Source organism: Caulobacter sp. Root343 (genome assembly GCF_001425745.1).
Lineage (GTDB): Bacteria > Pseudomonadota > Alphaproteobacteria > Caulobacterales > Caulobacteraceae > Caulobacter.
The window spans coordinates 441645-498697 of the sequence record NZ_LMDF01000005.1; the positions used below are offsets into that span (position 1 = coordinate 441645).

A 57053-nucleotide genomic window follows, 5' to 3' on the forward strand; every position below is an offset into this window, starting at 1 on the left:
TAATCGACCTCCCCCCCTTCTTTTTTGGGGGTCTGCTGCTGGACCAGTTGGAAAGTCAGCTGGGCGGCGTCGGCCTGCCCCGCCTTCATCTGGCAGAAGGCCCGCAGCCGCAGCCAGTAGGCCGCGCCGCGATCGACGGTCAGGGCGTCCTGGACGCGGCAGGCCTTGTCATCGTCGCCGGCGATCAGGGCCGCCTCGGCCGAGGCCATCGACAGGGCGGCGCTGCCGGGGGCGCCGGTCGCGCGGTCCAGGATCGTGTTGGCGCCCTTGGCCTCGCCCAGGGCGATCAGGGCCAGACCCCGCTGCGCGCCCATCTCGACATTGTCGCCGACGCCCGCGGGACCGTTGGCGCCGGTCGACAGCATGCGCCGCGCCAGGGCGGCGAAGGCCGGCGACAGCGGCTTGGAGCCGGCCAGCTTGGGCAGCACGTCGCGCATGATGTCGGGCGCGGTGTCCTTCCAGAGGTCGGCGCCCATGCCGGTGTCGGCCACGGGGCCGGAGAAGTAGTCGGGAGCGGCCAGGCTCTTGACCTTGACCTCCTCCTGGGCGGCGGCAAAAGCCGGCGTCAGCAGGGCGAGAGCGAGCGCGAGCGCGTGCGAAGAACGCATCGAAGGGACCATGGACCGGTTATGACGCATCACGAGAGTCTCGCAAACTTGGCGGTTTGGCCAAGCCTCGTGTAAACCCGCGACCGCATCATGACCGAGCCCGACGAAACCCCTGACGCCGCCCCGTCTCTCTCCCCTGGCCTGCGGGAGGACCTCGCGCCGCTGCGCGAGAAGACCATCGTGCTGGTCGGGCTGATGGGCGTGGGCAAGTCGAGCGTCGGCCGGCGCCTGGCGGGCGTGCTGGAGCTGCCGTTCCGCGACGCCGACAACGAGGTCGAGGCCGCCGCCGGCCGTTCGATTTCCGAGATCTTCGCCGAGCTGGGCGAGGCCGCCTTCCGCGATGGCGAGCGCCGGGTGATCAGCCGCCTGCTGGACGAGCCGCCGCACGTGCTGGCCACCGGCGGCGGCGCGTTCGTCAATCCCGAGACCCGGGCCCTGATCAACGAGAAAGCGATCTCGGTCTGGCTGAAGGCCGATGTCGAGCTGCTGGCGCGCCGCGTCTCGCGCAAGGACAACCGGCCGCTGGTCCGGGGCAAGGACCCGATCCAGGTGCTGACCGAGCTGGCCAAGGTCCGCAATCCCGCCTACGCGGAAGCCCAGGTGCATGTCGAGACCGGCGACACGCCGCACGGGGTGGCGGTCGACGCCATCCTGACGGCGCTACGCGCCAGCCGTACCTCGTAAGGAGTATCCCCATGATCCGCACCGTCCCCGTGGGCCTGGGCGATCGCGCCTATGACGTGGTCATCGGCCCCGGCCTGATCGACAAGGCCGGCGAGCGGGTCGCTCCGGTGTTGGGCAAGCGCAAGCGCGTGGCCATCGTCACCGACGCCAATGTCGGCGAGCACCATGGCGAGCGGCTTTCGGTGTCGCTGGAGCGGGCCGGGATCGCCGTCGACGTGATCACCATCCCGCCCGGCGAGGAGAGCAAGAGCTTCGAGGGCTTGGCCGACCTGTCCGACCGCCTGCTCGCCCTGGGACTGGAGCGCGGCGACCAGATCGTGGCGTTCGGCGGCGGCGTCGTGGGCGACCTGGCCGGCTTCGCGGCGGCGATCTACAAGCGCGGCATCGACTTCGTGCAGGTGCCGACCACCCTGCTGGCCCAGGTCGACAGCTCGGTCGGCGGCAAGACCGCCATCGACACGCCGCGCGGCAAGAACCTGATCGGCGCCTTCCACCAGCCGCGCCTCGTCCTGGCCGACCTCGACGTGCTGTGCACCCTGCCCGCCCGCGAGCTGGCCTGCGGCTATGCCGAGATCATCAAGTACGGCCTGCTGGGCGACCTCGCCTTCTTCGAGTGGCTAGAGAAGAACGTCCACGCCGTGCTGGAGCGCGACGTCGACGCCCTGGCCCGCGCCGTCGGCCGTTCGGTCGAGATGAAGGCCGAGATCGTCGAGGAGGACGAGAAGGAGGCGGGCCGCCGCGCCCTCTTGAACCTCGGCCACACCTTCGGCCACGCGATCGAGGCCGAGATGGGCTTCGGCGACGCGTTGAAGCACGGCGAAGCGGTGGGCGTGGGCATGGCCCAGGCGTTCCGCTTCTCGGCCAAGCTCGGGCTCTGCTCCAGCCAGGACGCCGTCCGCGCCCGCGCCGCCATCAAGGCCGCCGGCCTGCCGACCCTGCTGAGCGATGTCCGCCCCGAACCGTTCAACGCCGACGCCCTGGTCGCCCACTGCGGCCAGGACAAGAAGGCCGAGGGCGGCAAGCTCACCTTCGTCCTGGTGCGGGGGATCGGGGACGCTTTCGTGGCCAAGGACGTGGACCGGGAAGCGCTGAAGGCGTTCCTGGTGGAAGAAGGCGCGGTCTGATCCAGCTCCTCCCCCGTTCACGGGGGAGGTGGCCCGGAGGGCCGGAGGGGGCTAGCGCGGCGGGTGTCCAGATGGCCCCCTCCGTCGGCTCCGCCGACACCTCCTCCGCATCGCGGGGGAGGAGAAAAGGGAAACACCATGCTGCCCGCCCTGCTCGGCCTCGCGCCCATCGTCATCGCGCTCTTGACCCTGTCGGCGATCTTCTCGGCCGCCGAGACGGCGCTGACCAAGGCCAGCCGCGCGCGGATGCACCAGCTGGAGCGCGAGGGCGACGCGCCCGCCCGCCGGGTCAACAAGCTGCTGTCCGACCAGGAGACGATGATCGGGGCGGTGCTGCTGGGCAACAACCTGATCAACATCCTGGCCTCGGCCCTGGCGACCCAGGTGCTGACCACCCTGATCCCCGGCCCGTGGGGCGTGGCCGTCGCCACCGCGGCCATGACCGTGCTTGTCCTGGTCTTCGCCGAGGTGCTGCCCAAGACCGTGGCCATCGTCCGCTCCGACGACGTGGCCCGCGCCCTCTCGGCCCCGACCCTGTTCATCGTCAGCCTGTTCGGCCCGGTGATCTACGTGATCCAGTGGATCGTCCGCCGGGCCCTGCGAATCTTCGGCGTCAAACTGGACATGGCCGTCGACGTGCTGGCCGCCCACGAGGAGATCCGTGGCGCGGTCGACTACCACCACGCCGAGGGCCTGGTCGAAAGCGGCGACCGGCGGATGCTGGGCGGGGTGCTGGACCTGTCGGACATGGACGTCTCCGAGATCATGGTCCACCGCAAGTCGATGGTGCTGCTGGACGCCGACCTGCCGCCGCGCGAGCTGGTCGACGAGGTGCTGGAGGCCCAGCACACCCGCATCCCGCTCTATCGCGACGAGCCCGACAATATCGTCGGCGTGCTGCACGCCCGCGACCTGCTGAAGGCCCTGGCCCAGGCCAAGGAGGGCGTCGAGGGCCTGGACATCGCCGCCATCGTGCGCGAGCCGTGGTTCATCCCCGACACCACCAACCTCAAGGACCAGCTCAACGCCTTCCTGAAGCGCAAGAACCACTTCGCGCTGGTGGTCGACGAGTATGGCGCGCTGCAGGGCCTGGTGACGCTGGAGGACATCCTCGAGGAGATCGTCGGCGAGATCGACGACGAGCACGACACCAGCGTCGAGGGCGTGCGCCGCCAGGCCGACGGCTCGGTCAATGTCGACGGCCACGTCACGGTCCGCGACCTCAACCGCGCCATGGACTGGCGGCTGCCGGAGGGCGAGGCGGTGACGATCGCCGGCCTGGTCATCCACGAGGCGCAGATGATCCCCGAGCCCGGCCAGACCTTCATCTTCCACCGCCACCGCTTCCAGGTGTTCCGTCGGCAGAGGAACCAGATCACCGCCTTGCGGATCAGCGCCCCGCTGGACGACGGCGCCGAGCCCTGAACGGGTAGGGCCAGGCTCGCCGAAGCCGACCTTCGGGAACCGGATCGATGAAGCCGCGTTTTGCCCCGTTACTGGCCAGGGGCGGCCAGGGTGGAGGGGCGCTTTGGCCAGGTTGGCTGAGACCGAGTTTCCCGGCGATGCCGAAGCTGACGACCATGCGCGGCTCGAGGCCGCCCTGGCCGAGGAAATCCGCAAGTCCGACGCCTTGGCGCGGGTGACCGAGGCGGTCGCCTCCAGCGTCGATATCGATGCGGTGGTCCAGGTCGTGATCGACGGCGCCCGCGAGATCACCGGCGCGGCCTTCGGGGCGTTCTTCTACACCGTCATCGATTCCGGCGGCGAGTCCTACACCCTGTACCGGCTGTCCGGAGCGCCGCCCGAGGCGTTCTCCAGCTATCCGACGCCGCGCAAGACCGAGGTCTTCGCCCCGACCTTCGACGGGGTGGCGCCGGTGCGCTCGGACGACATCACCCAGGATCCGCGTTATGGCCGCAACGCGCCGCATCGCGGGATGCCCGAGGGCCACCTGCCGGTGCGCAGCTATCTGGCCGTTCCGGTCGTCACCCGCGAGGGCGAGGTGCTGGGCGGGCTGTTCTTCGGCCATCCCGAACCCGGCCGTTTCTCGGCCCGCGATGAGACCCTGCTGGTCGGCCTGGGCGCCCAGGTGGCGGTGACGATCGGATCGATCCGCGGCGCCGCGGCCGCGCGGGCTGAGCTCGCCGAGCGCCGCCGGGCCGAGGAACGCCTCAAGTTCGCGCTCGATTCGGCCCGCATGGGCTCCTGGGACCTGGATGTCGTCACCAAGGCCTATGAGGCCTCCGACCTCTGCAAGGCCAACTATGGTCGCCGGCCCGACGAGACCTTCACCTTCGCGGACCTGATCGCGACGATCCACGCCGAGGACCGCCCGCGCGTCCTGGCGGCGATCGAAAGCGCCATCCGCGACGGAACGGACTACGACGTCGAGTACCGCATCGTGCTGCCGAACGGCGATCTTCGCTGGCTGCACGCGCGCGGCCGCGCGGCCCAGACCGCCGACGACGGCGGCGCACGGCGCCTGGCCGGCGTCTCGCTGGACATCACCGAGCGCAAGCGGGCCGAAGAACGCCAGAAGCTGCTGGTCAACGAGCTGAACCACCGGGTCAAGAACAGCCTGGCCACGGTGCAGTCGATCGCCGCCCAGACCCTGCGCTCCAGCGCTTCGCCCGAATTCTTCCGCGAGGCTTTCGAAAGCCGGTTGGTCGCCCTGTCCCAGACCCACGACCTGTTGACCCGCGAAAGCTGGGCCGGGGCCAGCCTGCGCGAGGTGTTCGACGTCGAGCTGCACGCCATGGCCGGCGAGGATCGCGTCAGCTTCAGCTACGACCTCGACGTACGGCTCAATCCCAAGGCCGCTGTCGCCCTGGGCATGGGCATCCACGAACTGGCCACCAACGCGGCCAAGTACGGCGCCCTATCGATGGCGACCGGCCACGTGGCCGTGAGCTGGACCGCTGATCAGAATCTGCTACGCCTGACCTGGGCCGAAAGCGGCGGTCCGCCCGTGACCCCGCCGGCTCGTCGCGGCTTCGGCGCCCGCCTTCTGGAACGCGGGCTCGCGGCTGAACTATCCGGCGGGGTCGAGCTGACCTATGATGCCGCCGGCCTCGTCTGCCAAATGGCGTTGCCTCTGCGCGCGCTGGAGCCCTGACACATGAAGACTCTTTCGTCCCTCAAGGTCCTGGTCGTCGAAGACGAGGCGTTGGTCTCGATGCTGGTCGAGGACATGCTGACCGATCTTGGCTGCTCCATCGTCGGGCCGGCCGCCGAAATCGAGGAAGCGCTTCGCCTGGCGGGCTCCGCCGAAATCGACGCGGCGCTGCTGGACGTCAATCTGGGCGGCCGTCCGATCTTCCCGGTCGCCGACGCCCTGAAGGCCCGCGGCGTGCCCTTCGCCTTCGCCAGCGGCTACGGCGAAGCCGGCCTCACCGAGGACCACAGGGGCGCGGCCGTGCTGCAGAAGCCCTTCCGCGAGGCCGACCTGCGCCGCGTGCTGGAAGGCTTGGTCGGCCAGACCGCCTGATCCCGAGGCCCGATCAGGCGGCCAGGCCTGCGCGCCGCCCAAAGCGGCGGCATTGCTGCACAAGATTCGACCATTCCCGATTTGGCAACGGTCAAGGCGCGCGGCGTTTTCACGCCGTTCGCCGGAGCGTATTCGGCCGTTTTTCGCGCCAAAGGCGGCAATCCGTGGCCGAACACCGATCGGCCACGGGCATGAAATAACCCGATCCGCCGCGAGTCGGCCGGGTAGCCGCTAGGGAAACTCGGCAAGATTTTTCCAAGTTTGACGTTTCGGCGCTGAAATTGTGACTTTTCGGTAACGTCTCGCCACCAACCTGACCCAATTCGGCCATGATCGCTTCTAGCGCGGCCGAAAGGCTTTAACGTTCCCCGCTGAGGAATGGCCCTCTTTGCTCCCGCACGCGGCTGGCGTGTCGGGTGCGCGTACTTTTGAGGACAACAATAACATGGCGTTGAAAACCAAGGTTCTCCTGGCGACGACGATGCTGGGAAGCCTCGCGGCTTTCGCCCCGACCATCACCTTGGCGCAAACCGCGCCGACGACCGGTTCGGAAGCGACGTCCGTCGAGGAAGTCGTGGTCACCGGATCGCGCATCCGCCGCGACCCGACCAACTCCCCGACCCCGCTGATCCAAGTCAGCCGCGACGACGTCGTGGCGACCGGCCAAGCCAGCGTCATCGACGTGCTGGCCGACATCCCGGCCCTGTCGGGTTCGCAGGTGCCTGAAGACACCACGGGCGCGGGCCTGAACGACGGCGGCCTCTCGGTGCTGAACCTGCGCGACCTGGGCGCCTCGCGCACCCTGACGCTGGTCGACGGTCGCCGCCACGTGGGCTCGAACGGCGCCGGCCTGCAGGTCGACATCGACACCATTCCGCGTCTGCTGATCCAGAACGTCGAAGTCATCACCGGCTCGAACTCGGCCCTGTACGGCGCCGACGCCGTCTCGGGCGTGGTCAACTTCGTGCTGCGCAAGGACTTCGACGGCCTGGAAATCGACGGCACCGCCGCCCAGATCAACCAGGACGGCCAGCTGAACAAGCGCATCTCGGCGCTGGCCGGCAAGAACTTCTTCGACGGCCGCCTCAACGTCTACGGCTCGGCCGAATACGAAAAGAGCGACGAGGTCCGTGACAGTCAGGTCGACTGGCGCAAGAAGGCCTGGGTCCTGCTGAACAACGACACCGATGTGGCCAACAACCAGCCCGACGGTCAATTCGACAACATCCTGATCCACGACGCGCGCAGCCTGTCGCTCGGCGCGGCCGGCGGCATCACGGTGCTGGCCTCGTCGACCCGTCCGTCGGCCAACCCGAACGACCCGGACATCCCCTTCCAGCAATGTACGACGTCGATCGCGCCGATGAGCGCGAACTGCTTCTCGCAAGAGCCGTTCAACTCGTTCATCTATGACAACGCCGGCGCCGGCCGCGCTCCGTCGTTCGGCACGTTCCGCGACGAAAACGGCTTCACCCGCCTGACCAACGTCGGCGGCGACGGCCTGAACCCGAACACCGAGTTCAGCCAAGGCAGCCGCCTGCCCCGCTCCAAGGCCTATCGCTTCCAGGGCGGCGCGAACTTCAACATCACCGAAGACATCCAGCTCTTCAGCGAAGCCAAGTACGTCAAGGAGTCGACCTTCGACGAAGGCCAGCAGACCTTCTTCGACATCGGCATCCTGCCGCTGGCGGCCGGTACGGTCGGCGGCCTGTTCAGCACCAGCGCGTTCAACATCGGTCTGGACAACGCCTACCTGCCGTCGAACGTGCGCAGCGCCATCCTGGCCAACAGCCGCACGCCGATCACCGCCTACAACGCGACGACCGGCGCGATCACGACGACCGCGCCGATCAACGACGTGCGCGCCCGCCACAGCCTGTTCGGCCCGTTGCGCTCGCAGCTCAACAAGAAGGAGCTGCAGCGCTACGTCGTCGGCCTGCGCGGCAGCAAGGATGACCTCGGCTTCGTCCACAACCTGGCCTACGAACTGGGCTACACCTACGGCAAGCTCGAGAACAAGAACTACGAGCGCGGCGTCGACGTCGTCCGCTTCAAGAACTCGGTGGACGCCGTGGTGGACACCGCCGGCGTCGTCGCCGGCAAGCCCGGCGACGTGGTCTGCCGCGTGAAGCTTCTGGAAGCGCAAGGCGTGGCCATTCCCGACCAGAACCGGGGCGGCAACTACGCCAAGGGCACCAAGGCCTACGAGGAAGTCAGCAACTGCGTCGCCTCGCGCGTCTTCGGCCCGGGCGGCGCCTCGGCGGCCGCTCAGAAGTACTACACGGCCGAAATCAACGTCCAGGAGCAGAACAAGCAACAGGACGCCCTGGCCTACGTCTCGGGCGAGCTGTGGGACTTCTGGGGCGCGGGTCGCATCGGCCTCGCCCTGGGCGCCGAATGGCGTCGGGAAGAAACCCAGGCCATCGGCCGCAGCAGCTCGGCCGGCGATCGCCTGCTGTTCTTGAACACGGGCCCGGACTTCGCGCCCGCCTCGTACGAGACGAAGGAATACTTCGGCGAATTCCGCCTGCCGCTGTTGCATGACGTGCCGCTCGCCAAGAACCTGGAAATCGGCGCGGCCTACCGCCACTCCGACTACACCACGATCGGCGTGACGGAGACCTACAACTTCAACGCCATCTGGCGTCCGATCCAGGACATCATGTTCCGGGCCACGTCGGGTAAGTCGGTGCGCGCGCCGACCCTGGGCGAAACCTACCGCCCGGCGACGCAAACCTTCGCCAACAACTTCACCGATCCTTGCGACGCCCGCGTGATCACCAACCTCACGGACGCCAAGATCAAGGCGAACCGCGAGAAGAACTGCGTCGCTCTGGGCATCCCGTCCGGCACCAACATCATCTACACCAGCGGTATTCAGGGCAAGAACGCGGGCAACCCGTTCCTGAAGCCCGAGAAGTCGTTCTCGGTCACCGCGTCGATGATCATCACGCCGCGCTTCTGGCCGAACGCGACCTTCGTCGTCGACTACTATGACATCGACATCAAGGACGTGATCGCCTCGGTCACCGCCCAGGTCGCGGCCAACCAGTGCGTCAGCGGTGACGTTCTGAACGCCGGGATCTGCTCGACCGTGAGCCGTATCGGCGCTACGCCCTCGGGCATCACGCCGGCCTATGGCATCAACGACTTCATCCAAGGGTCGGTGAACTACGCCCGGACGATGAACCGCGGCATCGACTACCAATTCCTGTACCACACCGATATCGAGAACATCATCGGCAAGGACTGGGGTCGGATCAGCTACAAGCTGAGCGGGAACTACCTGTTCGAGCAGCATGACTTCACCAACATCAGCAACCCGGACGAACACACGGACTTCGAGACGGGCCTGGGCCTGCCGCGCGTCCGCTTCGCCTCGAAGCTGACCTGGGAAGTGAACGACAAGCTCAGCCTCGCCTGGAACGCCGACTGGCAGTCCTCGCAATGGCTGACCCTGCTGGGCGGCACGCGTCCGTACGACGTCGACGACGCCAAGGTCGATCCGGACAACCGCGACCCGCGCTACTACAAGACCACGCCGTTCGTGCAGCACGACTTCACCGTCATGTATGCGCCGCGCGAACACCTGATCATGCGCGCTGGCGTGGTCAACGCGTTCGACGAAGAGCCGAACCGTTGGCTGGGCAACACCACGCAGGACAACTTCGACCTGTTCGGTCGTCGCTTCTTCGTGGGCTTCAACTACAAGATGTAAGCCAAGACCTTCGGGTCGACGCTGGGAAGGGGCGGTCTTCGGACCGCCCCTTTTTCTTTGCCTGCCTCCCCGGCGCGACCGCCAACAAGAACGCCGCCGCTGGAGCCAGCGACGGCGTCTTTGATTTCCGACAAGGCGTGGCGCTTCAGTCCAGGTCGCGCGGTCCGAACGAGTGCGGCAGCAGGCTCCAGAAGGCGATCCGTTCGGTCATCTCCCCGCCCTGCACCGAGACGATCTCGCAGGTCTCGGCGGCGAACTCGGCGATGCGCTGGCGACAGGCGCCGCAGGGCTGGACCACCGCGTCGGAGCCGGCGGCGATCAGCACCTTGTCGATGCGCCGGCCGCCAGCCGTGACCATCGCCCCGATCGCCGTCTGCTCGGCGCAAGTGCCGACCGGATAGGCGGCGTTCTCGACATTGACGCCGTAGTGGACGCGGCCTTCCTCGTCGATCACCGCGGCGGCGACCGTGAACCGCGAATAGCGGGCGTACGATCGCGCCAGCAGGCTCGGCAGCGCCCGCGCGGCGTCCTGCTCGAGGGAATCAGTGGATGGAATGGTGACGTCGGCGCTCATGCTGTTCCCTGCCCTCCGGCGGGATCGCGCCGGGGAGAGAGGCAATCAGCCGCAGCGCCCCAAGGCAAGCCCAAAATCGGCGGTCGGTTCAGCCTTCGCCGGGCGCCGTGGCGACGATCGACAGGGCGTGGACAGGGCCCGCCAGCTCCTCGGCCAAGGCCTTCATCACCATGCGCTGGCGCATCACCCGGGCCTTGCCCGCAAAGGCTTCGGCCTCGATGCGGAGGTTGAAATGGCTCTCCCCCGCACCGGTGTGGCCGGCGTGGCCATGGTGGCGGTCGCTGTCGTCCACGAGCTCGAGCCGCGTGGGCGAGAAAGCGTCCTGAAGTTTGCGGCGAATGGTGTCTGCGACGGCGGCCATGTGCGTCTCTTGCTTGTCAATCCTTGAACGGAATTAGCGCGGGCTTACTCTAGACGCCATGAACCGGCCGTTCGAGTACCGTCCTAAATTCACCGATATCCGGGTCCGCCCTCCCAAGAAGGGCGAGGACGACCCGGTGCATGACGTCCTGGGCCTCAAGCCCGGCGAAAAACGCTGTGATCATCCCGAGTGTCGCCTGGCCGGATCGGCCAAGGCGCCGAAGTCGCGCGACATGCCGGACCAGCACTACTGGTTCTGTCAGCAGCACGCCGCCGAGTACAACAAGAACTGGAACTTCTACGCCGGCATGAGCGAGGCCCAGATCCGCGCCGCCCAGGAGCTGGAGCGCCAGACCGGCGGCCGGCCGACCTGGAGCTTCAAGGCCGACGCCAATTCGCGCGAGGCCGCCGCCGCCGCCGCTCGCGACGCCCGCGCCTTCGCCGATCCGTTCGGCGTCTTCCGCGCCCAGCAGCGCAAGGCCGAATCCGAACGCTCGGCCGCGGAACGTCGCCTGGGCAAGCTGGAACGCCAGGCCCTGGCCGACCTCGACCTGGAGGCCGGCGTCGACGGCCCGACGATCAAGGCCAAGTACAAGGAGCTGCTCAAGCGCTGCCACCCTGACGCCAACGGCGGCGACCGCAGCGCCGAGCACAAGCTGCAGCGGGTCATCAAGGCCTACAAGACGCTGCAGAAGTCGGGGATGGTGTAGGCCTAAGGCCAATCGATCCATCTGGGGCAGGTACAAATATCACTGCCTTCCTGGGCCTTGCGCCCAGGACCCATGTTCGAGGCCAGTGCGGGCGCCGTGGGTCCGCGCGGCCGAACGACTGTGAACTCTGCCTCAATTCCGTTGAATCTGAACCCTGGGCCCTGGGCGCAAGGCCCAGGAAGGCGGGTAAATTCAGTTCGCAGTGAATGGCGATGGCCCTAGTAGTCGTCCGGCTGGATGAACGTGTGGTCCCAGGTCGGGTATTCGCCGGCTCGGGCGGTCACGGCCTTGGCTTTCTGGCTATACCAGAGGTGATGATCCATCCCCAGCATCAGGTACTCGCAGTAGAGCCTGTAGTCGTGGTTCCGCAGGAAGTCGTAGACCGTCGTATATTCCCAGATGTCGCCGTGCGGCGGCTTGGCGCGCCGGGCCTGCCAAACCGAGGCGATCTTGTGATCCTGGCCGAACACCGATCGGGCCGGATGATGCGGCACCGGATCCAGCTCGCGCACATAGTGCTTGATGAAGCCGGGCGCGGCCGGGTCCAGGGCCAAGCCGTTGCGAAAGGCATAGCCAGCCCCGGCGTTGGCGAAACCGGCTGACGCCACGCCGACGACACGGATCGCGGCCGGCGCGGCGGGCGCCACGGCCCTGGCGAGGGCGCCCTGGATGTCGGCGAGCCCGCCGCCCAGGGAGTGACCGGTGATCAGCAGCTGATCCGCCGGAAGCGCCGCGGCCACGCACGCGTCGACCGCCCGGCGCAGAAAGCCCAGCGCCGGAATGATCTGGCTGTCGGGATCATGCAGCAGCGCCGCCGAAACATTGGCCCACCAGTCCGCGAAGGAGCGAAAGCCCTCGGTGCCTCGGTTGGCGATAACCAGGCTGCGGCTGGCCGGATGATGCAGGGCGGTCGCGTCGTAGCCGCCGGCCTCGTTGGCCTCGATCAAGATGTTCCAGCCCTGGACGCCGACCAACCGGTTCAGACCCGTGTCAGGATCCTTGTAGACCGCCGCCGCCAGCGCCGCGGCGGTCTGGTCGTCGAGCGTCGGCGCCGTGGCCCGCGCGGCCAGAAATGCTCTCAGGTCCATGACGCCCCCCGTGGCTGTATCAATCGCGATCCACGCGTCAGGATTGTCCTCCGCGCCCGAAGCGTCAAGCGCCGCCTCTTGCCGAGCCGCGCCAACGCGGTCCATCCTCCCGCGGCCGCGAGGTGAGGGACGATTTCTGATGACCGACAGCCATTCGGCTTCGCGCGATCCAGAGTGGCGCGCGCCGGTCGACCCGCCGACGCCGGTGACGCCGGTCCCGTTCGGCAAGCCGTGGAGCATCTGGTTCTGGGGCGGACTGATCTCGACGGCGGGCCTGGCCCTGGCCGTCGCCCCGCGCCCGGTGCTGCGCCTGCTGGACTCGCCCGTCGAGGCCGCCGCCCTGCCGTGGGTGCGGTTCGCGGGCCTCGTCTTGCTGGCCTACGCCATGGGCTACCACGTCGCCGGCTGGACCGGTCAGCGCACCTACATGCGGGCCTCGGTGGTGCTGCGGGTGTTCTCGCTGGTCGTGCTCGGAGCCTTCGTGCTGCTGGACTGGCTGCCCAAGGCCTGGCTGGCCGTGGGCCTGGTCGACTTCGCCGGCGCGGTGTGGACGACGCTGGAGCTCAGGTGGCGGCCCAAGCCTAAGGCGTCCAAGGCCTAGGCCGCCCCCAAACTTAGACCGATGGGGCCGAAGACGGCCTGAACCGCCGCTGCACGAAGAAGGCCGTCAGCCAGCAGGCCATGGCCCAGGCCGCGCCGACGCACCAACCGGCCAGCACGTCGCTGGCCCAGTGGACGCCCAGATAGACCCGGCTGGCGCCGACCAGCAGGCTGACCAGCACCGCCGCGCCCACCGCCAGCACCTTGACCCGCCGCCGGTCGGAAAAGCGCGCGGCCAGCACGCCCAGGGTCAGGAACACCACGGCCGACATCATGGCGTGGCCCGACGGGAAGCTGGCGTTGACCGCCTCGACCGCCCGATAGGCCAGCTCCGGCCGCTGGCGCTCGAAGACCCGCTTCAGGACCTGGCTGATCAGGAGGCCGCCGCCCGCCCCGGCGATCAGCAGCAGCCCCTCGGCCCAGCGACGCAGGGACACCAGCAGGGCGAAGGCCAGCAGGATCAGCAGGGACAGCACCGCCACCGAGCCCAAGGCCGTCACGTCGGTCGCGGCGATGTGCAGCCATTTGGGCCCGACCAGTTGGTGTGGCAGGCCGTCGACGCGCAAGGCCCGCAGCACCGCCAGGTCCAGCGCCCGCGTCTCGCCCTCGGCCACTTCGTCGGCGATCGACAGAAAGCCGAGCCCGCCCAGGGCGACGATCAGCAGGGCGCAGGTCGCCCCCAGCTCACGCCGCGCGGCGGTTAAAAGGCCTCGAAAGCCGATCCGGATCAAAGGCATAGCTCCTTGCGATCAAACACTTCGCAACAACATTTCTCTTTTGAAACATGAACTTAAGCCGAACAGGCCCGTTCAGGTCCCGACCATGTCGACCCCGCTAGGGTCGCACTCTAGTCAAAGGAGACCCACATGAAACGCTTTCTGACCGCTTCGCTCGCCGTGCTGATGCTCAGCGGCGCCGCCAGCGCCGCCTCGGCCCAGGACTATCGCCGCGACCACAACAACAATGGCCGCTACGACAGCCGCGACCGCGCCTATGACCAGGGCCGCCACGACCAGGCCCGCCGCGAAGATCGCCGCGACGCGCGTGACGACCGCCGCGAGGCGCGCGAAGACCGTCGTGAGTACCGCCGCTGGGCCCGGGGCCAACGCCTCGACGCCCGCTATCGCGGCAACGGCTACTATGTCAGCGACTACCGCCGCTACGGCCTGCGCGCCCCGCCGCGCGGCTATCGCTGGCACCACGTGAACGACCAATACGTGCTGGCCGCGGTCGCCACGGGCCTGATCGCCTCGGTGATCATCGCCAACCACTAAAAAAGTAGGCCCGGAGAGGGCGTCGCATCGCGGCGCCCTCTTCCCTACCCCTAGGAGAGCGCGACCTGTCGCGCTCGTTTCCGATAAATTGAGCCTGCTTATCCGCTTCAAATGGATTTCCATTTGAAACGGGCAGGCCCAAGGGGCTAATCGGGGGACATGCCCGAGTTCGCCGAAAACAGCTCCGCCAAAGATCCGCTGATCACCCTGGTCCCCGACAAGTGGGTGACGCTCCGCGACGCGTTCGGCGTCGACAGCGACATGAAGGTTCCGGCCTTCAGCCATCGCGACAGCCACGTCCCCGAGATCGACCTTGCCTACAAGTTCGACCCGCAGACCACCAAGGCGATCTGCGCCGGCTTCGCCCACGACCGTCGGGTGATGGTCCAGGGCTATCACGGCACCGGCAAGTCGACCCACATCGAGCAGATCGCCGCGCGCCTGAACTGGCCGCTGGTCCGGGTGAACCTGGACAGCCACGTCTCGCGCATCGACCTCGTGGGCAAGGACGCCATCGTCCTGAAGGACGGCAAGCAGGTCACCGAATTCCGCGAAGGCATCCTGCCCTGGACGCTGCAGCGCCCCGTCGCCCTGGTCTTCGACGAATACGACGCCGGCCGTCCCGACGTGATGTTCGTGATCCAGCGCGTGCTGGAGGCCGGCGGCAAGCTGACCCTGCTGGACCAGAACCGCGTCATCCGCGCCAATCCGTATTTCCGGCTGTTTTCGACCACCAACACCATCGGTCTGGGCGACACCACCGGCCTCTATCACGGCACCCAGCAGATCAACCAAGGCCAGATGGACCGCTGGTCGATCGTCACGACGCTGAACTATCTGGAACACGACGTCGAAGCCGCCATCGTGCTGGCCAAGAACCCGTCGTACGACACGGCCGAGGGCAAGCGCACCCTGGCCGCCATGGTCCGCGTCGCCGACATGACCCGCAACGCCTTCATGAACGGCGACATCTCGACCGTCATGAGCCCGCGGACCGTGATCACCTGGGCCCAGAACGCCGAGATCTTCGACCACGACATCGCCCTGGCCTTCCGCCTGACCTTCCTGAACAAGTGCGACGAGCTCGAGCGCCCCACGGTGGCCGAGTTCTTCCAGCGCGCGTTCGGCACGGACCTGCCGGAGAGCGCGGCCCGGGTGAAGGTGGCCTAGAGCCTGTCGAGTTCAGATGGATCATCTGAACTCGATAAACAGGCTCTAGATTCAAAAGTTTGGAGCGCGTGTGGCGGGCGAAACCGCTCACACTTTCGCCCAACGCGCTCTAAAGGGTCCGCAACGCGAACTGGACCAGCCCGAAGCCCGCCGCGGCGCCCGCGATGATCACGGCCCAGCCGATGAAGACGGCCGTGAGCGGGTCGCGCTGCCACCAGCGGGTTTCGAAGGTCGAGGAAGAGGCGGCCTTGGCCATGCGCTTAACTCTGAGCACCTGCACGGACTTGGAGTGTGTGGTCTAACCTCGATCACCGACAAGGCGGCGGCGAATATGCCGCAGCGGACGCGGTTCGACCTCCCATCCGTCAGCGCGAGCCAGGTTGACGCCAGGCTCACCCTAAGGTCGTATTGCTCCGTCAAAGTTCCCGGAGCGTTCGTCCATGCTGACTCGTCGCGGCCTCGTGCTGTCGTCCCTGGCCCTGCCGCTGGCCCAGGCCCTGCCCAACGCCGCGCGGGCGGCCGGCGCGCCGGTCGTGGCGGCGATCAAGCTGACCGACAATCGCGTGGTGATCGACGCGATGCTGAACGGCCGGGGCCCCTACGCCATGGTGCTCGACACCGGCGCCATCGTCAGCGGGGTCAAGGCGTCGATCGCCCAGTCGCTGGGCCTGCGCAAGCTGCGCGACGTCAGTCTCAACAACAGAAAATTCCCGCTCTACGCCGTCGACGACCTGGTGCTGGGCGGTCAGGTTCGGCAGGCCGGCGTGGCGATGTTCGGCCTCGAGGACGTGGGCCTGGGCGGCGACGGCCTGCTGGCCGCCGGCATGGTCACCGCCGTCGACAGCGAACTCGATTTCGAGCGCCAGGAGTGGCGGCTCTATCCCGGCGGCGGCATCGACCGCTCGGCCTATACCCGGCTGAAGTCGAAGTTGCGGGCCGCCGGGGCGGTGGCGGGCTCTCAACGAATCGAGGCGGAGATCGACCTGGGCGGCGTCACCATGCGCCCGGCCTGGGACACGGGCATGCCCTGGCTCCTGAACCTCAACTACCAGGACGCCCGCAAGCTGGGGCTTTGGAGCGACACCACGCCCTATTCACCCATCCGTCAGAGGGCCTTGGGCGAGCTTAACCTGGGCATTTCGCGGATCGTGCGCGCGCCGACGCTGAAGATCGGCCCGGCGGTCTACGAAAACCCCCTGATCGTCGTTCGCGGTCCCTGGAGCAAGCTCGACGAGTCGGTGCTGGGCCTGCCGGTGATCCGCACCCTGAACCTGTCGGTCGAGCCCGCGACCGAGGGCCTGTGGGTCGCGCGCAACGGCCTTTCGCCCACCCCGACCACCTACAACGGCACGGGCCTGTGGGTGGACGAGGCGCGGGGCGTGGTCAGCATCGCCGAAGTCGGGGTGGGCAGCCCGGCGGCCAAGGCCGGCGTCAAGGCGGGCGACGTGATCTCCGGCGTCTCCACCATCCGCGAGGCGCTGGGCCTGCTGAACGTCGGCCCGGGGGGAACGGTGGCGCTGAAGCTGAAGCGCGGCGGGCAGGCGCTGGACACGCATTTTAGTCCCACCGCCTATCTCTAGGCCGCTTTCGACAAGACGCCGTCATCGGAACCGGCTTAGCTGACGGCCCGTTCGATCCCCGTCCTCTGTTCGATCCTCGCCCATCCTCGCCCCAAGCGGAGACCCCCATGACCGACATCACCTACTCCATCGTCGAGCACGACGGCGGCTGGGCCTACAAGGTGGGCGACACGTTCTCCGAGACCTTCCCGAGCCATGAGGCGGCGTTGAAGGCCGCCAAGCGCGCGGCCGGCGAGCAGGAACAGCCCGGCGAGACCGAAGGCATCACCTACGAGGACAAGCAGGCCGTCTGGCATCAGGAGGTCAGCTCGGGCGACGATCGGCCGAAGACCCACGTCCAGGACAGTGAATAAGCGCGACAGCCGAAGGTGGCCGCCGGTTTCGGCGGCCGTCGCGCGCCAGCCAAAAGAATCGCGTTCCGAAATCGGCCTCGATCTTGCTGCAATGAGCGTTCTGAAGCCCATTTTGAAACAGGTCGCCGCCATGTTCGTGAAGAAGAAAGAAGTTCCCGCGCCGGTGGCCCTGACTCCGCTGGAACAGCCGCGCGCCGCCGCGCCGCCCGTTCAGCAGCCGTTTCAGCAGCCTGGCCCGCCGCCGGCGCGTCCGAAGCCGGCCTCGATGTTCGGCCAAGGCCTGACCATCCGCGGCGACGTCGTCGGTGACGTCGAGGTGCATCTGGACTGCGTGGTGCTGGGCGACGTGAAGGTGGGCAAGCTGATCGTCGGCCCCAATGCGCGCATCGAGGGCTCGGTGGTTTCGCAGGCGACGGAGATCCACGGCCTGGTCATCGGCGCGGTCACCGCCCAGAGCGTGCGGCTCTACAGCACCGCCCGCGTCGACGGCGACATCACCCATGAGCAGCTGGCCATGGAAACGGGCGCCGAGTTCCAGGGCCGCAGCATGAAGTTCCGCCGTCCCGCCCCGGCTCAGCCGCAGCCAGCCCCGGCGCAGCCGTTCCCGCAGGCTCAAGCCCAACCGCAGCCGCAGCCGCAGCCGCAGCCCGTTCAGACTCAGGCTCACCCCCAAGCGCATCAACAAGCTTACCCGCAGACCCAGGCGCCGCGGCCGCCGCAGGCCGCGCCCGCCAACCCGCCCTCGGCTTCGCAGACGCCCTACAGCCACGTTTCGCACTAACGACGACTGGCGGTTTTTCGGGCGCCGCGCCGGCGCGCCAGCCGCCAAAATCGGCATCCGCCTTCGGCCTTCACGCCCTTCTGTGGCGCGGCGGCCACGCGGTCCCGCTTTCGGGAAAAACGACGGAACGTCGGCGCTGAGCCGGGCTTTGTTATGGTGTGGGTTGGCGAGAACCGACCCGGATCAAGGAGCCCAAATCCATGGCCGGCAAGCCGTTGCATATCGTGCCGCCCGTCTCGGGCGTAGCGGAAGTCTATGACCTCGGGCGCGGTCCCGAGACCACCGCCGAACGCGTGAAGCGCCTGCAGGACGAAGCTCGCCTGCTGGCCCGCGAGGAGGTCGAGCGCCTGGACCGCGACCTTCGCCGTCTGGCCGACCAGGCCAGGTCGGTGGCCGACGGCGGCGACGCGTATCCAGCCGGCATCCGCGAACTGGCCAGCCGCATCGCGGTCGACACGGCCCAGCGCGCCGACATCCTGCGCGCCCTGCTGGAACGGCTGCACTAGACGCCGGTACCCTTTCCATCGTCATCCCGGCCGGAGCCCGCTCGCGGGCTGAGAGCCGGGACCCAGGGTCCACCGCAGTGCGCCGGTCCTTGGGTCCCGGACAGCCTATGCGAGGCTTCCGGGATGACACGGATTTAGAGCTTTGATTTCTCGGGCGGCGACCGGCCGCCCCTCCCTCTAAGCGGCGGCGTTGGCCATCTTGCGCAGGCGACGCGCCAGGTCCTCGGGGCGGTCGGCGATCTGGTCGAACAGCGCCTGCACCTCGGCCTCGCCGAACCCCGCCGCGCGCAAGGTGCGCCAAGCGCCCGCCAGCACCGCCTCGGCGATGTCCAGCCGGTCGTCGGTCAGGCGCAGGCCCGGGCCGAACGGGCTCCGGAAAGCGGCGGGCTGAGCGGCTGGCGACATGGCGGATCCTCCTGCGGTTCGCAGTAATGTTCCTTTTTTGTTCCAGATCCGCAAGAGAGTCGAGTCCTCGTTTCGGGGCGATCCTGAGCGCGCCGTAAAACGAAATCAGCTCCGAGGTCAGGGACGACCTCGGAGCTGACTCTTCGTAGAAATTGGCCCTGAGATCCAAGGACCTCAGGGCCGGCGCCGAAGGGGCATTCGACGTATCGGGTCGCCGGCTCACAACGGCGACCCAATCTCTGGAGATTTAGCGGCAGACGGTCCGTTCGTAGTACGAGCCGTTCCAACGGTCGTACTCGCGGGTCGTCCAGCACTCGCGGTCGCCATAGTACGGGCGCGGACCGTAGCCGTAGCCATAACCGTAGCGCGGCGGCGGCGGGGCGTAGTAGCGGCGGTCGGAATAGCCACGGTCATAGTAGCGGCGGTCGCGATGGTCGTTGTCCGAGATCGCCGCGCCGACCGCCAGGCCGACGATGCCGGCGGCGATGGCCGCGGTGGCGACGTCGCCGCCCCGGCCGCTGTGGTGGTGGCGATAGCGGTACGAGTCGGCCGAGGCCGTGGTCGCCGCGGCGACCATCGACAGGGCGGCGGCGCCGGCGGCGACCCGGCCGACCGTGGTGATGAACTTACTGGCCATGACAGCCTCCTTGGGTCTTTCGCTTCCCGGCGCGTCGCGCGTCGTCTCAAGCGTCACGGAGAACGATCGGACCGCGCGCCTGAACGGCGCCTGAACGGATCATTCAACGAGCCGCGGAACCGGTTTGTTCACCTTTTCGCGCGAAGGTGACCGGGAACGAGGGTCTTCAAGGACCTTCGCGCTCACGGAGATCGCCATGACCAACCCCGTGTCGTACGCCCAAGGCCAGGCCCTTCAGGTCCTGTCGTTCGAGGTCGGCGCCCAGACCTATTGCGTTCCCGTCAGCGCCGTCCGCGAGATTCGCGGCGTCACCCCGCCGACCCCGCTGCCCGACGCGCCGCCCTATGTGCGTGGCGTCATCAACCTGCGCGGCCAGGTCATGCCGGTCATCGACCTGTCGTGGCGCCTGGGCAAGGGCGCGGCCGAGGACGGCCCGCGCCAGGTGATCATCGTGGTCGAGAACCAGACCGACGTCGCCGGCCTGCTGGTCGACGCCGTCTGCGACAGCTTCACCGTAGAGGCCGAGCAGATCAACCCGCCCCCGGCCCTGGGCGACGGCGAGGACTCGCCGCTGGTCTCGGCCGTGATCACCGCCGGCGAAGGCTCGATGACCGTTCTGCTGGCCGTCAGCCGCATCCTGCCGGAACGCCCGCAGGCGATCGCGGCCTAACCCCTCCACGCGAGCCGCCCTCGGCTTGCCACCTCCCGTCGCGTCGAACATTGTGCCGCTCTTGGGCGTGATGGGGTTGGGGTGCGTATGAAGGACTTGGCGATTGAGCGCGAGGTGAGCGAGCCCGCGGAACTGTGGCGACTGTGGCGGTCGCTGCATCGCCTGTTTCCCACCTGGTCCCTGCTGCCCGACAGTTTCGTGACGCCCGGCGCCTGGGGCTATCTGGGCGTGGACTTCGTCAGCGGCCTGCGGCGCAACCCCTCGACCTTGAAAGCCTTCGCGCTGCTGGACAGCGCCGCGGACGAGCTGTTCGATGGGCTGACGGCGCTGGCGGCCCTGAACGGCCGCCGACAGGACCAGTTGCTGCGCGTCGTCATCCTGATCTATCTGACCGCTCCGCTGTCGCTCCTGGCCCTGGTGGCCGAGCTCAGCGGCGACAGCCTGCTGAGCTTCGTGAAAGCGCACCAGGCCGCCACGATCTGGCTAGCCCTCACCATAACCCTGGCCCCCTTGGGCTATCTGATCAGCACTTGGCGATCCAAGCAGCTGATCAGCGTGCTGGACCTGATCCGCGTCGAGCGCCAGCAGCGGCCCTGTGCCGCGCTGGAGCTGCGCGAGGGCTGACCGCGGCAGCGGCAAACATTTGTTCGAATAACCCCTTCCGCTCGCCCCGACCGGGACGCTAGTCTCCCGTCAAACCGACGGGAGAGACGCATGAAGGCCGCCGTTCTGCGCGAGGTGGGCAAACCCCTCGAGATCGAGACCGTGGCCATCGGCAAGCCGGGCCCGCGCGAGGTGCTGATCCGCACCAAGGCCGCCGGCGTCTGCCATTCGGACCTGCACTTCATCGAGGGCTCCTACCCCCACCCCATGCCCGCCGTGCTGGGCCACGAGAGCGCCGGGATCGTCGAGGCGGTCGGCGACGAGGTCCGCACCGTCAAGGTCGGCGACCACGTCATCACCTGCCTGTCGGCCTATTGCGGCCACTGCGAGGTCTGCCTGACCGGCCACATGAGCCTGTGCATCTCGCCCGAGACCAAACGGCCCAAGGGCGCCGAGCCGCGCCTGTTCAAGGAGGATCTCGCGGGACAGCACGGCCCGATGGCCCAGTTCCTGAACCTGTCGTCGTTCGCTGAGATGATGCTGGTGCACGAGCACGCCTGCGTGGCGGTGCGCAAGGACATGCCGTTCGACCGCGCCGCGCTGATCGGCTGCTCGGTGATGACCGGCGTCGGGGCGGTGATCCACACCTCCAAGGTCCAGCCGGGCGAGACCGTGGCGGTGATCGGCTGCGGCGGCGTGGGCCTGGCCACCATCAACGGCGCGGCGATCGCCGGCGCGGGGCGGATCATCGCCATCGACCGCGTCCCCGCCAAGCTGGAGCTGGCCAAGCAGTTCGGAGCCACCGACGTGATCGACGCCGTCGCGGCCGGCGACGACGTGGTCAAGATGGTCCAGGAGATGACCGGCGGCGGCGTCCATCACAGCTTCGAGGCCATCGGCCTGAAGATCACCGCCGAGCAGTCGTTCCGCATGCTGCGCCGGGGCGGCACGGCCAACATCATCGGCATGATCCCGGTCGGCACCAAGATCGAGCTGCACGGCCCCGACTTCCTGGGCGAGAAGAAGATCCAGGGCAGCTTCATGGGCTCCAACCGCTTCCCGGTCGACATGCCGCGCCTGGTGGACTTCTACATGTCGGGCAGGCTGAACCTGGACGCGCTGATCTCGCGCCGGATCAAGCTGGAGGACGTGAACTCCGCGTTCGACGAGCTCAAGCGCGGGGAACTGGCGCGGTCGGTGATCGTGTTTGATTGACCGTAGAAACTGTCATCCCGGCCAAGCGCGCAGCGCGCCGAGCCGGGACCGCCGGAAGCGCTGAGTTTGTGGCGGTCCCGGCTCTCCGCTTCGCTGCGGCCGGGATGACACGGATGATGGTGGGCCGTTTGGGAGTGTCACACGCCCGCCAAACACCCCATGCTACCTCCGGCCCAGCTTACCGGAGTTCCCCATGCCTCAGCTCGACCGTCGCAGCCTGCTCGCCGCCATCGGCGCCCTGGCCCTGCCGCCCGCCCTGGCCCGCGCCGCCGCGATCGACGCCGACGTCCGCACCGGCACGCTGAACGATGTCGAGCACGTGGTGATCCTGATGCAGGAGAACCGCAGCTTCGACCATTATTTCGGGACGCTGAACGGCGTGCGGGGGTTTGGCGACCGCTTCCCGATCCCGGTGCGTGACGCTCCGGGCCGCAAGGACGCCTCGGTGTTCGTCCAGGCCCACAAGGACAGGCTGCTGGCGCCGTTCGCCCTGGATAGCGCCCGAACCTTCGCCCACATGCGGGTCGAGGGCACGCCGCACAACTGGACCGACGCCCAGGACGCCTGGGACCAGGGTCGCATGGACCGCTGGCCCGAGGCCAAGCGGCCGTGGTCGATGGGCTACTATCAGCGCGCCGACATCCCGTTCCAGTTCGCCCTGGCCGACGCCTTCACCCTCTGCGACGCCTATCACTGCTCGACCCAGACCGGCACCAACACAAACCGCCTGTTCCTGTGGACCGGGACCAACGATCCGCTGGGCAAGGCCGGCGGCCCGTCGATCTCGAACTCGCACGACGACCTGCCCGAAAAGGGCGGCGCCCCGGAGTCCTACACCTGGAACACCTATCCCGAGCGGCTGCTGCAGGCGGGCGTCAGCTGGCGCGTCTACCAGGACATGGCCGACAACTTCGACGACAACCCGCTGGCCGGCTTCAAGAGCTTCCGCGACAGCCACAAGGGCCTGCCAGGCTCGGACCCGCGCCTCAAGCAGCTGGGGCTTTCGACCTGGCACCTGGACAAGCTGCGCGAGGACGTGCTGGCCGGCCGCCTGCCGCAGGTGTCGTGGATCGTCTCCCCGGCCGGCGATTCCGAGCACCCGATCCCCTCCAGCCCGGCCCAAGGCGCGGACTACACCGCCCGGGTGATCGACGCCCTGACCGCCGATCCCAAGGTCTGGGCGCGGACGGCGCTGCTGGTGATGTTCGACGAGAACGACGGCTTCTATGACCACGTCCCGCCGCCGGCCCCGCCTTCGCGCGACGCGGCCGGCAAGCTGTTGGGCGGCTCCAGCGTCGACCTGACCGGCGAGCACCACCTGGTGCGCAATCCGACCGAGCGGAAGGCCGAGCGCGACGACCTGATGGGCCGGCCCTACGGCCTGGGCCCGCGCGTGCCGCTGTACGTGATCTCGCCCTGGAGCCGCGGCGGCTGGGTCGACAGCCAGGTCTTCGACCATACCTCGGTGATCCGCTTCCTGGAGGCGCGCTTCGGCGTGATGGAGCCGAACATCTCGCCCTGGCGGCGGGCGGTGTGCGGCGACCTGACCTCGTGCTTCGACTTCAAGACCCCGAACGATCGTCCCTTCCCGACCCTGCCGCCGACCGCCGAACCGGCCAAGCGCGCCAATGCCCTCGGGCGCACCAGGCCGCCGACGCCGGACGCGATCGTCGCGCCGGAGCAGGCCAAGGGGACGCGGCCGTCGCGGGCCCTGCCCTATGGCCTGGCCGTGGACGGCCGTATCCGGGAAGGGGCCATGACCCTGACCTTCTCGAACGCCGGCAAGGCCGCGGCGGTGCTGCACGTCTACGACCGGCTACGGCTGGACGCGGTCCCGCGCCGCTACACCGTCGGGCCGGGCAAGCGCCTGGAGGACGCCTGGCCGGCGGGGGCGCATGATCTGTGGGTCCTGGGCCCGAACGGCTTCCATCGTCGGCTCGCCGGCGAGAACACGGGCGTCGAGATCACCGTCCGCGCCGAGGGCGCGAGCCTGCTGGCGACCGTGACCAACACCCGCCCCGAGCGGCGGACCGTGGTCATCGACGCCGAGGGCCAGGACCCCTGGCGCGTCGACCTCGCCGGTGTCGATACCCAGGCGCGCGCCTTCCCGACGACGCAGGGTTGGTACGATCTGACCGTCCGGCTGAACGGCGAGGCCGGATGGCTGCGCCGCTTCGCCGGCCGGATCGAGACCGGCAAGGCCTCGATCAGCGATCCGCTGATGGGCGGGGCGGCGGTGCTCAGCTTCTGAAACCTGTCATCCCGGCCAAGCGCGCAGCGCGCCGAGCCGGGACCGCCGGAAGCGCTGAGCCTGTGGCGGTCCCGGGTCTTCGCTTCGCTACGCCCGGGATGACAGTTTAGGGTGCGAGCGACGCTCAAGGATTCGCCGCATGCTCCGCCTCTCCCTGCTCGCCCTGGCCGCCGCCCTGGTCGCCCTGCCCGCGCACGCCGCGCCGGATCCGGCCAAGGGCGTCGCCAAGCTGGTCGCCTCGCCCGCCTTCAAGGCCGCGGCCGCCAAGCTGGACGCCGACTACGACCGCACGGTCGCCGACATCGTCGCCCTGACCGAGATCCCGGCCCCGCCGTTCAAGGAAGAGGCGCGCGCCAAGGCCTATCTGGCGATGCTGAAGGCCCACGGCTTGTCGAATGTCGAGATGGACGCCGAGGGCAATGTCATGGGCGTGCGGCTCGGGACGGCGACGAAGGGCAAGGGCCCGTTCGTGGTCATCGCCGCCCACCTGGACACCGTCTTTCCCGAAGGCACCGACGTGAAGGTCAAGCGCGAGGGGACCCGGCTGATGGCCCCGGGGATCGGCGACGACACCCGCTCGCTGGCCACCCTGCTGGCCTATGTCCGCGCGCTGGACGCCGCCGGGATCAAGACCAAGGCCGACATCCTGTTCGTCGGCAATGTCGGCGAGGAAGGTCCGGGCGACCTGCGCGGCGCGCGGTTCCTGTTCAACAAGGGCCCGTACAAGGGCCGGATCAGCGCCTTCTTCTCGATGGACGGTTCGGACCCGTCGCGGATCGTCGACAAGGGCGTCGGCTCCAAGCGCTATCGCGTCACCTTCAAGGGCCCGGGCGGCCACAGCTACGGCGCGTTCGGCATCGTCAATCCGATGGCGGCCATGGCCCAGGCGGTGACCGACCTCTACGCCGTCCAGACGCCGAAACAGCCCAAGACCACCTATTCGGCCAGTGTCACCGGCGGCGGCACCTCGGTCAATTCGATCCCCAACAGCGTTTTCATGGAATTCGACATGCGCTCGGAAAGCGCGGCCGAGCTGGCCAAGCTGGACCAGACCCTGGTCGGCATCCTGGACAAGGCTGTCGCGGGCGAGAACGCCGCCCGCTCCATCCAGGACGGCAAGGTGTCCTACGAGGCCAAGGTGATCGGCGAGCGGCCGGCCGGGAACACGCCCGAAACGGCCGACATCGTGGTGCTGACGGCGGCGGCGATCTCGGCCCTCGGTTTCAAGCCGGAGCACGAGGACAGCTCGACCGACTCCAACGTGCCGATGAGCCTGGGCATTCCCGCCGTGACCATCGGGGCCGGCGGCAAGGGCGGCCGCGCCCACGCGCTGGATGAGTGGATCGACGTCGAGAAGGCGCCGACGGTCAAGGGCATGCAGGTCGGCCTGGCGGCGCTGCTGGCGGCGGCGGGGATGGAGTAACAAACCCTGTCATCCCGGCGCAAGCCGGGACCGCCGGAAGCGCCGAGCCTGCCGCGGTCCCGGCTCTACGCTTCGCTTCGGCCGGGATGACACGGTTTTTTGGGGAGCTAGGTCGCGACGCTCCCCCGCCGCGTCACCAGCCAGATCCCCGCGCACACCAGCGCCAAGGCCACGGCGTTCTTCCAGGCCAGCACCGGCTCGTGCAGGAACAGCGCCGACAGCAGCACCCCGAACACCGGGATCAGGAAGTTGAACACCGCCAGCATGCCGACCGGATTGTGCTTGATCAGCAGGCTCCACAGGGCGAAGGCGGCCGCCGACAGGCCGGCCATGTAGGCCAGCAAGGCCAGTGAGCGAGCGTCGAAGCCGGAGAGATGGCCGCCCGCGACCACACCGATGGCCAGCAGGGCCGTCCCGCCGATCGCCAGCTGCCAGCCGGTCATCACCATGGGATCGATCTTGCCCGAGATGCCCTTGCCCCAGATCGACCCGGCCGCCAGCACGAAGGCGGCGGCGACCACGCAGCCTTCGCCCAGCAGGCTAAACTCGAAGTCCAATCCTCCAACGCCCCTTGGGCCGCCCAGATTCACCGCCAACACGCCCGCGAAACCCAGCAGGCAACCGGCCGCCTTGCGCGGGGTCAGGCGGTCGTCGCGGTACAGGAAATGGGCCAGGATCACGCCGAAGAACGCGCCGGTGGCGTTCATGATCGACGACTTCACGCCGCTGGCGTGAGCCAGGCCGATATAGAAGAACACGTATTGCAGGGCGGTCTGGAACAGGCCCAGGCCGACCACCCGGCCGACCATCTCGCGCGGCACGGCGATGGACTTGCGGTTCAAGACGGCCAGGACCAGCAGGATCACGCCGGCCGCCAGGAACCGCCAGCCGGCGAACAGCATCTGGGCGGCGGTGTCGGACTTGGCCACGTGCAGCAGGGCGTAGCCGGCCTTCACCGCCGGAAACGCGCTGCCCCACAGCAGGCAGCACAGCACCGCCATGCCGACGACGAAACGACGATCCTGGTAGAGGTTGTTGGTCACGGCGAACCCGAAAAAAGACATCGCCGCCCCGCGAGGGCGGGACGGCGAATGGGGAGGCTTCTAGGCCAAGGATCGCACGCGTTCAACGTTCGTCCCTCTCCCCTTGCGGGAGAGGGTGGCCCGCGAAGCGGGTCGGGTGAGGGGTTGAAGAACGAAACCACCGCGAAGGGCGGTCGATGCAGGGCGCCAAGCCGACAGGACTATCGACCCCTCATCCGGCCCTTCGGGCCACCTTCTCCCGCAAGGGGAGAAGGAAACCGAGCTACCGCAGGCTGCTCTTGACCTTCTCGAGGTCGGCGGCGGCCAGCTTGGGGGTGTCGTCGCCGCTGACGGCCGCGCCGCCGTCGGCCAGCATGCGGTCGATGCGAGCCTTCTGCGACTTGAACGAGGCCAGTTCCGAGCCGCCCAGGATGGTGCCTTGCGGGACCTTGGCGCCGATCGGATTGACCCGCTGACCGTTCAGCCAGACCTCGTAGTGCAGGTGCGGGCCGGTCGCCAGGCCGGTGGAGCCGACATAGGCGACCACCTGGCCCTGGCGCACATGGACGCCCGGACGGATGCCCGGAGCGTAGCGCGAGATGTGGCCGTAGCCGGTGTCCCACTGCCCCGAATGGCGGATGCGCAGCCAGTTGCCGTAGCCCGACCAGCGGCGGGCCTCCAGCACGACGCCGTCGCCGGCCGCCAGGATCGGGGTGCCGGTGCCGGCCCCGAAGTCGACGCCCTTGTGGGCGCGGGTGTAGCCCAGGACCGGGTGCTTGCGCTGGCCGAAGGTCGAGGTGATCCGCGCGCCGTCCACCGGGGTGCGCAGCAGGAAGCCTTTGATGTTCTTGCCCAGCTCGTCGAAGAACTGCGGCTTGCCGTCGCTGTCCTTGCGGTCGAAGGCGTAGAACTTCTGGCCCTTCACCTCCGCGTATTCCAGGTCGCCGGCCTCGATGGTGCGGCCGCTCTCGGTGACCTTGCGGTCGAAGACCAGGCAGAAGCGGTCGCCCTCGCGGATGTCGCGCGAGAAGTCGATCTTGTGCGAGAACAGCTTGGCCGCCTCGCTGATCACGGCCGGGGTGCCGCCGACGCTGGCCACGCTCTCGTAGAACGAGCCGTTCATCTCGCCGCAGGCGACCTTCTTCTCGTCGCGGACCTTCTCCTCCAGCTCGCGCAGGCGCATGGCGCCGTCGAAGGTGCGCGAGACGGTCAGGGTCGAGGACGGGCTGGTGCGCATCGACAGGCCGATCAGGCGGGCCGGGCCACGCTGGGAGCGGCGCTGGGCGATCGCGGCCTCGAAGGCCATGCCGGCCTTGATGTTGACGGTGTCGATCGCGCCTTGAAGCGTGGCGACGACCTGCTGGGCGTCCTCGGGGGCGACGCCGGCGCGCTGCACGGCGCCCAGCAAGGTCTCGCCCGGACGAACCTTGACCGCGACGTTCTCGGGACGCTCGAAGCCGGGCTGGGCCTCGGCGCTGGCGAAGGCGACGTGCTGCAGGGCGACCAGGGCGGCGGGATCCAGGGCGGCTTTCTCGATCGGCGCCTTGACGTCGTCAGCCGTCAGCTTCCAGCCCAGTCCCAAGGCGGCGAAGCCGGCCACGGCGGTGAAAACCCTCGGCGCCCAGCGCGTGGCGCTGCGTCGCGGATCAAATTCCTGCATCGTGCCCCCGTCGGTGTCGATGCCGCGCAAGTCAAAATGACACGGCTGGGAAGCCCCCCAGCAATCGTCGGGCCGGAACATGCTTAGCCGCGCTCCCGACGGCAAGGACTATTCGGCGCTTCGGTCGATTTGTCACGGCTTGGTTAACGTCGGTTAAGACCCGAACCGTAACCATATGATCCAAATAAGAAAACGCCCACCTTGCGGGTGGGCGTTTCTGGGTACGCTTTACTGTTACGCTTACTGAACTTGGAGCGATTAGGCCGCGTTGACCTGCTCGTTCGGGTCGCGCAGCACGTAGCCGCGGCCCCAGACCGTCTCGATGTGGTGCTTGCCGTGGGCCGAGGCCGCCAGCTTCTTGCGCAGCTTGCAGATGAAGACGTCGATGATCTTCAGCTCGGGCTCGTCCATGCCGCCGTACAGGTGGTTCAGGAACATCTCCTTGGTCAGGGTCGTGCCCTTACGCAGGGAGAGCAGCTCCAGCATCTGGTATTCCTTGCCGGTCAGGTGAACGCGGTTGCCGTTCACTTCCACCGTCTTGGCGTCCAGGTTCACGATGATGTCGCCGGTCTTGATGACCGATTGCGCGTGACCCTTCGAACGACGGACCACCGCGTGGATGCGGGCGATCATCTCGTCCTTGTGGAACGGCTTGGTCATGTAGTCGTCGGCGCCGCCCGAGAAGGTCTTCACCTTCGTATCGATTTCCGACGAGCCCGACAGGATCATGATCGGCGTGTTGATCTTCGCGACCCGCAGGGTGCGCAGAACATCGATGCCGCTCATGTCCGGAAGATTGAGATCGAGCAGGATAAGATCGTAATCGTAGATCTTGCCCAGATCGACACCTTCCTCACCCAGATCCGTCGTATAGACGTTGAAGCCTTCAGACTTCAGCATCAGTTCGATGGTCTGCGCCGTCGCGCTGTCATCCTCGATCAACAGTACGCGCATGAGCCCCTCCACGCCAAATCTGGCGTATTCGAACGTCTTAGGCGGAAGTCCGCCGATAAACCCTTCGGCCACTGTGCCCGAGAGTTAATTTAAGACTGGTTAATGGTGAATGTTTCCGTTGGTCGAATGGTTAATCTGATTTGCGAATCGGGTGCAAGCGGCGTGCGGCCCCTTGGACACATTGGTCGCAGGCGTCGCAGGGCTCCTTTCCAAGACCCTAATAGGGGTCGCCAAATCCCTAAAATCCGTGCGCTTGCAACGATCCGAACGCCGTTACGCGGTTAAGGCTCCGTCGCCCGCCGTTCGCTCCTGAGGCGAGATTGCGGCGTTCTGTCGCGAGAATTTGAACGCCATGCCGGCGCTTGAAAACGCCTCTCGTCGCCGACGTCCTTCGGCGGATTCTGGGGCCGCGACGCCCCGTCGCAGGGCGCTCAGGCGATATTGTCGTCCGCCAGCCAGCCGGCGGCGCGAAGCTTGGCCACGGAGGCGCGGCTGACGGGGGCTGTTTCGCCGTCGATCAGCCGCAGGCGCAGGTTCCGGCCGTCGCGCTCGACGCCAATGATCGCCCGCCGCGCCACCCACCACGAGCGATGGGTCTGCAACCCCTCGACGCCCGTAAGCCCGGCCGTGACCCGGCCTAGGGGCCCCATCTCCAGGCGTGAGCCGTGCTCGGTGCGGATCCGGACATAGTGGTCCTCCATCCGCAGATAGAGGATGGCGCCGGGATCGACGGCCGGCGGGGCGTCGACCGGAACCAGCGGCGCGACGCCTCGCGGGCGCACCCGCACACGCAGGAAATAGTAGATGACGACGATCGGGGTGGCGGTGGCGACGCACTGGCCATACCAGGCCAGCGGCGACACGGCGTGAGCGATCTGCGGCCAGAAGGCGACGGCGATCGCGCGTAGCGGCGGCGCCTGTATCGCGCTTCCGAACAGGATGACGAGAGGGACCGTCGCCCAGTCCGGCGCGCCGATCCGGCGCGCGCCCGCCGCGGCCAGTCGCGTCAGGCAGCCGAACAGCAGAAACCCGCTGATCATGCCGCCGACCCAATAGGCGATCCGCAGCGGCGGGTTGTCGTTGAAGAAGCTGCCGAACGGCCCCATCAGCCCCAGCAGCAGCCCGATCCCGGCGCCCACGGTCAGGTCGACCGCCCATTCGCGGGCAGTCCCCAGCAGCGGCGGGTTGGAAGCGTGGGCGGTCATACCCTTCCTATAGAGCGACGTTGCGCGGAGTCGCCAGTCCGACCCGTTCGCCGCCTCGCGAACCCGTTCGCCCATTCGCGCAGGAGCGCTGGCGAGCCGCCATCCGGGCCGTCACAGCGGGGACATCGTTCACCGTTCAGGACCCCCGGACCCATGTCGTTCCGCGCCTTCTTCTCCGTCGCCGCCGTGGCGGCCGCCGCCTTCGGCTCGCCCGCCCTTGTTCCCTCGCGGGCCCACGCCGCCAACGCCGGTTTCATGGTGCTGCAGGAACCCCGCCCGAACGGGCCGCCGGTCGAGGTCGGGATCTGGTACCCGACCGACGCCGCGCCCAAGCCGATGGCTCTGGGCTCGTGGGGCCATACGGTCGCCGCCGGCGCGCCGATCGTCGGTGAGCATCTGCCGCTGATCGTCATGTCGCACGGCAATGGCGGCTTCTTCGGCGGCCACGCCGACACCGCCCAGGCGCTGGCCGAGGCCGGCTTCGTGGTCGCCGCCCTCACCCATCCCGGCGACAACTACAAGGACCAGAGCCGCGCCACCGCCATGACCGATCGCCCGGCCGCGCTGTCGGCCCTGATCGGCTGGATGCTGGACGCCTCGCCGCTGAAGGCGAAGCTGGACGCCAGCCGGGTCGGCGCCTTCGGCTTCTCGTCGGGCGGCTTCACCGTGCTGGCCGCGGCCGGCGGCGAGCCGGACATCCGCAAGGTCCCCGAGCACTGCAAGACTCATCCGGCTAATTTCGACTGCAAGCTGACCGCCAGCAACCCGCCGCCCGCCGACGCCCTGACCGCCAAGTGGGTCCACGATCCGCGCATCAAGGCCGTGGTCTCGGCCGCGCCGGCCATGGGCTTTTCGTTCGGGACCGACGGGCTGAAGGGGATCACCGTCCCGGTCCAGCTGTGGAAGGCCAACGACGACGAGATCCTGCCCGGCGACGAGTACGCCGAGTTCGTGCACCGCCATCTGGGCCGACCGCACGACTATCATGTCGTCCAGGGCGCGCGGCATTTCGACTTCCTCACCCCTTGCGACACCGCGCCGCCTGCCGATCTGCAATACCTCTGCGCCAGCGCCGCGGGCTTCGATCGCCGGGCGTTCCACAAGGATTTCAACACCCAGGTCACCCGGTTCTTCACCGACCAATTGGTCGCACCGGGGAAGGCGCTTCCGAAGGGCTGACTTCACACCCGGTTAACCACGATGGCGGAGTCTGCGCAGGCGAGTGTGGCAGCCAAAAGTGTCCGCGGTTTTGGCGTCCGCCACACTCGAAAGAGTAGAATCTGAACCTGTCCAAAGGACAGGTTCAGGCCAGGAGCCGTCTTGCGTAGCCTCATCGCCGCCGTCGAACGTATCGATCCGCTGACCATCTACGGCCGCGTGGCCGCCGTGAACGGCCTGCTGATCGAGGTCCGCGGCGGCCTGACCCGGCTGTCGGTCGGCGCTCGCGTCGAGATCCAGCGCCCCGGCCAAAAGCCCCTGCCGGCCGAGGTCGTCGGCTTCCGCGAGACCCGCGCCCTGCTGATGCCGTTCGGCCCCGTCGAGGGCGTCGGCCCGGGCGCGGAGATCCGCTTCATGCCGGAAGGCGCGGTCGTCCGCCCGACCAAGGCGTGGCTCGGCCGGATCATCAACGCCTTCGGCGAACCGATCGACGGCCTGGGCCCGCTGCCGCAGGGCGAGGTCCCCTATCCGCTGAAGACATCGCCGCCGCCGGCCCACGCCCGCGGCCGGGTGGGCGAGCGCCTGGACCTGGGCGTGCGCTCGATGAACGTCTTCACCACCACCTGCCGCGGCCAGCGCCTGGGCATCTTCGCCGGCTCTGGTGTCGGCAAGTCGGTGCTACTGTCGATGCTGGCCAAGGAAGCCACCTGCGACGCCGTCGTCGTCGGCCTGATCGGCGAGCGGGGCCGCGAGGTCCGCGAATTCGTGGAAGAGACCCTGGGCGAGGAAGGCCTGCGCCGCGCCGTCGTCGTGGTCGCCACCTCGGACGAACCGGCCCTGACCCGTCGCCAGGCCGCCTACATGACCCTGGCGATCAGCGAGTACATGCGCGACCAGGACCTGGAGGTCCTGTGCCTGATGGACTCGGTCACCCGCTTCGCCATGGCCCAGCGCGAGATCGGCCTGGCCGCCGGCGAGCCGCCGACCACCAAGGGCTACACGCCGACCGTCTTCACCGAACTGCCCAAGCTGCTGGAGCGCGCCGGTCCCGGGCCGATCCGCCCCGACGGCACCGTGGCCGCGCCGATCACCGCCCTGTTCACCGTCCTCGTCGACGGCGACGACCACAACGAACCGATCGCCGACGCCACGCGCGGTATCCTGGACGGCCACATCGTCATGGAACGCGCCATCGCCGAGCGCGGCCGCTTCCCCGCCATCAACGTGCTGAAGTCGATCAGCCGCACCATGCCGGGCTGCCAGCACCCGCACGAGCGCGAGATCGTCAAGGGCGCGCGCCAGGTCATGGCCGCCTACGCCAACATGGAAGAACTGATCCGGATCGGCGCTTACCGCGCCGGAGCCGACGAGGTCGTCGACCGCGCCATCCGCCTAAATCCGGCAATCGAAGCTTTCCTCAGCCAGGATAAGGAAGAAGCAACTAGTCTGGACGACTCTTTCGGCTACCTGGGGCAGATCCTGGCGAGTGAGTACTAATGACCAAATGGGCCGCCTCGCTGATCCGCATCTCGACCCACGAGGTCGAGACCCTGCAAAAACGCCTCGCCGAGATCGTCGAGCGCCGCGTCGCGGCTGAACTGCGCATCGCCATGCTGGACGCCGAGGCCGAGGCCGAGGCCAAGAACGCCGAGAACGACGCCGCCGCCGGCTGGTACATGATCGGCTATCGTGAAGGCCATAAGCGCCGCAAGGCCGACATGCTGCTGCAGGTCGAGCAGTGCCAGATCGAGGAAACGGGGGCCCGCGACGCCCTCTCCGAGGCCTTCGAGAACCTCAAGAAGTACGAGCACGTCGCCGAGCAGGCCAAGGTGCTGGCCGCCAAGAAGCTGGGCGTCTACGAGGCGGCTCAGCTCGACGAGCTGGGCCTGCGCCGCATGGCCGCCGGCGGGCGCTGATATGAAGCGGCTCACGCGCCGCTCCGCGCTCGCTTCGGCGTTGGCCCTCTCCGCCTGTGGTCGCGAGGCCGCCAGCCACGCCCCTGAAGGCCAGCGGGACGCCACCCCGCTGAAGTCGATCGCCTCCACCCCGGTCGGCGCCTGCGTGCAGCACGCCCAGATCCAGGACCCGGCCTTCGCCGAGCTGTTCGCCCGCCACTACTCCCAGCTCACGCCCGAGTGGGAGATGAAGATGGAGTACATCCTCCAGGACGACGGGCGCTTCCGCTTCGACCGTCCCGACGCCATCGCCGCGTTCGCGCGGAGCCACGGGATCCGGCTCTATGGCACCACCCTGGTCTGGTACGACCAGGCCATGCCCGCCTTCCTGAAGCTGGACGGCCAGGGCCGCCCCTTCGCCGACGCCTATCGCAACTACATCCTGGCCGTCGCCGGCCGTTATCGCGGCCAGGCCGTGGGCTGGGACGTGGTCAACGAGGCGGTGGCGGACAACGGCGTGGATCTGCGCCAGTCGATCTGGACCCGCAATCTCGGTGTCGACGAGCACATGGTCCTAGCCTTCCACCACGCCAAGGAAGCCGACCCGAACGCGGTGCTGTTCGTCAACGAATACCACCTGGAGAACAACCCGACCAAGCGCGCGACGTTCATGCGCATGGTCGAGCGCCTGTTGAAGGCCGGCGCGCCGATCGGCGGCATCGGCACCCAGAGCCACCTGGATCTCGACTTCACGCGTCCGGGCATGGGCCGCGCGGCGATGCGCGAGCTGGCCAGCTTCGGCCTGCCGATCCACGTCTCGGAGCTGGACATCTCGCTGGGCGAGAAGCCCGACTTCTCGCGCCTGCCCGACCTGCGGAACCGTCAGGCCGAGCTGACCCGCGAGCTGGCGGAAGCCTATATGGCCCTGCCGCGCGAGCAGCGCTTCGCCTTCACCGTCTGGGGCCTGCGCGACCGCGACTCCTGGCTGCGCGGCCAGTCGGGCCAGCGGCCCACCGACCAAGGCCTGCCCTTCGACGACGCCGGCCGGCCCAAGCCGATGTTCCAGGCGCTGGCGGAGGTGCTGTCGGGGTAGAGGGGGCGTTTTTCCCCGAACCCCGTTCTCATACACCAAATCTCAAGCCGCTCCTCCCATGGTGCCGCTATGAAACTGATCCACGCCCTCCAGGACATGGACAGCGAGAACTCGCTGTCGGCGCGCTTCCGTCGGGCGCGGGCCGCCCGCGTGGTCGCCCTGATCGAGAAGACCTTCGCCGAGCGCGGCCAGTGCCGCATCGCCGACCTCGGGGGCGAGCCGACCTACTGGAACATCCTGTTCGACCGCCAATTCCTCGAGGCGAACAAGGTCCATATCAGCCTGTTCAACCCACAGCCGTTCACCGTGGATGACCCGCTGTTCACGGCCGCCGTCGGCGACGCCTGCGACATGCACGAGCATGCCGACGACAGCTTCGACCTGGTCCACTCCAACTCGGTGATCGAGCACGTCGGCGACTGGGTCCGCATGGAGGCCTTCGCCAAGGAGTGCCGCCGCCTGGCGCCGCGCTACTACGTGCAGACGCCGTATTTCTGGTTCCCGGTCGAGCCGCACTTCTCCTCGCCGTTCTTCCATTGGCGCTCGGAGCAGACGCGGGCCAAGCTGCTGATGAAACGCCCGCACGGCTTCTCGCAAAAGGCCCCGGACATCGGCGCGGCCATGCGCGACGTCCAGCACGCCCGGCTGCTGGACAAGGCCCAGTTCACGTTCCTCTATCCCGACGCCCGCCATGTGGACGAGAAGGTCCTGTTCCTGACCAAGTCGCTGATCGCGATCCGCGACTAGGGCGCCGACATGTGGGGGTTCGCGCAGACCGAGAGCATGAAGGCGGGCGCCAAGGCCGCGGCCCTGGTCTGCGCCTATGTCGCGGGCCTGGCCTACAGCCTGTTCCTGGCCGGCGCCACGCACAACATCCCGACCATCTGGACCGCCAACGCGGTGGCGACCGCCGCCGTCATGGTTCTGAACCGCCGCCAGGCCCTGACCTTCATGGTCGCCAGCGCGGTCTTGCACATCACGCTGGAGCTGGTTGTCGGCTTGCCGGTCCGCTTCGTCCTGACCGCCACGGCGCTCGACGCCGTGCAGACGGTCGGCACGGCCGTCCTGCTGCGCTGGATGCGCGTTCCGACCCGCGTGCGCGATCCGCGCGGCCTGTTCCTGGTCATCGCCGTCGCCTCGGCCGTAACGGCGATCGGCGCGATCGGGGTCAACGGCGTACTGGCCGTCAACCGCGGCCTGCCGTTCCTCCACGGCTGGAGCGACTGGGCCACGTCCAACGTCCTGGGCGTGGCGGTCGTCCTGCCCGTGGTCCTGATCCTGCTGGACCACCGGCATCGGGAGGGTTTTCACGTCCGCCCGCTCGAAGCCGCCGGGACCCTGCTGCTGGTGGCGACGACCTCATCCCTGGTGTTCGTCAACGACGAGAGCTTCCAGGTTCTGCTGTTCGCTCCGGCCCTGCTGGCCGCGTTCCGAGGCGGCCCGCGCGCGGTCGCCGTGGTGGTCACCACCTCGATGGCCGTGGCCATTCCGGCGGTCCTGCAGCGCACCGGCCTGGACATCCGCGTGGCCCTGGCCCCGCTGCGTCACGCCCTGGTTTTTCACGTCGTGCTGTACGTCGTCAGCTTCGTGGCCGCCCTGGCCCTCAGCCGGCAGGCGCGCCTGCAAGCCCTGCTGATCCGCCGCCAGTCGGCCGCCCGCGCCGCCCAGGCCCGCGCCCAGGCCGCCAGCCAGGCCAAGTCCGACTTCCTGGCCACGATCAGCCACGAGATCCGCACCCCGCTGAACAGCATCCTGGGCTTCGCGTCCCTGGTGGCCGACGACCCGAACCTGTCGCCCGAGAACCGTCGCCACCTGGACCTGGTCGGCCGCGCCGGCCGCTCGCTGGCCGAGATCGTCGGCGACCTGCTGGACTTCGCCAAGGTCGAGGCCGGTCGCCTGGACCTGGCCCTGACCCCGACCTCGCCCGCCGCCCTGCTGCGCGACACGGTGGCCATCATCGCCCCCGAGGCGGCCGCCAAGGGCCTGACCCTGAGCACGGCCTTCGACGCAACGGGCGAGAGCGACGTCGACGCGCCCCTGGCCCTGGACGAGACCCGCCTGCGCCAAGTGCTGCTGAACCTGCTGGCCAACGCCCTGAAGTTCACCGCCGAGGGCGGCGTCACCGTCAAGCTCACCGCCGGCCCCGCGCCCGGCGCCCTGCGCTTCGAGGTGATCGACACCGGCATCGGCATCGCTCCCGAGGTGCAGGCCCGCCTGTTCCAGCGCTTCTCCCAGGCCGACAGCTCGATCAGCCGCAGCTATGGCGGCACCGGGCTTGGTCTCGCCATCAGCAAGGCCCTGGTCACCCGCATGGGCGGCGCGATCGGGGTCGAGAGCCAGCTGGGCGAGGGCGCGCGCTTCTGGATCGAACTGACGGCCGAGCCGGCGGCCCTCCCCGCCCCCGTCCACCGCCCGGCCCCGCGCACCGCCGCCGAGCGCGCGGCGCGCGTGCTGCTGGTCGACGATCACCCGATGAACCGCGAGCTGGGCAAGGCGCTGCTAACCCTGGCCGGCTGCGAGGTGGTCACCGCCGACGACGGCGCCCAGGCCGTGGAGATCGTCCAGGTCGGCGACTTCGACCTCGTCCTGATGGATGTTCACATGCCGGGCATGGACGGCCTGGCCGCCGCCCGCGCCATCCGCGCCCTGCCCGGTCCGATCGCCGCCATCCCGATCGTCGCGCTCAGCGCCGACGTCCTGCCCCAGCAGATCGCCCGCTGCCGCGCCGCCGGCATGGACGACCATGTCGCCAAGCCGATCCGTCGCGAGGAGCTGATCGCGGCGGTGGTCCGGGCGCTGGACGGGCGTGGCGAACCGGCCGAGGCGGCCAGCGCCTAGGCCGCGCCTCGCGCCAGGTTCGCGACCTCCATGATTTTCGCGGTCATGGTTCCTACCTAGGGTCTCAGTCCTCGACCGAACGGAGCCCGCCCCATGCCTCTCGTGCGCATCTCGCTGCTCAAGGGCAAGCCGCCCGAATATCTGCGCGCCGTCGCCGACGGGGTGCATGCGGCCCTGGCCGAGACCTATACCGTCCCGCCCGACGACCGCTTTCAGCTGATCGACCAGTACGAGCCCGGCGCCTTCATCTACGACCCCGACTATCTGGGCGTTCATCGCACCGACGACCTGGTGATGGTCCAGATCACGGCTGCGGCGACGCGGGATACGGCGACCAAGCAGGCGCTCTACAAGGCGATCGTCGCGCGGCTGACCCGCGATCCGGGCCTGCGCCCCGAGGATGTGATGATCACCATCATCCCCAACCAGCGCGAGGACTGGTCGTTCGGCCACGGCCTGGCCTCGTACGTAAAGGACTAGCCGCCGCCCAGACCGCGCTCACCTGGCCGCGAAGTAGTCCTTCAGCCGCTGGGCCTCGGCCGGCGTGATGGCGATGACCGCGCCGTGCTTGGGATTGGCGAAGTTCGTCGTCTTCATCGGCGAGCCGGGCTCATTGAAGCGGCCGATGTTCTTGAAGCGGATGAAGTCGGTGGTTTCCGAAAAGCCCATGTTGTTCTTCGGCTTGGCTCCGAACACGTCGTACATCAGAACGTAGGTGTCCGAGCCGTGGCGGCGCCAGAGATTGGGCGCTTCGGTGCCGACGGTCTCGGGATCGACCTTGGCCGGATCGAACACCCAGCCGGCGTTGATCTGGTCGGAGATCGCCTGGCGCAGATAGCCCGGCTTGTCGTGGGCCACGTAGAACAGGTGGTACTTGCCGCCGATCTTGGTGATGTCGCCGTCGATCGCGCTCTTGCCGGCCACCGGATAGGTGAACAACGGCTTGGGCGCGCTGGTCAGCGTCGTGAAGGCGGCATTGGCGTAGCTGTAGACGAGGTGGTCGGGGCCGGTCCCGGTTCGCGTCGTGAAGTAGACCATCAGCGCCTTGGCCGCCGGATCCCAGATGGTCTCCGGAGCCCAGGCCGCGCCCAGGTCCTTGACCTCGTCGAACAGGTCGTCGACCGCCACCCGCGCGTGGGTCCAGTGGATGAGGTCGAAGGACTTCATCAGGATCAGGTTCTTGTTGTTGCCCCAGCCGTACTCGGCCTGCGGGCGCTCCCACTGAGTGTCGCGCAGCCCCGCTTCCTTGGCGAAGATGTGCAGGTCGGTCATGGCCATGTAGAAGGCGCCGTCCGGGCCGCGCATGATGTGCGGGTCGCGCACGCCCTTCTGCTCGGCCAGCTGCGCGCCGGTGAAGATCGGCTCGCCGCCGTTGACGTCGGTGAAGGTGAAGCCGTCGGCGGACGTGGCGAAATAGACCGCGTGGGTCTCGTCCTTGAAATAGACCAGCAGGTACGCGGTCCGGGCCTTTTCGCTGGGTGCGGCGGCCGGCGCGCGGGCGGCCAGCTTGTCCACCAGCTCCAGCGACTTGGGCGACGCGAAGGCGGAGCCGCCGAGCGCCAGCAGCAGCGTGGCGACCGCGGCGGCCTTGAACAGGCGGTTCATGCGCATCGCCCTACTTCGCCGGGTCCAGGCCGATCACGGTCACCGAGTGCGGCGGCAGCTCGAGCACCGCGGCCTTGCCGCTGGCCTTCACGGCGATCGGCTTGGGCGCCACCCGGGTGGGGGCCTCGAACGTGTTGAAGCTGCCCATCTGGTCGCCGGACAAGGTCTCGCCCTTGGCGCCCGCCGCGACATAGCCGGCCACGGCGGCGTCGATGCGCAGCGGCTGGTTAGGATCCAGGTTGGTCAGGGACAGCCACAGCTTGCCGTCCTTGCCGACCGCGGCGACGGCGTCCAGGCGCGGCAGGCTGACGTCGCCCGCCTTGTAAGTCCCAGCGTCGTAGGCCAGCGGCACGAACCGGGCGTCCTGGAACGGCGTGTACATCCGGAACACGTGATAGGTCGGCGTCAGCAGCATCTTCTCGCCGCTGGTCAGGACCATGGCCTGCAGGACGTTGACCATCTGGGCGACGTTGGCGCCCTTCACCCGGTCGGCGTGGCGCGCGAAGATGTTGAGGTTCAGGGCCGCGACGATGGCGTCGCGTTGGGTGCTCTGCTGATAGAGCGACGAGCCGGGCGCGCCGTCCTCGACCTTGAACCAGGTCCCCCACTCGTCGACGAACAGGCCGACCTTCTTCTCGGGGTCGTACTTGTCCATGATCGCGACGTGCTTGCTGACCAGCTCCTCCATCCACAGGGTGGTCTTCAGCAGGGATGCGTACTTGGCCTCGTCGAAGCCGGTCGCCTGCTCGCTGGCCTTGGGCCAGGTGTAGCTGTGCAGGGAAAGGCCATCGATGTCCCAGCTCCACACCTTCTTGGACCAGGCCTGCATCACCGTCTCGGTCCAGGCGTAGTCGTCGCGGTCGGGGCCGACCGCGATCTTCAGCATCTTCTGGTCGCCGGTCTTCTGGGCCGGGTTGTAGTTCTTGGCGAAGTTCGAGAACCGCCGCATGTCGTGGACGTATTCGGCGGCCGTCATCGAGCCGCCGCAGCCCCAGGACTCGTTGCCCAGGCCCAGCATCGCCACCGTGTAAGGCTTGTCGCGGCCATTGGCGGCCCGCAGCTTGCCCAGCTCGGTCGGCTGGTCGGTGGTCATGTATTCCAGCCAGTCGGCCGCTTCCTGCGGCGTCCCCGCCCCGACATTCACCGAGACATAGGCCCGCGACCCGATCTGGTCGACGAAGTCCATGAATTCGTGAGTGCCGAACGCGTTGGTCTCCAGAACGCCGCCCCAGCTGGAATTGATCGTCGCCGGGCGATCCTTCCCGACGCCCTTCTTCCAGTGGTACTCGTCGGCGTAGCAGCCGCCCGGCCAGCGGACGTTCGGGATCTTCAGCGCCTTCAGGGCTCCGACGACGTCGTTGCGGACGCCGCGGGTGTTGGGGATCTTCGAATCCGGCCCGACCCAAACGCCTTCGTAGACGCCGCGGCCAAGGTGCTCGGCGAATTGTCCGAGTATATTCCTATTGATGACCGGGCCGGGCTTGGCGGCATCCGCCGTCACGGTGATCTCGGGCGTGGCGGCCTGGGCGGAAAGCGCCATCGCGGCGGCGATGACAAGCGGCGCGGCGAACCCAAACGGCCTCATGACGATTTCCGATCCCTAGTGTTTTTGTCTGACTATTTGCAGCCTAAATGGCAGCGGTGGGCGATTGTCAAGATCGAGACACGAATAATGATATCGTTATCACAAATCCCTCTCTCATCGAGAGAGGGAGGGGCCCGCCGCCGGCAGGCGGTGGGAGGGTGAGAGGTTACACTCTCTCAGAATGAAGTTCGGGGGAGGACTAAGGGCGGCGCACGCGGCGTCCAGGCGAGGGTTCGCCCGCGCCTCGCTGCAAGCATCTTGAACTGAATGGAGGCTTTCCGGCTGGCGGTGAAACCTCTCACCCTCCCACCGCTACGCGGCGGGCCCCTCCCTCTCTCTCAGAGAGAGGGAACTCGGTGGTTCACAACGAAAAACGCCCCGGCCTTGCGACCGGGGCGTCTTGTGTTCTGACCGAAGTCCGGACGCTTACGAGTCCAGGAAGCTCCGCAGCTTCCGCGACCGCGACGGGTGCTTCAGCTTGCGCAGGGCCTTGGCCTCGATCTGGCGGATGCGTTCGCGGGTGACCGAGAACTGCTGGCCGACTTCTTCCAGGGTGTGGTCGGTGTTCATGCCGATGCCGAAGCGCATGCGCAGCACGCGCTCTTCACGCGGCGTCAGCGAGGCCAGCACGCGGGTGGTGGTTTCGCGCAGGTTGCTCTGGATGGCCGCGTCGATCGGCAGGACGGCGTTCTTGTCCTCGATGAAGTCGCCCAGGTGGCTGTCTTCCTCGTCGCCGATCGGCGTCTCGAGGCTGATCGGCTCCTTGGCGATCTTCAGGACCTTGCGGACCTTTTCCAGCGGCATGGCCAGCTTTTCGGCCAGCTCTTCCGGGGTCGGCTCACGGCCGATCTCGTGCAGCATCTGGCGGCTGGTGCGGACGATCTTGTTGATCGTCTCGATCATGTGCACCGGGATGCGGATCGTGCGGGCCTGGTCGGCGATCGAGCGGGTGATCGCCTGGCGGATCCACCAGGTGGCGTAGGTCGAGAACTTGTAGCCGCGGCGATATTCGAACTTATCGACGGCCTTCATCAGGCCGATGTTGCCTTCCTGGATCAGGTCCAGGAACTGCAGGCCGCGGTTGGTGTACTTCTTGGCGATCGAGATCACGAGACGCAGGTTGGCCTCGACCATTTCCTTCTTGGCCTGACGGGCCTCGCGCTCGCCCTTCTGCACGGTCTGGACGATGCGGCGATAGTCGTCGATCGGCACGCCGGTCTCGGTGGCCAGGGCGGCGATCTCGCCACGGATGTCGGTGACCGACTGGGCGTCGTTCTCGACGAACTTGGTCCAGCGCACGCCCATGCTCTTGACCTGATCCGACCAGGTCGGGTTCAGCTCCGAGCCGAAATAGGCCTTCAGGAACTCGCCGCGGCTGATGCCGTAGCTGTCGGCCAGGCGCAGCAGGCGGCCTTCCAGGCCGATCAGGCGCTTGTTGATCGCATAGAGCTGCTCGACCAGAGCCTCGATGCGGTTGTTGTTCAGCTTCAGCGTCTTCAGGTGCTGGATGATGGTCTGCGACAGACCTTCATAGGCCTTGCGGTCGGCGTCGGTCAGATCCTCGCCCTTCAGGCGGCTGCCGACCAGCTTGTCCTGCAGCTTGCGGAAGCTTTCGAACTCGCTGGCGATGGCGTCCAGGATGGCCATCACGCCTTCGCGCAGCTCGCCTTCCATGGCGCTGACGGTCGGACCGGCGCCGTCGTCGAAATCGTCGTCGTCCTCGCCTTCGCCCTCAGGCTTGGGTTCGGCGCCGGCTTCCTCGTCGACCGGTTCGGCCGGTTCGGCGTCCTCGGCGGCCGGCTGGGCGGCGACGCCGTTGATGGCGGCGTAGGTGCCCTCCAGGTCGATCACTTCGCGCAGCAGGATGCGGCCCGTGCCCAGTTCCTCGCGCCACACCATGATGGCTTCGAAGGTCAGGGCCGACTCGCAGAGGCCGCGGATCATCGTGTCGCGGCCGGCCTCGATACGCTTGGCGATGGCGATTTCGCCCTCGCGCGACAGCAGCTCGACCGAACCCATTTCGCGCAGATACATGCGCACGGGGTCGTCGGTGCGGTCGTAGGCGGCCGGCTTGTCGCTGGTGATGACCGTGGTGTTCTCGTCGCGGGTGGCGACTTCGCCGCCCTCGGAACCTTCGGCGTCCTCTTCGGCCTCGACGACGTTGACGCCCATCTCGCTGAGCATGGCCAGCGTGTCTTCGATGGCGTCGGGGCTGACTTCCTCGGACGGCAGCACCTTGTTCAGCTCGTCCATGGTGACGTAGCCGCGGGCTTTCGCCTGCTTGATGAACTTCTTGACGCCGGCGTCGGTCAGGTCGAGCAGCGGGCCGTCACCACCGGTGGTTTCGGGCGCTTCCGTCTCGGCCGAGGAATTGTTGCTCATCAAGCTCTCCGAAATCGACACCGCCGTCTGTGCAAGAGCGGCGCCGAAAAAATCCGTTTCGAAAAGGCCTTACCAGCCCGGCCAGCGCTGTGACTCAGCGCACTCCCAAGGATCACGTTCCCGTCAGAAGCCGTCCGGCCACGCGCTCAATCGCCATGTGGAAGGGCTCCGCGGGAAACCCGGCGGAGGCCGTAAGGCGTGAACGCGGCCTGACGCCTCCCTGTTCGGGTAGACGACCACTGGGGACCTGGGGCCGCGGCGAGGGTGACATCCTATTTCGATGAGGGCGCGCGCAACGGCGGCCCGAGCGATGTCAATCAGCTGCTTGGCAAATCCTTGAGTCGGCATGTGGCTTTGGGTGACGCCGGTGTCAAGATGGGACGGAAGGTTCCGGTCACATATATTGACGGCTGTGGCGCTGCTTTTTGCGCGCTGTGGCCTAGTGCAGCACCTGCGACACCAGCTCGGGATCGGTCCAGCCGCCGCTGTCGATCAGCCGCTTCACCGCGTCGCGCTCGGTCTTCAGGCGGATCAGGGTGTTGGAGTCGCCCTCGTGGGCCAGGTCGGTCTTGGCCTCGTCGACCGCCCGCTCGAGGGCCGTCAAGCGGATCAGCAGGTCGAACGCCTGCGACCAAAGGCCACGGATCGCCGCCTCCGGGCTCTGGGCCGCGCTCTGGCCGGCGTCCAGCGCCTTCACGTGGGCGGCCGAGCGCTCCAGGGCGGCCAGGGTCGCGTCGTCGTAGCCGACCGAGGCCAGGCGCCCGCGCAGCATCTTGGTTTCGACGTGGTCGGCGTCCATGCGCAGGTTGACCAGCTCGTGGGCGATGGCGTCCAGGCGGTGATCGCCGAAGCCCTGGGCCATCAGCACCTCGATCCGGTCGTCGACCACCTTGGGATCGCGGAGCGCGGCGACCAGCAGCGCGGCCGAGAACGGGCGCGGGGCCTGCTGCAGGACCTGGGCGGCATGGCGGCCTTCGGGCGTCGAGCCGGCCAGCGGCGGGGTCTTGCCGAAGCGGCGCGGCCCGTTGTTGTCCCAGCGTTGCCGCGAGAGCGCCCGGCCCGCGTCGCTGGCGTCGGCCTTGACCCGCCGCGCCGCCCGCATCTCGTCGAGGCGGTCCAGCAGCTCTTCCTTGTAGGCGTGGGCCAGGTCCTTGTCGGCGATCGTCGCCGCCAGGGTGCGCAGCCGGACCTTCAGGTTGGTGCGCTGCTCGGGCGTATCGAAGGGCTCGATCTCCCTCTCGCGTTCGAACAAAGCCTGGACGAACGGCTTGGTGTCGTTGAGCTGGGCCTTCAGCGCCGCCGGCCCCTGCTCGCGCAGCACGTCGTCGGGATCCTTGCCGCCGACCGGCATCGAGAACCGGAACGAACGGCCGGGCTTCAAGAGCGGCAGGGCGCGGTCGATCGAGCGGTGGGCGGCGCGCTGGCCGGCCTTGTCGCCGTCGAAGCACAGGGTCGGTTCGGGATGCAGGCGCCACAGGGCCTCCATCTGCTCCTCGGTCAGGGCCGTGCCCATGGCCGCCACGGCCGGGACGCCCGCCCGCTGGCAGGCGATGACGTCCATATAGCCCTCGACGACCACCATCGGCGGCTTCTCGCCACCGCTCTGGCCGGCGTGCAGGATCTTGCGGGCCTCGAACAGGCCGTACAACACCCGACTCTTATGGAAGAGGCTGGTCTCGGGACCGTTCAGGTACTTGGCGCGGGCCTGCGGATCCATGGCCCGGCCGCCGAACGACACGACCTTCCCCCGGCCGTCGGTGATCGGGAAGATGATCCGGTCGCGGAAGCGGTCATAGGGCTGACCGCCGTCCTCGGGCGCGATCAGCACGCCGGCGTCGACCAGGTCGCCCGGCTTGGCCCCCTTGGCGATCAGATAGTCCTTCAGGCCGGTGCGGTTGTTCGGCGCGAAGCCGACGTGGAAGCGGGCCCACTCGCTCTCGGGCAGGCCGCGTTTTTCAAGGTAGGCGCGCGCCTCCTTGCCCACGGGCCGGCGCAGCTCGCTCTCGAACCAGGCGGCGGCCAGCTCCATCCAGTCGCCCAGGGACGAGCGTTTCTGCTCCTCGCGGGCGGCGCGCGGATCGACCTCGGGCAGGCTCATGCCCGCCTCGGACGCCAGCCGCTCGACCGCCTCGGCGAAGGTCAGCCGCTCGGTCTCCTGCAGGAAACTGATGATGTCGCCGTGCTTGCCGCTGGAGAAGCAGTGGTAGAAGCCCTTCTCGTCGTTGACGAAGAACGACGGGCTCTTTTCCTTGGTGAACGGCGACAGCCCCGCGTACTCGCGCCCCTGCCGGCGCAGCTTCACCGTCTTGCCGACCACGTCGGACGGGCGAAGGCGGGACTTCAGTTCTTCGAGGAAGCGGTCGTCGAAACGCATCTAGGAGTGGGCGGCGCGCGAGAAGTTAACGCGTTACCATATGGGGACGCCCTGCGTCCGTATCGGTCGCCAGCCATGTTCCACAGCTTTGTGCACAGTTTTGGCCCGCAGATCTCAAGCTCGGCACTAGGAACACCGTTTCCGGCCCGTCCGTTTTGAACGTTGGGGCGCCTCGACGCGCCCTTCGCCCAGAACGCCACGGAGAAGACCCATGCCGCAAAGATGGAACGATCACGAAGGCCGCTTCGACGTCGAGCCGGACCGCGACCTCGACCAGGACCGAGGCTACGGCTACGACGCCTCTCGCCGGGCCGACCCGGCCTATGACAACGCCTATCGCGGCGGCCGCCGACGCGGCGGCGGCCAGTTCCTGCGCGCGGCCCAGCAGGGCGGCGACATCGGCTATGGCCGGGTGCGTTCGAGCGCGGACTATGGCGCCGGCGCCGGCGGCTATCGGCAGCCGGGCGACTGGGGCCGCGTGGGCGGCCACGATTTCGGCGGCGCGACCGGCGACTACGGCGCCAGCGGCTATTCCGGCCCGACGGCCGACTATGGCGACGAGCGCTATTTCGACCACCGCGACCGGGACCGCTACGACTATGGCGACCCCAGCGGCGAGCGCGGCTATCGCGCCTTCGCCCCGCGTCGCCCCCGCCCGCCGTACGAAGCGGGTCACGAGGAGCGCACCTGGTTCGACCGCGCGCGCGACGAGGTCTCCTCGTGGATGGGCGACCACGACGCCTTGCATCGGCGCGAGCACGACGCCGTCGCGCGCGGCGAGCACCGGGGCCGCGGGCCCAAGGGCTACCGTCGCTCGGACGAACGGATCCGCGAGGATGTCAGCGACCGCCTGACCGACGACTCCTGGCTGGACGCCGCCGGCATCGAGGTTTCGGTGTCGAACGCCGACGTGACCCTGTCGGGCACGGTCCGCTCACGCGAGGACAAGAAGCGCGCCGAAGCCCTGGCCGAGCGCGTCTCGGGCGTCGACAACGTCCAGAACAACCTGCGGGTCGATCGCGGAACGGAGGCCGGGATAGCCACTGGGACGGATCGAGACACGGACCGGCCCGCGCCGATCGTGCCGCTGTCCGACCCGATGGGCTGACGCAAGATCCTCCCCCGCGATGCGGGGGAGGTGGCCCGGAGGGCCGGAGGGGGCCAGCTCGGCTTAAATCGGCGCTTGCCCCCTCAGTCGCTCCGCGACAGCTCCCCCGCTCGCGGGGGAGCATCTATTTCGGGTTGCCGATCGGTCGCTAAGTTTCGGGGCTGAAACGAAAAGTCGTCCCTGTACCCATGTTCTGCTTGTCGAGGCCAACTTGCCCTCGACAAGCCGGGGTTAACGCCACAAACATCCCGACTTCTCGCCGCGGGAGGCACGCCCGCGCGCCGCATTGGGGTGTTTCGTGAAAGCGCTGTTCTTCTCCGTCTCCGTCCTGTCCCTGGTCGCGACCGCGGCCCTGGCTCAAACGCAGCCGCTGCCGGAGTCGGCCCCGCCCACCCCGCCGATCGCGGCCCCGCGCGACGTCCCCTATGCCGGGACGCTGAAGCTCACCGTCGACGCCACCGACCTGGACCGCAAGATCTGGAACGTCACCACGACCATGCCGGTCAACAAGGCCGGCGACTTCGTGTTCCTGTATCCCCAGTGGGTCCCGGGCGGCCACTCGCCGCGCAACGATCTCGACAAGCTGGCCGGCCTGGTGGTCACGGCCAACGGCAAGCGCATTCCGTGGGTGCGTGACGTGGTCGAGGTCAGCGCCTTCCACGTCGACGTCCCGGCCGGCGTCACCGAGCTGCAGATCAGCTACCAGTTCCTGACCGCCGTCGAGGGCAAGGTCGGCCGCATCGAGGTCACGCCCGAGATGCTGAACCTGCAATGGCTGCAGGTGACGATGTACCCGGCCGGCTACTACACTCGCCAGATCCCGATCGAGGCCAGCGTCAAGCTGCCGGACGGCTGGAAGCTGGCCACCGCCTTGGAGACGGCCAAGACCGACGGCCCGGTCACGACCTTCAAGACCACCACGGTCGAGACCCTGGTCGACTCGCCGATCTTCGCCGGCAAGTACTTCAAGTCGATCGACCTGGATCCGACCGGCCCGGCCCCGGTGCGCCTGAACCTGGTCGCCGACCGTCCCGAATATCTGGAAGCCAAGCCCGAGCAGATCCAGATCCACAAGGACCTCGTCCAGCAGGCCTACAAGCTGTACGGCTCGCACCACTACGACCACTACGACTTCCTGGTGGCGATGTCCGACAACCTGGGCGGCATCGGCCTGGAGCACCATCGCTCTTCGGAAAACCGGGTCGCGCCGAAATACTTCACCGAGTGGGACAAGAACTTCGTCGGCCGCGACCTGCTCAGCCACGAATACACCCACTCGTGGAACGGCAAGTTCCGTCGCGCCGCCGACCTGTGGACCCCGAACCTGAACGTGCCGATGCGCGACAGCATGATGTGGGTCTACGAGGGCCAGACCCAGTACTGGGGCAACGTCCTGGCCGCCCGCTCGGGCCTGCTGACCAAGCAACAGGCCATGGACTCGATCGCCGCCACCGCCGCGCTCTACGACAACCGCCGCGGCCGCGACTGGCGTCCGGTGCAGGACACCACCAACGACCCGATCATCGCCAACCGCAAGCCGCTGTCGTGGCTCAGCTGGCAGCGCAGCGAGGACTACTATTCCGAAGGCCTGCTGGTCTGGCTCGACGCCGACACCCTGATCCGCGAGAAGACCGGCGGCAAGAAGTCGCTGGACGACTTCGCCAAGGCCTTCTTCGGCGTCGACAACGGCTCGTACGTGCCGCACACCTACACGTTCGAGACCGTGGTCGACACGCTGAACGGCGTCTACGCCTATGACTGGGCCAGCTTCCTGAAGACCCGTATCCAGGAGGTCCAGGAGAAGGGCCCGCTGGATGGCCTGGCGCGCGGCGGCTACAAGCTGGTCTATACCGACACCCCGACCGAGTTCATGAAGTCGGCCGAGACCAAGGCCAAGAACACCCCGCTCAGCTACTCGCTGGGCCTGACGGTGGGTTCGGACGGCGTGCTGACCGACGTGCAGTGGGGCGGTCCGGCGTTCAAGGCCGGCCTGACCCAGGGCCTGACGGTCGTGGCGGTCAACGGCGAGGCCTTCGACGGCGACAAGCTGAAGGCGGCGGTCACCGCGGCCTCCAAGCCGGACGGCCAACTGGTCGAGCTGCTGCTCAAGGACGGCAGCCGCTACAAGATGGTCAAGATCGACTATCGCGGCGGCCTGCGCTACCCGCGCCTGGAGAAGGTCGCCGGCGTTCCCAGCCGCCTGGACGACATTCTGACGCCGCGCAAATAGCGACATTCGCGCGCAGGTTGCGAGCGGTTCGCGGCCTGCGACGAAATGCGGAAGGGCGGGAAGCCGACACTTGTGTCAGCTTTCCGCCTGTTCAAACCCTCTGAACGCGTACCGAAAAAGGGCCCGCTCCCTCTCCCAAAGGCGGGCCCTTTTTTACGCCGGGACCTCAGGCTCACGGATTACGGCGAGTTCACTAGATCCGCTACGCATGTAGCGCTACACCTGTAGCGTCAACAGCCGCGCGGAGACCGTCGTGATCGAATCCCTGCCCAGACGCGAACGCGAGGTGTTCGAAGCGCTGTGCCGGCTGGAGGCCAGCACCACCGCCGGCGTCCGCAACGCCCTGTCCGACCCGCTCAGCGACTCCGCCGTCCGCACCATGCTGGCGCGGCTGGAGGCCAAGGGCCTGGTCGAGCGCACGGCTGGCCCCGACGGTTTCCTGTATCGCCCCGCCCAGCAGACCGAGGCAGTCGCCGCCGGCGCCCTGCGGCGGATGATCGACACCTTCTTCGCCGGCTCGGCCGCCAGCGCCGCCACCGCCCTACTGGGCCTTGGCCAACGCCTCACGCCCGAGGAGGCCGCCGCCCTGGAGCGGGTCATCGACAAGGCCGTGGAGCGCAAACCATGAGCTGGATCGTCCTCGCCTCTCTGTTGGCCAAGTCCAGCCTGATCGCCGGCGCGGGTCTCGCCTGCGCCCGCTTCCTGGCTCAGCGCCCCGCCGACCGGGCGGACATCCTGCGGGCCACGGTCTGTCTGCTGCTGGCTCTGCCCATCGTCACCGCCCTGCTGCCGACCCTGGACCTGGCGCTGCTGCCCGCCCTCGCGCCTGACCCGGCGCTTCCGGCTGCGGCGATGACGGGCGAAGCCGGACCGGCCGCCATTCCCGACACCTCGGACGCCGCGTCCTGGCGCGCGCCGACCCGCATCGTCGGGACCCTGTGGCTGCTCGGGGTCGTCGCCATCGCCGGACGCCTGGCCCTGGGGCTGCGCACCCTGGACCGCTGGACCCGCAAGGGCGATGCGGTGACCCGGGCCGACTGGCTGGACACGCTGGACCGCCTGGCCCCCGCCGACCGTCCCAACCTGGTGTCCAGCGACCGCCTGGCCGGTCCGATCAGCTGGGGCGTCGCGCCCGGCCATATCGTCCTCGACCCGGCCAGCGTCGCCGACGGCCGCGCCGCGCCCGCCATCCTGGCGCACGAGCTGGCCCACCTGCGCCGCCATGACTGGGTGTTCCTGATCCTGTCGCGGCTGGCCCTGGCGCTGTTCTGGTTCAACCCGCTGGTCTGGCGCCTGCAAGCCGCCCTGATCGACCGCTCGGAAGAGGCCGCCGACGCGGCCGCGCTCGAGAGCGTCGACCGCACCCTCTACGCCCGCGCCCTGGTTCGCCTGGCCGCCCATCCCATCGCTCATCCCGCTTCGGGCGTCGCCATCGCCATGGCCGCCGACAGCCGGACCCTGAAGACAAGGATCGCCTGCATCATGACGAACACGTCCGCGCGCCGCCGTCCCCTGACGGTCGCCCTCACCGTCCTCGCCCTGGCCGCCGTGGCTACGCCGCTGGCCGCCCTGGCCGTGACGCGCCAGGACTGGGTCGCGCCGCCTCCGCCGCCAGCTCCGCCGCCGCCGCCGGCCGCGATGGGCGCTCCGCCCGCGCCGCCCCTGCCACCGGCCCCGCCCGCGCCGCCCGCCTTCCGCGCCCCGCCGGCTCCGCCGGCGCCTCCAGCCCCGCCCCCTCCGCCGCCGCCGCGCGCCGGCAGCCACGTCCACATCCACAACAGCTTCCGAGCCCCCACCCCGGAGGAGATCCGCGCCGCCGACGAAGCCCGCGCCCACGCCGAAGACGCTCGAGCCCAGGCCGAAGAAGCGCGGGCCGAGGCCGAGGAAGTCCGCGCCCACATCCAGGAGGCTCGCCGCCGTGGCGAGGAGGCGCGCGCCCAGGCCGAGATCGCCCGCCGGGCCGGCGACCAGGCCCGCATCGAAGCTCAACGCGCCCGCATGGAAGGCGACCGCGCCCGGCGCGAAGGTGAACGGGCCAGGGCCGAAGGCGAACGCGCCAGAGCCGAGGGCGAACGCGCTCGCCAGCGCGCGGCGCGGGAAATGGTCCGGGCGCGCGCCCAGATGGCCGACGGCGCCGACCAGATGCGCAATGGGGCCCGCGAGATGCGCGCCGAAGCCGCCCGCCTGCGCGATCCGGCCTATCGCGCCAAGCAGATCGCCGAGAACCGCGCGCGCGGCCAGACCGTCACCGACGCCGAGCTGCTGGAGCTCTCCAACCGCTTGCCGACCCAGGCCGAGCACCTGGAGCGCCAGGCCGATCGGCTGGCCGAGCGGGCTCGCGAGCCGAGCTAGGTCCCGCCAATATCCTGTCATCCCGGAAGCCTCGGAGAGGCTATCCGGGACCGCCGAAAACTCTGAGCCTGTTGCGGTCCCGGCTCTCCGCTTCGCTGCGGCCGGGATGACAGAGAGCGTTAGACCCGCCCAGCCAACGCCCGGATATCGGCCGCCGCTTCGGACAGGTCATCGTTCAGCTGGTGATCGCGCCCCGCGAGTTTGCGCGCCACCGCTTGCGGAATCGCCTTCGCATAGAGGTCGAGATGTTCGGGCGGCACGTCGGCGTCCTGGTCGCCCTGATAGAGGCGCACCGGTGTCGCCGACGGAAGTTTCGCACCGAGGTCGGCGCCGAACGCGACCTCCTCGCTGGCCCAGCCGCCTTCGCCGAAGAACGGCGGCGCGATCAGGAAGACCCCGGCCAGCGGCCGGACGGGCGGCTCCCGGGAAAGCCCCAGGGCTATGACCGTCCCGCCGAAGGAATGGCCGACCAGGACGGCGCCGTCGTCCAGCTTGCCGAGCTCTTCCTCGAGCGCCGTGACCCACCGGTCAAAACCGGGATCACCCTCGTCGGGCATGCGCGGATAGCGGACCTCGTAGTCGGGGCCCAGTTCGCGCTTCAGGCTGTCGACCAGCTTGCTGTCCCAGTCGTCGTACGTGCCCGCGCCGCCGCCCTGGATGAAGAGAACCTGCGTCGTCATGGCGACCTCCTCCCTAGACCTTGCGCAGCATCATATGCGCCGCCCGCGACGACGGGACGTAGCCCGCCATCTCATAGCCTAGCGCCGGCAGGTCCAGACCGGCCAGCAGCGGTTCGCCCGAGCCCAGCACGATCGGCGCGACCACCAGGTGCAGCTCGTCGATCAGGCCCGCCGTCAGGTACTGACGCACAGTCGAGGCCCCGCCGCCGATCCCGACGTCCTGCTCGCCGGCCGCCGCCTTGGCCTGCTCCAACGCCGCCAGCGCGCCGTCGGTGACGAAGTGGAAGCTGTTGCCGCCCTCCATCTCGAACGACGGCCGCGCGTGATGGGTCAGCACGAACACCGGCGAGTGGTACGGCGGGTTCGGACCCCACCAGCCCTTCCAGTCGAAGTCCGGCCAGTCGCCGCGCACCGGGCCGAACATGTTGCGGCCCATCACCCACGCCCCAATCCCGTCGGTGATGGCGTCGGCGAAGCGCTTGTCGACCGGGTCCATCTCCGGCGCGAAGGCCCACTGATGCAGGTCTTCACCGCCGACGCCCAGCGGGTTGTCGAGCGACTGGTCCGGACCGGCCGCGAAGCCGTCCAGGGAGATGCTGAAATTACGAACGCGAACCTTGCCCATGTCGGCCTCCAAAACCGATTGCAATTTGAAACTGGTTGTATCCTGCACGACTGATTGTATTCTGCAACTGGTTTTTGCGAGGACGCGGTTTTGCCCCCCCACCCGAAGGCGGACGAACAGAGGTCGGGTTGCCCGATCAACCTGACCCTGGAGGCGCTGGGCGACCGGTGGAGCCTGATCGTCATTCGCGACATCATGTTCGGGAACCGCCGCCACTTCCGCGAGCTGATGGCGGGATCGCAGGAGGGCATCGCCTCCAACATCCTGGCCAGCCGCCTGAAGGCGCTGGTCGAGAACGGCCTGCTGTCCAAGGCCGAGGACCCCAGCCACAAGCAGAAGGTGACCTATAGCCTGACCGAGAAGGCCATTCAGCTGGTGCCGATGCTGGCGGTGATGGGGGCCTGGGGCCGCAGGTACATGCCGGTGACGCGCGAACTGGCCATCCGCGCCGAGCTGCTGGAGGACGGCGGGCCGGAGCTGTGGTCGCGATTGATGGACGAGCTGCGGGTCCAGCACCTGGGCGCGCCAGCCCCGCCCGAAGGCCTGACCGTGTTCCGCCAGTTGCGTGAGGCCTACGAGGCCGCCTGCTCCGAAGGTCAGAAATGAGACCGGTACCATTTATGGCTTGAGTGGTCTGACAACCGCCCGCATAGTGCCAGGCAACGGCGGCCCCTGAGAGCCGCCAGCACTGTGCGCAAGCCTCGGGGAAACGCCATGACCACGACCATTACCCGCCGCCTGTTCGGCGCGAGCCTCGCCGCCCTTTCGGCCGCCGCCCTGCCTGGTGCTTCGTTCGCCGCCGACAAGGCGCCGAAGAAGGCTGGCGACAAGCCGCTCTACAAGGATCCGACCCAGCCGATCGACGCCCGTGTCCAGGACCTGCTGGGCCGCATGACGCTGGAAGAAAAGGCCGCCCAGCTGATCGGCATCTGGCTGACCAAGGCCAAGATCCAGACGCCGGAAGGCGACTTCTCGCCCGAGGAGGCCAGCAAGAACTTCCCCAACGGCCTGGGCCAGATCTCGCGCCCCACCGACCGCCGGGGCCTGAAGCCCGCCACCGTGGTGGGCGCCGCCGCCGGGGCCGAGGACGGCTCGATCGGCCGCAACGCCCCGCAGACCGCCAAATATACCAACGCCGCCCAGAAGTGGGCCGTCGAGAAGACGCGCCTGGGCATCCCGCTGCTGATGCACGACGAGGCCCTGCACGGCTACGTGGCCCGCGACGCCACCAGCTTCCCGCAAGCCATCGCCCTGGCCTCGACCTTCGATCCCGAATTGGCCGAGAAGATCTTCAGCGTCGCCGCCCGCGAGATGCGCGCCCGGGGCTCGAACATGGCCCTGGCCCCCGTGGTCGACGTGGCCCGCGATCCGCGCTGGGGACGTATCGAAGAGACCTATGGCGAGGACCCGCACGTCTGCGCCGAAATGGGCCTGGCGGCGATCCGGGGCTTCCAGGGCGCGACCCTGCCGCTGGCCAAGGACAAGGTCTTCGCCACCCTCAAGCACATGACCGGCCACGGCCAGCCCGAGAACGGCACCAATGTCGGCCCGGCCCAGATCGCCGAGCGCACCTTGCGCGAGAACTTCTTCCCGCCGTTCGAGCGCGCGGTGACCGAGCTGCCGGTCCGCTCGGTGATGCCGTCGTACAACGAGATCGACGGCGTCCCCTCGCACGCCAACCACTGGCTGCTGACCAAGATCCTGCGCGAGGAGTGGGGCTACAAGGGCTCGGTGCAGAGCGACTATTTCGCGATCAAGGAGCTGATCGCCCGCCACAAGCTGACCAACGACCTGGGCGACACGGCGGTGATGGCCCTGCACGCCGGCGTCGATGTCGAGCTGCCGGACGGCGAGGCCTACGCCCTGATCCCCGAGCTGGTGAAGGCCGGCCGCATCCCGCAGTTCGAGGTCGACGCCGCCGTCGCCCGCGTGCTGACGATGAAGTTCGAAGGCGGCTTCTTCGAAAACCCCTATTGCGACGAGAAGACCGCCGACGCCAAGACCGCTACGCCGGACGCCGTGGCCCTGGCCCGCGAGGCCGCCCGCAAGGCCGTCGTCCTGCTGAAGAACGACAAGAGCCTGCTGCCGCTGGACGGCAAGAAGATAAAGCGCCTGGCCTTGCTGGGCACTCACGCCAAGGACACCCCGATCGGCGGCTATTCCGACGTCCCGCGTCACGTGGTGTCGCTGCACGAGGGCCTGACCGCCGAGGCCAAGGCCCAGGGCTTCCAGCTCGACTACGCCGAGGCCGTGCGGATCACCGAGAAGCGCATCTGGGCGCAGGACGAGGTCAAGTTCGTCGACCCGGCCGTCAACGCCAAGCTGATCGCCGAGGCCGTCGAGGTCGCCAAGAATGCCGACGTGGTGCTCATGGTGCTGGGCGACAACGAGCAGACCAGCCGCGAAGCCTGGGCCGACAACCACTTGGGCGACCGCGACAGCCTGGACCTGATCGGCCAGCAGAACGATCTCGCCAAGGCGATCTTCGACCTGGGCAAGCCGACGGTGGTGTTCCTGCTGAACGGCCGCCCGCTGTCGATCAACCTGCTGGCCCAGCGCGCCGACGCCATCATCGAGGGCTGGTACCTGGGTCAGGAGACCGGCAACGCCGCCGCAGACATCCTGTTCGGCCGCGCCAATCCGGGCGGTAAGCTGCCGGTCAGCATCGCCCGCGACGTCGGCCAGCTGCCGATCTACTACAACCGCAAGCCCACCGCCCGCCGCGGCTATCTGGGGGGCGACACCAGCCCGCTGTATCCGTTCGGCTTCGGCCTGTCGTACACCACCTTCGACATCTCGGCCCCGCGCCTGGCCAAGGCCAGGATCGGCCAAGGCGAGAGCACCAAGGTCGAGATCGATGTCGTCAACACCGGCAAGCTCGCCGGCGATGAAGTGGTCCAGCTCTACATCCACGACGAGGCCGCCTCGGTGACCCGTCCGGTGCTGGAGCTGAAGCACTTCAAGCGCGTCACCCTCGCGCCAGGGGCCAAGACCACGGTGACCTTCGAGATCAAGCCGTCGGACCTGTGGATGTGGAACCTGGACATGAAGCGCGTGGTCGAGCCGGGCGACTTCTCGATTCTGGTCGGCCCGAACTCGGTGGACCTGAAGAAGGCGACGCTGACGGTGGCTTAGCGCATCACATCCTGTCATCCCGGGCGGCATAGCCGACCCGGGACCGCCGCAAGCGCCGAGCTTGCCGCGGTCCCGGCTCTTCGCTTCGCTGCGGCCGGGATGACACGCTAGTTTCAAAGATAGAGCCGTCCGAAGGCGGCCGTTGGAGGACTCCCCATGCGTCGTCTCGCGCCGTTCCTGCTGGCCGCCCTCATCGCGGCGCCAGCCACCGCCCAGCCCTTGCTGAACGGCCTGTTCGCCGACCACGCCGTGGTCCAGCGCGATCGTCCGCTGCCTGTCTTCGGAACCGCCAAGCCCGGCGAGACGGTCACCGCCACCTTCGCCGGCCAGACCCTGAGCGCCCAGGCCGGCCCCGATGGCGCCTGGCGGGTCGACTTTCCCGCCAAGCCAGCCGGCGGCCCCTACACGCTGACCGCCGCCGCCGGCTCGGCCAGCCAGAGCGTCAGCGACGTCCTGGTCGGCGACGTTTGGCTATGCTCGGGCCAGTCGAACATGGAGATGCAGGTCAGCGCCGCCGGCGACGCCTGGAACCAGATCAACAACGGCGCGCCCAGCGACACCCTCCGCATGGCCACGATCGAAAAGGCCGACGCCCGCGCCCCCGCCGCCGACTTCAAGAAACCGCCGGTCTGGAAGCCCACCAACAAGGACACCGTTGGATCGTTCTCAGCCGCCTGTTTCTATTTCGCCCGCGAGCTGCAGAAGACCCGCGACGTGCCGATGGGCCTGGTCCACGCCTCGTGGGGCGGGTCGGGCATCGAGGCCTGGATGACGCCCAAGGCCCTGCGCCAGGTCGGCGGCTACGACATCGCCATCGAGACCCTGAACCTTTCGTTGAAGGATCCCGTCGCCGCCAACCGGATCTGGGGCGAGACGATGAAAAGCTGGTGGGGCGGTCGCCATACCGGCGAGAGCCCGATCGCCCCCTGGACCGGCGCCGGCTCTTGGACGCCCGCGCCCGAAGGCCTGGGCGTCTGGGAGCGCTGGGGCGTGCCGGCCCTGGCCGCCTTCAACGGCGTCGTCTGGTTCAAGACCGAGGTCACCCTGACCAAGGCTCAGGCCAAGCAGGCCGCGACCCTGGGCGTGGGCCAGGTCGACGAGATGGACACCACCTATGTCAATGGCGTCGGGATCGGCGCGACCTCGGGCGCTTGGCTCGACCGCGCCTATCCGCTGGCGGCTGGTGCGCTAAGGCCCGGCAAGAACAGCATCGTCGTGGCGGCCTACGACACCTGGGCCAATGGCGGGATGTACGGCGATCCGGCCAAGCGCGCCCTGACCCTGGCCGACGGGACGCGCCTGCCGCTGACCGCCTGGACCTATCGCATCGA

General features: G+C 68.4%; 51 protein-coding genes (2 of these 51 cut by a window edge). 33 read left to right on the top strand and 18 right to left on the bottom strand.

What is annotated here, in order from left to right; translation table 11 throughout:
* Nucleotides 1-638: the start of a hypothetical protein gene (locus ASC70_RS06165; protein WP_056047604.1), read on the bottom strand. The gene continues 862 nt to the left of window position 1, outside the view; the window shows 638 of its 1500 coding nt (coding positions 1-638); the start codon lies at nt 636-638; its stop codon lies beyond the left edge, outside the window.
* A 60-nt stretch (nt 639-698) separates the two neighbouring features.
* Here ASC70_RS06165 and ASC70_RS06170 point away from each other — a divergent pair, with 60 nt between their 5' ends.
* The 6 genes from ASC70_RS06170 to ASC70_RS06195 all read left to right on the top strand — a co-directional run bounded on the left by ASC70_RS06170 (nt 699) and on the right by ASC70_RS06195 (nt 9621).
* Nucleotides 699-1292, top strand: a complete 594-nt coding sequence (locus ASC70_RS06170) for a shikimate kinase (RefSeq protein WP_056047606.1) — start codon at nt 699-701, stop codon at nt 1290-1292.
* 11 nt (nt 1293-1303) lie between these two features.
* Nucleotides 1304-2416, top strand: a complete 1113-nt coding sequence (gene aroB / locus ASC70_RS06175) for a 3-dehydroquinate synthase (RefSeq protein WP_056047610.1) — start codon at nt 1304-1306, stop codon at nt 2414-2416.
* Between the two features lie 138 nt (nt 2417-2554).
* Nucleotides 2555-3841, top strand: coding sequence for an HlyC/CorC family transporter (locus ASC70_RS06180; RefSeq protein WP_056047612.1), 1287 nt, complete (start codon nt 2555-2557; stop codon nt 3839-3841).
* A 103-nt stretch (nt 3842-3944) separates the two neighbouring features.
* Nucleotides 3945-5531 carry an HWE histidine kinase domain-containing protein gene (locus tag ASC70_RS06185; protein ID WP_056047615.1) on the top strand — a complete coding sequence of 529 codons (1587 nt, stop codon included), beginning with the start codon at nt 3945-3947 and terminating at the stop codon, nt 5529-5531.
* Between the two features lie 3 nt (nt 5532-5534).
* Complete coding sequence (locus ASC70_RS06190) at nt 5535-5903, top strand: response regulator (RefSeq protein ID WP_047407811.1); 369 nt, start codon at nt 5535-5537, stop codon at nt 5901-5903.
* A gap of 445 nt (nt 5904-6348) precedes the next feature.
* A complete protein-coding gene (locus ASC70_RS06195) occupies nt 6349-9621 on the top strand; it encodes a TonB-dependent receptor domain-containing protein (RefSeq protein ID WP_082539848.1) in 3273 nt (1090 codons plus the stop codon).
* 145 nt (nt 9622-9766) lie between these two features.
* On the opposite strand, the gene cdd is transcribed toward ASC70_RS06195, so the two are convergent.
* Complete coding sequence (cdd, locus tag ASC70_RS06200) at nt 9767-10195, bottom strand: cytidine deaminase (RefSeq protein ID WP_047407813.1); 429 nt, start codon at nt 10193-10195, stop codon at nt 9767-9769.
* 88 nt (nt 10196-10283) lie between these two features.
* Nucleotides 10284-10556 carry a BolA family transcriptional regulator gene (locus tag ASC70_RS06205; protein WP_056047622.1) on the bottom strand — a complete coding sequence of 91 codons (273 nt, stop codon included), beginning with the start codon at nt 10554-10556 and terminating at the stop codon, nt 10284-10286.
* Between the two features lie 58 nt (nt 10557-10614).
* Between ASC70_RS06205 and ASC70_RS06210 the strand changes: the two genes are divergently transcribed.
* Complete coding sequence (locus tag ASC70_RS06210) at nt 10615-11265, top strand: J domain-containing protein (protein ID WP_047407816.1); 651 nt, start codon at nt 10615-10617, stop codon at nt 11263-11265.
* A 218-nt stretch (nt 11266-11483) separates the two neighbouring features.
* Here the strand turns inward: ASC70_RS06210 and ASC70_RS06215 are convergent, their stop codons facing one another.
* On the bottom strand, nt 11484-12353 hold the full coding sequence (locus ASC70_RS06215) for a hypothetical protein (protein ID WP_056047625.1): 870 nt from the start codon (nt 12351-12353) through the stop codon (nt 11484-11486).
* Nucleotides 12354-12492: 139 nt separating this feature from the next.
* Here ASC70_RS06215 and ASC70_RS06220 point away from each other — a divergent pair, with 139 nt between their 5' ends.
* Nucleotides 12493-12954, top strand: coding sequence for a hypothetical protein (locus ASC70_RS06220; RefSeq protein ID WP_056047627.1), 462 nt, complete (start codon nt 12493-12495; stop codon nt 12952-12954).
* A 13-nt stretch (nt 12955-12967) separates the two neighbouring features.
* On the opposite strand, the gene ASC70_RS06225 is transcribed toward ASC70_RS06220, so the two are convergent.
* Nucleotides 12968-13690, bottom strand: a complete 723-nt coding sequence (locus tag ASC70_RS06225) for a phosphatase PAP2 family protein (RefSeq protein ID WP_056047630.1) — start codon at nt 13688-13690, stop codon at nt 12968-12970.
* 129 nt (nt 13691-13819) lie between these two features.
* Here ASC70_RS06225 and ASC70_RS06230 point away from each other — a divergent pair, with 129 nt between their 5' ends.
* Both ASC70_RS06230 and cobS read left to right on the top strand, forming a co-directional pair.
* The gene (locus ASC70_RS06230) at nt 13820-14227 is read left to right on the top strand and encodes an RcnB family protein (protein ID WP_056047634.1); all 408 of its coding nucleotides are present in this window, start codon (nt 13820-13822) and stop codon (nt 14225-14227) included.
* Between the two features lie 159 nt (nt 14228-14386).
* Nucleotides 14387-15397 (top strand): cobaltochelatase subunit CobS, encoded by a 1011-nt coding sequence (gene cobS, locus ASC70_RS06235; protein WP_056047638.1) that lies wholly within the window; start codon nt 14387-14389, stop codon nt 15395-15397.
* Nucleotides 15398-15506: 109 nt separating this feature from the next.
* Here cobS and ASC70_RS24830 read toward each other — a convergent pair whose 3' ends face one another.
* Nucleotides 15507-15653, bottom strand: a complete 147-nt coding sequence (locus ASC70_RS24830) for a hypothetical protein (RefSeq protein ID WP_156396137.1) — start codon at nt 15651-15653, stop codon at nt 15507-15509.
* Between the two features lie 184 nt (nt 15654-15837).
* Here ASC70_RS24830 and ASC70_RS06240 point away from each other — a divergent pair, with 184 nt between their 5' ends.
* From ASC70_RS06240 to ASC70_RS06255, 4 genes are all read left to right on the top strand, one after another.
* Entirely contained in the window at nt 15838-16977 is a 1140-nt protein-coding gene (locus ASC70_RS06240; RefSeq protein ID WP_056047641.1) for a hypothetical protein, read from the top strand.
* Nucleotides 16978-17084: 107 nt separating this feature from the next.
* A complete protein-coding gene (locus ASC70_RS06245; protein WP_056047644.1) occupies nt 17085-17330 on the top strand; it encodes a DUF2188 domain-containing protein in 246 nt (81 codons plus the stop codon).
* 130 nt (nt 17331-17460) lie between these two features.
* On the top strand, nt 17461-18111 hold the full coding sequence (locus ASC70_RS06250; RefSeq protein WP_056048474.1) for a polymer-forming cytoskeletal protein: 651 nt from the start codon (nt 17461-17463) through the stop codon (nt 18109-18111).
* A gap of 200 nt (nt 18112-18311) precedes the next feature.
* Nucleotides 18312-18617, top strand: coding sequence for a hypothetical protein (locus tag ASC70_RS06255; RefSeq protein WP_047407832.1), 306 nt, complete (start codon nt 18312-18314; stop codon nt 18615-18617).
* Between the two features lie 177 nt (nt 18618-18794).
* Here the strand turns inward: ASC70_RS06255 and ASC70_RS06260 are convergent, their stop codons facing one another.
* On the bottom strand, nt 18795-19022 hold the full coding sequence (locus ASC70_RS06260) for a hypothetical protein (protein WP_056047647.1): 228 nt from the start codon (nt 19020-19022) through the stop codon (nt 18795-18797).
* A gap of 247 nt (nt 19023-19269) precedes the next feature.
* Complete coding sequence (locus tag ASC70_RS06265; RefSeq protein WP_056047650.1) at nt 19270-19659, bottom strand: hypothetical protein; 390 nt, start codon at nt 19657-19659, stop codon at nt 19270-19272.
* Between the two features lie 196 nt (nt 19660-19855).
* Between ASC70_RS06265 and ASC70_RS06270 the strand changes: the two genes are divergently transcribed.
* The 5 genes from ASC70_RS06270 (at nt 19856) to ASC70_RS06290 (ending at nt 25821) form a co-directional block, all read left to right on the top strand.
* Nucleotides 19856-20329 carry a chemotaxis protein CheW gene (locus ASC70_RS06270; protein ID WP_056047653.1) on the top strand — a complete coding sequence of 158 codons (474 nt, stop codon included), beginning with the start codon at nt 19856-19858 and terminating at the stop codon, nt 20327-20329.
* 114 nt (nt 20330-20443) lie between these two features.
* Complete coding sequence (locus ASC70_RS06275) at nt 20444-20953, top strand: hypothetical protein (RefSeq protein WP_156396138.1); 510 nt, start codon at nt 20444-20446, stop codon at nt 20951-20953.
* Nucleotides 20954-21043: 90 nt separating this feature from the next.
* On the top strand, nt 21044-22147 hold the full coding sequence (locus ASC70_RS06280) for a Zn-dependent alcohol dehydrogenase (RefSeq protein WP_056047658.1): 1104 nt from the start codon (nt 21044-21046) through the stop codon (nt 22145-22147).
* A 193-nt stretch (nt 22148-22340) separates the two neighbouring features.
* The gene (locus tag ASC70_RS06285; RefSeq protein ID WP_056047663.1) at nt 22341-24398 is read left to right on the top strand and encodes a phosphocholine-specific phospholipase C; all 2058 of its coding nucleotides are present in this window, start codon (nt 22341-22343) and stop codon (nt 24396-24398) included.
* Nucleotides 24399-24537: 139 nt separating this feature from the next.
* The gene (locus tag ASC70_RS06290) at nt 24538-25821 is read left to right on the top strand and encodes a M20/M25/M40 family metallo-hydrolase (RefSeq protein WP_056047665.1); all 1284 of its coding nucleotides are present in this window, start codon (nt 24538-24540) and stop codon (nt 25819-25821) included.
* Nucleotides 25822-25928: 107 nt separating this feature from the next.
* Here ASC70_RS06290 and ASC70_RS06295 read toward each other — a convergent pair whose 3' ends face one another.
* The 4 genes from ASC70_RS06295 to ASC70_RS06310 all read right to left on the bottom strand — a co-directional run bounded on the left by ASC70_RS06295 (nt 25929) and on the right by ASC70_RS06310 (nt 30662).
* On the bottom strand, nt 25929-26885 hold the full coding sequence (locus tag ASC70_RS06295) for a DMT family transporter (RefSeq protein ID WP_056047668.1): 957 nt from the start codon (nt 26883-26885) through the stop codon (nt 25929-25931).
* Between the two features lie 241 nt (nt 26886-27126).
* Nucleotides 27127-28503: a peptidoglycan DD-metalloendopeptidase family protein gene (locus tag ASC70_RS06300; protein ID WP_056048478.1), complete on the bottom strand. Its 1377-nt coding sequence runs from the start codon at nt 28501-28503 to the stop codon at nt 27127-27129.
* Between the two features lie 258 nt (nt 28504-28761).
* Nucleotides 28762-29457: a response regulator transcription factor CtrA gene (ctrA, locus tag ASC70_RS06305; protein ID WP_047407858.1), complete on the bottom strand. Its 696-nt coding sequence runs from the start codon at nt 29455-29457 to the stop codon at nt 28762-28764.
* 431 nt (nt 29458-29888) lie between these two features.
* Nucleotides 29889-30662 (bottom strand): LytTR family DNA-binding domain-containing protein, encoded by a 774-nt coding sequence (locus tag ASC70_RS06310; protein ID WP_056047671.1) that lies wholly within the window; start codon nt 30660-30662, stop codon nt 29889-29891.
* Between the two features lie 153 nt (nt 30663-30815).
* Between ASC70_RS06310 and ASC70_RS06315 the strand changes: the two genes are divergently transcribed.
* From ASC70_RS06315 to ASC70_RS06345, 7 genes are all read left to right on the top strand, one after another.
* Entirely contained in the window at nt 30816-31841 is a 1026-nt protein-coding gene (locus ASC70_RS06315; protein WP_056047676.1) for a dienelactone hydrolase, read from the top strand.
* Between the two features lie 141 nt (nt 31842-31982).
* A complete protein-coding gene (gene fliI, locus ASC70_RS06320) occupies nt 31983-33317 on the top strand; it encodes a flagellar protein export ATPase FliI (protein WP_056047679.1) in 1335 nt (444 codons plus the stop codon).
* Entirely contained in the window at nt 33317-33736 is a 420-nt protein-coding gene (locus tag ASC70_RS06325) for a hypothetical protein (RefSeq protein WP_056047682.1), read from the top strand. The genes fliI and ASC70_RS06325 overlap by 1 nt, the downstream gene beginning before the upstream one ends.
* A 1-nt stretch (nt 33737) precedes the next feature.
* A complete protein-coding gene (locus tag ASC70_RS06330) occupies nt 33738-34808 on the top strand; it encodes an endo-1,4-beta-xylanase (protein ID WP_056047685.1) in 1071 nt (356 codons plus the stop codon).
* 69 nt (nt 34809-34877) lie between these two features.
* Nucleotides 34878-35555, top strand: a complete 678-nt coding sequence (locus tag ASC70_RS06335; RefSeq protein WP_047407870.1) for a class I SAM-dependent methyltransferase — start codon at nt 34878-34880, stop codon at nt 35553-35555.
* Nucleotides 35556-35564: 9 nt separating this feature from the next.
* Nucleotides 35565-37646, top strand: coding sequence for an ATP-binding protein (locus ASC70_RS06340; protein WP_056047689.1), 2082 nt, complete (start codon nt 35565-35567; stop codon nt 37644-37646).
* A 93-nt stretch (nt 37647-37739) separates the two neighbouring features.
* Nucleotides 37740-38126 carry a tautomerase family protein gene (locus tag ASC70_RS06345; protein ID WP_056047693.1) on the top strand — a complete coding sequence of 129 codons (387 nt, stop codon included), beginning with the start codon at nt 37740-37742 and terminating at the stop codon, nt 38124-38126.
* Nucleotides 38127-38144: 18 nt separating this feature from the next.
* Here ASC70_RS06345 and ASC70_RS06350 read toward each other — a convergent pair whose 3' ends face one another.
* The 4 genes from ASC70_RS06350 to dnaG form a co-directional block, all read right to left on the bottom strand.
* Nucleotides 38145-39251 carry a glycoside hydrolase family 43 protein gene (locus tag ASC70_RS06350; protein WP_056048480.1) on the bottom strand — a complete coding sequence of 369 codons (1107 nt, stop codon included), beginning with the start codon at nt 39249-39251 and terminating at the stop codon, nt 38145-38147.
* Between the two features lie 10 nt (nt 39252-39261).
* Nucleotides 39262-40836, bottom strand: a complete 1575-nt coding sequence (locus ASC70_RS06355; RefSeq protein WP_056047696.1) for an alpha-N-arabinofuranosidase — start codon at nt 40834-40836, stop codon at nt 39262-39264.
* 426 nt (nt 40837-41262) lie between these two features.
* A complete protein-coding gene (rpoD, locus tag ASC70_RS06360) occupies nt 41263-43218 on the bottom strand; it encodes an RNA polymerase sigma factor RpoD (RefSeq protein ID WP_047407881.1) in 1956 nt (651 codons plus the stop codon).
* 439 nt (nt 43219-43657) lie between these two features.
* Entirely contained in the window at nt 43658-45592 is a 1935-nt protein-coding gene (gene dnaG, locus ASC70_RS06365; RefSeq protein ID WP_056047699.1) for a DNA primase, read from the bottom strand.
* A 211-nt stretch (nt 45593-45803) separates the two neighbouring features.
* On the opposite strand from dnaG, the gene ASC70_RS06370 reads away from it, so the two are divergent.
* The 4 genes from ASC70_RS06370 (at nt 45804) to ASC70_RS06385 (ending at nt 51282) form a co-directional block, all read left to right on the top strand.
* Nucleotides 45804-46700 carry a BON domain-containing protein gene (locus ASC70_RS06370; RefSeq protein ID WP_056047702.1) on the top strand — a complete coding sequence of 299 codons (897 nt, stop codon included), beginning with the start codon at nt 45804-45806 and terminating at the stop codon, nt 46698-46700.
* 286 nt (nt 46701-46986) lie between these two features.
* Entirely contained in the window at nt 46987-48930 is a 1944-nt protein-coding gene (locus ASC70_RS06375; protein WP_082539846.1) for a M61 family metallopeptidase, read from the top strand.
* 253 nt (nt 48931-49183) lie between these two features.
* Entirely contained in the window at nt 49184-49558 is a 375-nt protein-coding gene (locus ASC70_RS06380) for a BlaI/MecI/CopY family transcriptional regulator (RefSeq protein WP_047407888.1), read from the top strand.
* Nucleotides 49555-51282, top strand: coding sequence for a M56 family metallopeptidase (locus tag ASC70_RS06385; protein WP_056047709.1), 1728 nt, complete (start codon nt 49555-49557; stop codon nt 51280-51282). Before ASC70_RS06380 ends, ASC70_RS06385 begins: the two co-directional genes overlap by 4 nt.
* Nucleotides 51283-51401: 119 nt before the next feature.
* Here ASC70_RS06385 and ASC70_RS06390 read toward each other — a convergent pair whose 3' ends face one another.
* Nucleotides 51402-51962, bottom strand: coding sequence for an alpha/beta fold hydrolase (locus tag ASC70_RS06390; RefSeq protein ID WP_056047712.1), 561 nt, complete (start codon nt 51960-51962; stop codon nt 51402-51404).
* A 13-nt stretch (nt 51963-51975) separates the two neighbouring features.
* Entirely contained in the window at nt 51976-52587 is a 612-nt protein-coding gene (locus tag ASC70_RS06395; protein WP_056047715.1) for a dihydrofolate reductase family protein, read from the bottom strand.
* Nucleotides 52588-52677: 90 nt separating this feature from the next.
* Here ASC70_RS06395 and ASC70_RS06400 point away from each other — a divergent pair, with 90 nt between their 5' ends.
* The 3 genes from ASC70_RS06400 to ASC70_RS06410 form a co-directional block, all read left to right on the top strand.
* Nucleotides 52678-53193 carry a helix-turn-helix domain-containing protein gene (locus ASC70_RS06400; RefSeq protein WP_056047719.1) on the top strand — a complete coding sequence of 172 codons (516 nt, stop codon included), beginning with the start codon at nt 52678-52680 and terminating at the stop codon, nt 53191-53193.
* Between the two features lie 108 nt (nt 53194-53301).
* The gene (locus ASC70_RS06405; RefSeq protein WP_056047722.1) at nt 53302-55722 is read left to right on the top strand and encodes a glycoside hydrolase family 3 N-terminal domain-containing protein; all 2421 of its coding nucleotides are present in this window, start codon (nt 53302-53304) and stop codon (nt 55720-55722) included.
* Nucleotides 55723-55878: 156 nt separating this feature from the next.
* On the top strand, nt 55879-57053 hold the 5' portion of the coding sequence (locus tag ASC70_RS06410) for a sialate O-acetylesterase (RefSeq protein ID WP_056047725.1). It continues 745 nt past the right edge of the window; only the first 1175 of its 1920 coding nucleotides appear in the window; its start codon is at nt 55879-55881; its stop codon lies off the right edge, out of view.

Bases quoted from the DNA above. Each gene is read 5' to 3' on its own strand.
- ASC70_RS06225 (WP_056047630.1), bottom strand. From the start codon at position 13,690: ATGCCTTTGATCCGGATCGGCTTTCGAGGCCTTTTAACCGCCGCGCGG.
- ASC70_RS06230 (WP_056047634.1), top strand. From the start codon at position 13,820: ATGAAACGCTTTCTGACCGCTTCGCTCGCCGTGCTGATGCTCAGCGGC.
- ASC70_RS06260 (WP_056047647.1), bottom strand. From the start codon at position 19,022: ATGTCGCCAGCCGCTCAGCCCGCCGCTTTCCGGAGCCCGTTCGGCCCG.
- ASC70_RS24830 (WP_156396137.1), bottom strand. From the start codon at position 15,653: ATGGCCAAGGCCGCCTCTTCCTCGACCTTCGAAACCCGCTGGTGGCAG.
- ASC70_RS06265 (WP_056047650.1), bottom strand. From the start codon at position 19,659: ATGGCCAGTAAGTTCATCACCACGGTCGGCCGGGTCGCCGCCGGCGCC.
- cobS (WP_056047638.1), top strand. From the start codon at position 14,387: ATGCCCGAGTTCGCCGAAAACAGCTCCGCCAAAGATCCGCTGATCACC.
- ASC70_RS06210 (WP_047407816.1), top strand. From the start codon at position 10,615: ATGAACCGGCCGTTCGAGTACCGTCCTAAATTCACCGATATCCGGGTC.
- ASC70_RS06220 (WP_056047627.1), top strand. From the start codon at position 12,493: ATGACCGACAGCCATTCGGCTTCGCGCGATCCAGAGTGGCGCGCGCCG.
- ASC70_RS06300 (WP_056048478.1), bottom strand. From the start codon at position 28,503: ATGCAGGAATTTGATCCGCGACGCAGCGCCACGCGCTGGGCGCCGAGG.
- ASC70_RS06215 (WP_056047625.1), bottom strand. From the start codon at position 12,353: ATGGACCTGAGAGCATTTCTGGCCGCGCGGGCCACGGCGCCGACGCTC.
- ASC70_RS06195 (WP_082539848.1), top strand. From the start codon at position 6,349: ATGGCGTTGAAAACCAAGGTTCTCCTGGCGACGACGATGCTGGGAAGC.
- ASC70_RS06350 (WP_056048480.1), bottom strand. From the start codon at position 39,251: ATGAACCGCCTGTTCAAGGCCGCCGCGGTCGCCACGCTGCTGCTGGCG.
- ASC70_RS06355 (WP_056047696.1), bottom strand. From the start codon at position 40,836: ATGAGGCCGTTTGGGTTCGCCGCGCCGCTTGTCATCGCCGCCGCGATG.
- ASC70_RS06345 (WP_056047693.1), top strand. From the start codon at position 37,740: ATGCCTCTCGTGCGCATCTCGCTGCTCAAGGGCAAGCCGCCCGAATAT.
- ASC70_RS06310 (WP_056047671.1), bottom strand. From the start codon at position 30,662: ATGACCGCCCACGCTTCCAACCCGCCGCTGCTGGGGACTGCCCGCGAA.
- ASC70_RS06295 (WP_056047668.1), bottom strand. From the start codon at position 26,885: ATGTCTTTTTTCGGGTTCGCCGTGACCAACAACCTCTACCAGGATCGT.
- ASC70_RS06190 (WP_047407811.1), top strand. From the start codon at position 5,535: ATGAAGACTCTTTCGTCCCTCAAGGTCCTGGTCGTCGAAGACGAGGCG.
- ASC70_RS06240 (WP_056047641.1), top strand. From the start codon at position 15,838: ATGCTGACTCGTCGCGGCCTCGTGCTGTCGTCCCTGGCCCTGCCGCTG.
- ASC70_RS06245 (WP_056047644.1), top strand. From the start codon at position 17,085: ATGACCGACATCACCTACTCCATCGTCGAGCACGACGGCGGCTGGGCC.
- ASC70_RS06285 (WP_056047663.1), top strand. From the start codon at position 22,341: ATGCCTCAGCTCGACCGTCGCAGCCTGCTCGCCGCCATCGGCGCCCTG.
- ASC70_RS06180 (WP_056047612.1), top strand. From the start codon at position 2,555: ATGCTGCCCGCCCTGCTCGGCCTCGCGCCCATCGTCATCGCGCTCTTG.
- ASC70_RS06390 (WP_056047712.1), bottom strand. From the start codon at position 51,962: ATGACGACGCAGGTTCTCTTCATCCAGGGCGGCGGCGCGGGCACGTAC.
- ASC70_RS06395 (WP_056047715.1), bottom strand. From the start codon at position 52,587: ATGGGCAAGGTTCGCGTTCGTAATTTCAGCATCTCCCTGGACGGCTTC.
- ASC70_RS06250 (WP_056048474.1), top strand. From the start codon at position 17,461: ATGTTCGTGAAGAAGAAAGAAGTTCCCGCGCCGGTGGCCCTGACTCCG.
- ASC70_RS06170 (WP_056047606.1), top strand. From the start codon at position 699: ATGACCGAGCCCGACGAAACCCCTGACGCCGCCCCGTCTCTCTCCCCT.
- ASC70_RS06385 (WP_056047709.1), top strand. From the start codon at position 49,555: ATGAGCTGGATCGTCCTCGCCTCTCTGTTGGCCAAGTCCAGCCTGATC.
- ASC70_RS06340 (WP_056047689.1), top strand. From the start codon at position 35,565: ATGTGGGGGTTCGCGCAGACCGAGAGCATGAAGGCGGGCGCCAAGGCC.
- ASC70_RS06270 (WP_056047653.1), top strand. From the start codon at position 19,856: ATGACCAACCCCGTGTCGTACGCCCAAGGCCAGGCCCTTCAGGTCCTG.
- ASC70_RS06290 (WP_056047665.1), top strand. From the start codon at position 24,538: ATGCTCCGCCTCTCCCTGCTCGCCCTGGCCGCCGCCCTGGTCGCCCTG.
- ctrA (WP_047407858.1), bottom strand. From the start codon at position 29,457: ATGCGCGTACTGTTGATCGAGGATGACAGCGCGACGGCGCAGACCATC.
- dnaG (WP_056047699.1), bottom strand. From the start codon at position 45,592: ATGCGTTTCGACGACCGCTTCCTCGAAGAACTGAAGTCCCGCCTTCGC.
- ASC70_RS06255 (WP_047407832.1), top strand. From the start codon at position 18,312: ATGGCCGGCAAGCCGTTGCATATCGTGCCGCCCGTCTCGGGCGTAGCG.
- ASC70_RS06205 (WP_056047622.1), bottom strand. From the start codon at position 10,556: ATGGCCGCCGTCGCAGACACCATTCGCCGCAAACTTCAGGACGCTTTC.
- ASC70_RS06405 (WP_056047722.1), top strand. From the start codon at position 53,302: ATGACCACGACCATTACCCGCCGCCTGTTCGGCGCGAGCCTCGCCGCC.
- ASC70_RS06325 (WP_056047682.1), top strand. From the start codon at position 33,317: ATGACCAAATGGGCCGCCTCGCTGATCCGCATCTCGACCCACGAGGTC.
- ASC70_RS06370 (WP_056047702.1), top strand. From the start codon at position 45,804: ATGCCGCAAAGATGGAACGATCACGAAGGCCGCTTCGACGTCGAGCCG.
- aroB (WP_056047610.1), top strand. From the start codon at position 1,304: ATGATCCGCACCGTCCCCGTGGGCCTGGGCGATCGCGCCTATGACGTG.
- ASC70_RS06335 (WP_047407870.1), top strand. From the start codon at position 34,878: ATGAAACTGATCCACGCCCTCCAGGACATGGACAGCGAGAACTCGCTG.
- ASC70_RS06280 (WP_056047658.1), top strand. From the start codon at position 21,044: ATGAAGGCCGCCGTTCTGCGCGAGGTGGGCAAACCCCTCGAGATCGAG.
- ASC70_RS06330 (WP_056047685.1), top strand. From the start codon at position 33,738: ATGAAGCGGCTCACGCGCCGCTCCGCGCTCGCTTCGGCGTTGGCCCTC.
- cdd (WP_047407813.1), bottom strand. From the start codon at position 10,195: ATGAGCGCCGACGTCACCATTCCATCCACTGATTCCCTCGAGCAGGAC.
- rpoD (WP_047407881.1), bottom strand. From the start codon at position 43,218: ATGAGCAACAATTCCTCGGCCGAGACGGAAGCGCCCGAAACCACCGGT.
- ASC70_RS06315 (WP_056047676.1), top strand. From the start codon at position 30,816: ATGTCGTTCCGCGCCTTCTTCTCCGTCGCCGCCGTGGCGGCCGCCGCC.